This is a genomic window from Syntrophales bacterium, from assembly GCA_023228425.1.
GTDB lineage: Bacteria > Desulfobacterota > Syntrophia > Syntrophales > UBA2210 > MLS-D.
In genome coordinates this window covers 1-57,671 of record JALOBE010000010.1, presented here as the reverse complement: position 1 = coordinate 57,671, position 57,671 = coordinate 1, and the positions used below count along the sequence as shown (strand labels likewise).

General features: G+C 55.8%; 50 protein-coding genes, 5 tRNA genes and 2 pseudogenes (1 of these 57 running past the window's edge). 49 read left to right on the top strand and 8 right to left on the bottom strand.

Annotated elements, in window-relative coordinates:
- The 25 genes from miaB to M0Q23_05365 all read left to right on the top strand — a co-directional run.
- On the top strand, positions 1–340 hold the 3' end of the coding sequence (gene miaB / locus M0Q23_05485) for a tRNA (N6-isopentenyl adenosine(37)-C2)-methylthiotransferase MiaB (GenBank protein ID MCK9528088.1). The gene continues 1,013 nt to the left of window position 1, outside the view; only the last 340 of its 1,353 coding nucleotides appear in the window; the start codon falls outside the window, past its left edge; its stop codon occupies positions 338–340.
- Positions 331–831 (top strand): bifunctional nuclease family protein, encoded by a 501-nt coding sequence (locus tag M0Q23_05480; GenBank protein ID MCK9528087.1) that lies wholly within the window; start codon positions 331–333, stop codon positions 829–831. The genes miaB and M0Q23_05480 overlap by 10 nt, the downstream gene beginning before the upstream one ends.
- 1 nt (position 832) lies before the next feature.
- On the top strand, positions 833–1,165 hold the full coding sequence (locus tag M0Q23_05475; GenBank protein MCK9528086.1) for a hypothetical protein: 333 nt from the start codon (positions 833–835) through the stop codon (positions 1,163–1,165).
- Between the two features lie 35 nt (positions 1,166–1,200).
- Positions 1,201–2,094: a tyrosine recombinase XerC gene (locus M0Q23_05470; protein MCK9528085.1), complete on the top strand. Its 894-nt coding sequence runs from the start codon at positions 1,201–1,203 to the stop codon at positions 2,092–2,094.
- A 6-nt stretch (positions 2,095–2,100) separates the two neighbouring features.
- Positions 2,101–2,661, top strand: a complete 561-nt coding sequence (gene hslV, locus M0Q23_05465) for an ATP-dependent protease subunit HslV (GenBank protein ID MCK9528084.1) — start codon at positions 2,101–2,103, stop codon at positions 2,659–2,661.
- Between the two features lie 31 nt (positions 2,662–2,692).
- Positions 2,693–4,090, top strand: a complete 1,398-nt coding sequence (gene hslU, locus M0Q23_05460) for an ATP-dependent protease ATPase subunit HslU (protein MCK9528083.1) — start codon at positions 2,693–2,695, stop codon at positions 4,088–4,090.
- A gap of 181 nt (positions 4,091–4,271) precedes the next feature.
- Positions 4,272–5,174 carry an acetylglutamate kinase gene (gene argB, locus M0Q23_05455; GenBank protein ID MCK9528082.1) on the top strand — a complete coding sequence of 301 codons (903 nt, stop codon included), beginning with the start codon at positions 4,272–4,274 and terminating at the stop codon, positions 5,172–5,174.
- A 9-nt stretch (positions 5,175–5,183) separates the two neighbouring features.
- Positions 5,184–6,374: an acetylornithine transaminase gene (locus M0Q23_05450; GenBank protein MCK9528081.1), complete on the top strand. Its 1,191-nt coding sequence runs from the start codon at positions 5,184–5,186 to the stop codon at positions 6,372–6,374.
- Positions 6,371–7,294, top strand: coding sequence for an ornithine carbamoyltransferase (argF, locus tag M0Q23_05445; GenBank protein ID MCK9528080.1), 924 nt, complete (start codon positions 6,371–6,373; stop codon positions 7,292–7,294). Before M0Q23_05450 ends, argF begins: the two co-directional genes overlap by 4 nt.
- Entirely contained in the window at positions 7,291–8,511 is a 1,221-nt protein-coding gene (locus M0Q23_05440; GenBank protein ID MCK9528079.1) for an argininosuccinate synthase, read from the top strand. Before argF ends, M0Q23_05440 begins: the two co-directional genes overlap by 4 nt.
- On the top strand, positions 8,511–9,911 hold the full coding sequence (gene argH, locus M0Q23_05435; GenBank protein ID MCK9528078.1) for an argininosuccinate lyase: 1,401 nt from the start codon (positions 8,511–8,513) through the stop codon (positions 9,909–9,911). Before M0Q23_05440 ends, argH begins: the two co-directional genes overlap by 1 nt.
- Positions 9,892–10,134: a hypothetical protein gene (locus tag M0Q23_05430; GenBank protein ID MCK9528077.1), complete on the top strand. Its 243-nt coding sequence runs from the start codon at positions 9,892–9,894 to the stop codon at positions 10,132–10,134. The genes argH and M0Q23_05430 overlap by 20 nt, the downstream gene beginning before the upstream one ends.
- 38 nt (positions 10,135–10,172) lie before the next feature.
- A complete protein-coding gene (lysA, locus tag M0Q23_05425; protein MCK9528076.1) occupies positions 10,173–11,492 on the top strand; it encodes a diaminopimelate decarboxylase in 1,320 nt (439 codons plus the stop codon).
- The gene (dapA, locus tag M0Q23_05420; GenBank protein MCK9528075.1) at positions 11,492–12,364 is read left to right on the top strand and encodes a 4-hydroxy-tetrahydrodipicolinate synthase; all 873 of its coding nucleotides are present in this window, start codon (positions 11,492–11,494) and stop codon (positions 12,362–12,364) included. Before lysA ends, dapA begins: the two co-directional genes overlap by 1 nt.
- Positions 12,365–12,418: 54 nt before the next feature.
- Entirely contained in the window at positions 12,419–13,225 is an 807-nt protein-coding gene (dapB, locus tag M0Q23_05415; protein MCK9528074.1) for a 4-hydroxy-tetrahydrodipicolinate reductase, read from the top strand.
- A gap of 8 nt (positions 13,226–13,233) precedes the next feature.
- The gene (gene folK / locus M0Q23_05410) at positions 13,234–13,755 is read left to right on the top strand and encodes a 2-amino-4-hydroxy-6-hydroxymethyldihydropteridine diphosphokinase (GenBank protein ID MCK9528073.1); all 522 of its coding nucleotides are present in this window, start codon (positions 13,234–13,236) and stop codon (positions 13,753–13,755) included.
- A gap of 207 nt (positions 13,756–13,962) precedes the next feature.
- Positions 13,963–14,229 (top strand): hypothetical protein, encoded by a 267-nt coding sequence (locus M0Q23_05405; protein MCK9528072.1) that lies wholly within the window; start codon positions 13,963–13,965, stop codon positions 14,227–14,229.
- Positions 14,230–14,269: 40 nt separating this feature from the next.
- A complete protein-coding gene (gene fsa / locus M0Q23_05400; protein ID MCK9528071.1) occupies positions 14,270–14,917 on the top strand; it encodes a fructose-6-phosphate aldolase in 648 nt (215 codons plus the stop codon).
- Positions 14,918–14,954: 37 nt separating this feature from the next.
- Positions 14,955–15,557, top strand: coding sequence for a CDP-diacylglycerol--glycerol-3-phosphate 3-phosphatidyltransferase (pgsA, locus tag M0Q23_05395; protein ID MCK9528070.1), 603 nt, complete (start codon positions 14,955–14,957; stop codon positions 15,555–15,557).
- 97 nt (positions 15,558–15,654) lie between these two features.
- Positions 15,655–15,729 (top strand) — tRNA-Gly (locus tag M0Q23_05390).
- Between the two features lie 6 nt (positions 15,730–15,735).
- Positions 15,736–15,811: transfer RNA gene (locus M0Q23_05385), tRNA-Cys, on the top strand.
- A gap of 367 nt (positions 15,812–16,178) precedes the next feature.
- On the top strand, positions 16,179–16,538 hold the full coding sequence (locus M0Q23_05380) for a helix-turn-helix domain-containing protein (GenBank protein ID MCK9528069.1): 360 nt from the start codon (positions 16,179–16,181) through the stop codon (positions 16,536–16,538).
- A complete protein-coding gene (locus M0Q23_05375; GenBank protein MCK9528068.1) occupies positions 16,535–17,674 on the top strand; it encodes an acyl-CoA dehydrogenase family protein in 1,140 nt (379 codons plus the stop codon). The genes M0Q23_05380 and M0Q23_05375 overlap by 4 nt, the downstream gene beginning before the upstream one ends.
- Positions 17,675–18,048: 374 nt before the next feature.
- Positions 18,049–20,478: a hypothetical protein gene (locus M0Q23_05370; protein MCK9528067.1), complete on the top strand. Its 2,430-nt coding sequence runs from the start codon at positions 18,049–18,051 to the stop codon at positions 20,476–20,478.
- 321 nt (positions 20,479–20,799) lie between these two features.
- Positions 20,800–21,720: a glycyl-radical enzyme activating protein gene (locus M0Q23_05365; GenBank protein ID MCK9528066.1), complete on the top strand. Its 921-nt coding sequence runs from the start codon at positions 20,800–20,802 to the stop codon at positions 21,718–21,720.
- Between the two features lie 19 nt (positions 21,721–21,739).
- On the opposite strand, the gene M0Q23_05360 is transcribed toward M0Q23_05365, so the two are convergent.
- Entirely contained in the window at positions 21,740–23,074 is a 1,335-nt protein-coding gene (locus M0Q23_05360; protein ID MCK9528065.1) for an NAD(P)/FAD-dependent oxidoreductase, read from the bottom strand.
- A gap of 670 nt (positions 23,075–23,744) precedes the next feature.
- Between M0Q23_05360 and M0Q23_05355 the strand changes: the two genes are divergently transcribed.
- Positions 23,745–24,047, top strand: a complete 303-nt coding sequence (locus tag M0Q23_05355) for a hypothetical protein (protein ID MCK9528064.1) — start codon at positions 23,745–23,747, stop codon at positions 24,045–24,047.
- 3 nt (positions 24,048–24,050) lie between these two features.
- A complete protein-coding gene (locus tag M0Q23_05350; GenBank protein MCK9528063.1) occupies positions 24,051–25,724 on the top strand; it encodes an AarF/ABC1/UbiB kinase family protein in 1,674 nt (557 codons plus the stop codon).
- Here M0Q23_05350 and folE2 read toward each other — a convergent pair.
- The 3 genes from folE2 to M0Q23_05335 form a co-directional block, all read right to left on the bottom strand.
- Positions 25,708–26,502 carry a GTP cyclohydrolase FolE2 gene (gene folE2 / locus M0Q23_05345; GenBank protein MCK9528062.1) on the bottom strand — a complete coding sequence of 265 codons (795 nt, stop codon included), beginning with the start codon at positions 26,500–26,502 and terminating at the stop codon, positions 25,708–25,710. The genes M0Q23_05350 and folE2 overlap by 17 nt on opposite strands.
- Entirely contained in the window at positions 26,495–26,872 is a 378-nt protein-coding gene (locus M0Q23_05340; protein MCK9528061.1) for a 6-carboxytetrahydropterin synthase, read from the bottom strand. Before M0Q23_05340 ends, folE2 begins: the two co-directional genes overlap by 8 nt.
- Before the next feature lie 285 nt (positions 26,873–27,157).
- Positions 27,158–27,823 carry an HAD family hydrolase gene (locus M0Q23_05335; protein ID MCK9528060.1) on the bottom strand — a complete coding sequence of 222 codons (666 nt, stop codon included), beginning with the start codon at positions 27,821–27,823 and terminating at the stop codon, positions 27,158–27,160.
- 265 nt (positions 27,824–28,088) lie between these two features.
- On the opposite strand from M0Q23_05335, the gene M0Q23_05330 reads away from it, so the two are divergent.
- From M0Q23_05330 to M0Q23_05245, 18 genes and pseudogenes are all read left to right on the top strand, one after another.
- Positions 28,089–29,252: a DegT/DnrJ/EryC1/StrS family aminotransferase gene (locus M0Q23_05330; GenBank protein ID MCK9528059.1), complete on the top strand. Its 1,164-nt coding sequence runs from the start codon at positions 28,089–28,091 to the stop codon at positions 29,250–29,252.
- Between the two features lie 126 nt (positions 29,253–29,378).
- Positions 29,379–30,482, top strand: a complete 1,104-nt coding sequence (gene wecB / locus M0Q23_05325) for a UDP-N-acetylglucosamine 2-epimerase (non-hydrolyzing) (GenBank protein MCK9528058.1) — start codon at positions 29,379–29,381, stop codon at positions 30,480–30,482.
- Positions 30,479–32,380: a polysaccharide biosynthesis protein gene (locus M0Q23_05320; protein ID MCK9528057.1), complete on the top strand. Its 1,902-nt coding sequence runs from the start codon at positions 30,479–30,481 to the stop codon at positions 32,378–32,380. The genes wecB and M0Q23_05320 overlap by 4 nt, the downstream gene beginning before the upstream one ends.
- Positions 32,359–33,651: a nucleotide sugar dehydrogenase gene (locus tag M0Q23_05315; GenBank protein ID MCK9528056.1), complete on the top strand. Its 1,293-nt coding sequence runs from the start codon at positions 32,359–32,361 to the stop codon at positions 33,649–33,651. Before M0Q23_05320 ends, M0Q23_05315 begins: the two co-directional genes overlap by 22 nt.
- A gap of 45 nt (positions 33,652–33,696) precedes the next feature.
- Positions 33,697–34,578: pseudogene (locus M0Q23_05310) on the top strand (Gfo/Idh/MocA family oxidoreductase).
- Between the two features lie 99 nt (positions 34,579–34,677).
- A pseudogene (locus M0Q23_05305) lies at positions 34,678–35,193 on the top strand (acetyltransferase).
- 324 nt (positions 35,194–35,517) lie between these two features.
- Positions 35,518–36,537 carry an NAD-dependent epimerase gene (locus tag M0Q23_05300; GenBank protein ID MCK9528055.1) on the top strand — a complete coding sequence of 340 codons (1,020 nt, stop codon included), beginning with the start codon at positions 35,518–35,520 and terminating at the stop codon, positions 36,535–36,537.
- A 27-nt stretch (positions 36,538–36,564) separates the two neighbouring features.
- On the top strand, positions 36,565–36,936 hold the full coding sequence (locus M0Q23_05295) for a YdcF family protein (protein ID MCK9528054.1): 372 nt from the start codon (positions 36,565–36,567) through the stop codon (positions 36,934–36,936).
- A 277-nt stretch (positions 36,937–37,213) separates the two neighbouring features.
- A tRNA-Leu gene (locus M0Q23_05290) sits at positions 37,214–37,300 on the top strand.
- 28 nt (positions 37,301–37,328) lie between these two features.
- Positions 37,329–38,672 carry a trigger factor gene (gene tig, locus M0Q23_05285; GenBank protein MCK9528053.1) on the top strand — a complete coding sequence of 448 codons (1,344 nt, stop codon included), beginning with the start codon at positions 37,329–37,331 and terminating at the stop codon, positions 38,670–38,672.
- Positions 38,672–39,268 carry an ATP-dependent Clp endopeptidase proteolytic subunit ClpP gene (clpP, locus tag M0Q23_05280; protein MCK9528052.1) on the top strand — a complete coding sequence of 199 codons (597 nt, stop codon included), beginning with the start codon at positions 38,672–38,674 and terminating at the stop codon, positions 39,266–39,268. The genes tig and clpP overlap by 1 nt, the downstream gene beginning before the upstream one ends.
- Positions 39,269–39,337: 69 nt before the next feature.
- Entirely contained in the window at positions 39,338–40,627 is a 1,290-nt protein-coding gene (gene clpX, locus M0Q23_05275) for an ATP-dependent Clp protease ATP-binding subunit ClpX (protein MCK9528051.1), read from the top strand.
- A gap of 6 nt (positions 40,628–40,633) precedes the next feature.
- Entirely contained in the window at positions 40,634–43,078 is a 2,445-nt protein-coding gene (gene lon, locus M0Q23_05270) for an endopeptidase La (GenBank protein MCK9528050.1), read from the top strand.
- Positions 43,079–43,190: 112 nt separating this feature from the next.
- A tRNA-Val gene (locus M0Q23_05265) sits at positions 43,191–43,266 on the top strand.
- 13 nt (positions 43,267–43,279) lie between these two features.
- Positions 43,280–43,356 (top strand) — tRNA-Asp (locus tag M0Q23_05260).
- 271 nt (positions 43,357–43,627) lie between these two features.
- A complete protein-coding gene (locus M0Q23_05255; GenBank protein ID MCK9528049.1) occupies positions 43,628–44,974 on the top strand; it encodes a TolC family outer membrane protein in 1,347 nt (448 codons plus the stop codon).
- 667 nt (positions 44,975–45,641) lie between these two features.
- Positions 45,642–46,316 carry a transglutaminase-like cysteine peptidase gene (locus M0Q23_05250; protein MCK9528048.1) on the top strand — a complete coding sequence of 225 codons (675 nt, stop codon included), beginning with the start codon at positions 45,642–45,644 and terminating at the stop codon, positions 46,314–46,316.
- A 15-nt stretch (positions 46,317–46,331) separates the two neighbouring features.
- On the top strand, positions 46,332–48,305 hold the full coding sequence (locus M0Q23_05245) for an EAL domain-containing protein (GenBank protein ID MCK9528047.1): 1,974 nt from the start codon (positions 46,332–46,334) through the stop codon (positions 48,303–48,305).
- A 15-nt stretch (positions 48,306–48,320) separates the two neighbouring features.
- Here M0Q23_05245 and M0Q23_05240 read toward each other — a convergent pair whose 3' ends face one another.
- Entirely contained in the window at positions 48,321–48,650 is a 330-nt protein-coding gene (locus M0Q23_05240; GenBank protein MCK9528046.1) for a hypothetical protein, read from the bottom strand.
- Positions 48,651–48,798: 148 nt separating this feature from the next.
- Here M0Q23_05240 and M0Q23_05235 point away from each other — a divergent pair, with 148 nt between their 5' ends.
- Genes M0Q23_05235 through M0Q23_05225 form a run of 3 tightly spaced genes read left to right on the top strand, consistent with a single transcriptional unit; the run spans position 48,799 to position 53,008 of the window.
- On the top strand, positions 48,799–50,982 hold the full coding sequence (locus tag M0Q23_05235; protein MCK9528045.1) for a type I secretion system permease/ATPase: 2,184 nt from the start codon (positions 48,799–48,801) through the stop codon (positions 50,980–50,982).
- A 15-nt stretch (positions 50,983–50,997) separates the two neighbouring features.
- Positions 50,998–52,389, top strand: coding sequence for an HlyD family type I secretion periplasmic adaptor subunit (locus M0Q23_05230; protein MCK9528044.1), 1,392 nt, complete (start codon positions 50,998–51,000; stop codon positions 52,387–52,389).
- Between the two features lie 4 nt (positions 52,390–52,393).
- Entirely contained in the window at positions 52,394–53,008 is a 615-nt protein-coding gene (locus tag M0Q23_05225) for a response regulator transcription factor (protein MCK9528043.1), read from the top strand.
- 15 nt (positions 53,009–53,023) lie between these two features.
- Here the strand turns inward: M0Q23_05225 and M0Q23_05220 are convergent, their stop codons facing one another.
- The 3 genes from M0Q23_05220 to M0Q23_05210 form a co-directional block, all read right to left on the bottom strand.
- Positions 53,024–53,896, bottom strand: coding sequence for a hypothetical protein (locus tag M0Q23_05220; GenBank protein ID MCK9528042.1), 873 nt, complete (start codon positions 53,894–53,896; stop codon positions 53,024–53,026).
- Between the two features lie 16 nt (positions 53,897–53,912).
- Positions 53,913–54,947 (bottom strand): DUF1566 domain-containing protein, encoded by a 1,035-nt coding sequence (locus M0Q23_05215; protein ID MCK9528041.1) that lies wholly within the window; start codon positions 54,945–54,947, stop codon positions 53,913–53,915.
- A 131-nt stretch (positions 54,948–55,078) separates the two neighbouring features.
- On the bottom strand, positions 55,079–56,539 hold the full coding sequence (locus M0Q23_05210; protein ID MCK9528040.1) for an MATE family efflux transporter: 1,461 nt from the start codon (positions 56,537–56,539) through the stop codon (positions 55,079–55,081).
- 186 nt (positions 56,540–56,725) lie between these two features.
- Between M0Q23_05210 and M0Q23_05205 the strand changes: the two genes are divergently transcribed.
- Positions 56,726–57,526, top strand: a complete 801-nt coding sequence (locus M0Q23_05205; GenBank protein ID MCK9528039.1) for an NlpC/P60 family protein — start codon at positions 56,726–56,728, stop codon at positions 57,524–57,526.
- Positions 57,527–57,671: the final 145 nt, after the last annotated feature.

Below are 57,671 nucleotides of genomic sequence, written 5' to 3'. Positions count from 1 at the left end.
CTCCGATCGTCCCGGCACAGCCGCCGAACGATATGACGGTGCCGTTGGGGAAGATGTCAAAAAGCAACGCCTGGCAACACTGCAGAAACTCCAGGCCCGGCACACCCTTGAGAAAAACCGTGCACTCGAAGGAACCGTCGAAGAGGTCCTCGTTGAAGGTCCCGGCAAGGGGAGTCCTCTGGACATGGCGGGACGAACCCGAAGCAACAGAATCGTCAATTTCAGCGGGGACGGTTTTTTGAGGGGACAAACCGTCCCCGTGAAGATTGTCAGGGGCTATGCTCATTCCCTGAGAGGCGAGATGATCAACAAGGAAGCGGAGAGTCAACCATGCTTGTAGAAATGAAAGTCTTCGGGCTTGCCATCGATCCCGTAGCAGGAGCGCCCATCGTGATATTGAAAGACCGGGATGGAAAGCGTGCCGTGCCCATCTGGATAGGGATTTTCGAGGCAAGCGCCATTGCCACACAGCTGGAAAAAATAGATCTTTCCAGACCCATGACTCACGATCTGCTGCTCAATGCCATCACCTCGCTCAGAGCCAGGATCACCAGGATCGTGATCAACGACTTGAAAAATAACACCTTTTTTGCCACGATTCACCTGGAGCAGAATGGAGCTGAACTTCTCATCGATTCCAGGCCCAGCGACGCCATCGCAGTGGCTCTCAGGGCGTCGGCACCCATTTTTGTCGATGAAACGGTGGTCGAGAAATCGATGGATGTACACTTTACCAAGCAGACCGGCGATCTGAAGAAGTACACCAAGGAAGAACTGAGGGAGTTCCTGGAAAATCTGGCCCCGGAAGATTTCGGAAAATACAAGATGTAAAATGACGCGCCTGGTGGTCGTTTGGGCGGAGAAGCCACGGATTGACGCTGACGACACGTCCCGTGAAGTATGTGGTCATGGAGAGCCCCTGCGGTACAGGGACATGAAAGAAGAAATTCGCAGGCTTTACCTGAAAACAGGTGACCAGGTCATGCACAGGCGCTACCCCCAGTGGGGATTCGGCGTGGTCATCGAGGAATGGAATTCAGGCGTCGTGGGCGGAATGTCCTACGTGAGGATTATCTTCAGGGACGGACAGACGAGAGTATTCGACAATAATTTCGCCAATGAATGCTGTTGCTACTATGCGGGGCTGCGCCGCTGTGAGGATTGATGATCCACCTGTGAAGAGAGCGGGCTGAGGGGTCAGTGGAACATTCAATAAACAACTTCGCGCGTTATCTGGGAACGGAAAAGAATCTTTCCATCCACACCCAGCGCAACTACCTGGCCGACATAAGGCAATTCCAGGCCTTCGCGCTTAAGCGCGGAATCACCGCCGTTGATGAGATCGGACGGGACGTCATCGGGGCCTTCATGACCGGCCTGTATATGAAAAAGGTGAAAAAAGTCACCATATCCCGGAAACTTTCCAGTCTGAGATCCTTTTTCAGATATCTCATGCGGGAAGGGAGGATCGGATTCAACCCGGCCCAGTTGGTTCAGACGCCGAAGGCCGAAAAACACCTCCCGGCATACCTGTCCGTTGACGAGGTTTTCAGCCTGCTGGATCAGCAGATTGTCGGTGTTCCTGCGTTTCCGCGGGATCGGGCGATATTGGAAACACTGTATTCAACGGGTATGCGCGTGGGGGAACTGGCTGACCTCAACGTGGGTGACGCCGACCTTGAGTCGTCGCTGGTAAAAGTGCGGGGCAAGGGGAAGAAGGAGCGCATCGTGCCCCTTGGACGGAAAGCTGTTCAGGCTCTCGGCGCTTACCTCGACGAACGCTTTTCCGCGCGTACCGATCGGGAAGCACCGCTCTTTGTCAACGCCCGGAATGGACGGCTTACGACCAGGAGCATTGCTCGGGTTGTCGACGCGTACGTGAAGGCCGTCGGGATCAGAAAGAAGATCAGTCCTCATGCGCTGCGCCACAGCTTTGCGACCCACATGATGGACGCCGGAAGTGATTTGCGTTCGATCCAGGAGCTTCTGGGCCATGAGAGTCTTTCCACGACACAGAAATATACAGCCATGAGCATGGCGAAACTAATTGAAGTCTATGACAAGAGCCACCCGCGGGCTCGAAAGGAACGATGAAAATCCATGCGGATTCGGGGCACTACTATCCTTGCAGTGAGGCACCGGGGTAAAGTCGTAGTGGCCGGCGACGGCCAGGTTACCCTTGATACAACCATTCTGAAACACGGCGCGAGAAAAGTGAGGAGACTCTTTGACGACAAGGTGATAGTAGGCTTTGCCGGCGCCACGGCCGATGCCTTTACCCTCTTTGACCGGTTCGACCAGAAGCTGGAGCAGTACAACGGAAATCTGCTCCGGTCTGCAGTGGAACTGACCAAGGATTGGAGGACGGACCGGGCCCTGCGTCACCTCGAAGCCCTCATGATTGCCGTGAATCGCGACAACGCGCTTCTGATCTCCGGCACCGGGGACGTTGTTGAGTCCGATGACAATATCCTCGGCATCGGATCGGGCGGGCCCTATGCCATTGCCGCGGCTCGCGCCATGGTGCGCCACGGTGATCTGGATGCCGCCACGATTGCCCGGGAGGCCATGAAAATAGCGGCGGAACTGTGCATTTACACCAACGATTCCATTCTCATCGAGGAACTGTCCGTCAATGATGAAGATGAACAGACATCATGAGCTACGGCAATCGGCAGACGACGGAGATTCTATGACATCAACCAGATTAACGCCCCGGGAGATAGTCTCGGAACTCGACAAGTACATCATCGGACAGCATAACGCCAAGAGGGCCGTCGCCATCGCGTTGCGCAACCGCTGGCGACGCCAGCAGGTTCCTGAAGAGTTGCGCGATGAGATTGCTCCCAAAAATATCATCATGATCGGTCCTACCGGTGTTGGAAAGACGGAAATTGCCCGAAGGCTGGCAAAACTGGACAATTCGCCCTTTCTCAAGATAGAGGCGTCAAAGTTCACCGAGGTCGGGTACGTGGGCCGGGACGTGGAATCCATGATTCGTGACCTGGTCGAACTGTCGGTCAATATGGTCAAATCGGAGGAGCAGGAAAATGTGAAGTCCAAGGCCATGGACATCGCGGAGGAGCGCATCCTCGACATTCTGCTGCCCCGCAAGCGTTCCAACAGCAGCACCGTTCCCCCGGGAGGCCCGGAGCTTATCGAAATGGAGAATCCTGAGGGAGACGCGGACAAAGGGGTATTTCAGTATGACAGCACCCGGGAGAAACTCCGCAGGCTCCTGCGGCAGGGCCATCTGGACGAACGGGTTGTCGATATTGAAGTACGTGAAGGCAGAACCGGACCCATGATCGAGATTTTTTCATCTTCCGGCGTGGAAGACATGGGACTTAATATCAAGGAAATGTTCGGCAACCTCTTTCCTCAAAACAAGAAAAAGCGGAAAGCAAAGGTTTCCGAGGCTCTCATCCTTCTCGCGGAGGAAGAGGCCCAGAAGCTGGTGGACATGGATGTGGTGACCCGCACTGCCATAGAACGGGTGGAACAGTCGGGTATTATTTTTCTTGATGAGATCGACAAGATCGTGGGGAGTGACGCCGTCCAGGGCCCCGATGTGTCCCGTGAGGGCGTTCAGCGCGACCTGCTCCCCATCGTTGAAGGATCCACTGTCAATACCAAGTACGGTATGGTCAGGACGGACCACATCCTCTTTATCGCCGCCGGCGCCTTCAGCTTCACAAAGCCCTCGGACCTGATCCCGGAGCTGCAGGGACGGTTTCCCATTCGGGTTGAACTGGATTCACTCGGTAAGGATGAGTTCATCAGGATACTGACAGAGCCCCATAACGCTCTGGTCAAGCAATACGTGGAAATGCTGGCGACAGAGGGAGTAGAATTGACGTTTCTGGGCGAGGCAGTTGCCGAGATCGCCGAAATGGCCGCCCTGGTCAACGAACGGACGGAAAATATCGGTGCCCGGCGGCTCTATACGATCATGGAAACGCTTCTGGACGATGTTTCCTTTAACGCGCCGGACCTGGCGGAAAAGATACTGACCATTACCGCCGACTATGTGAGCGAGCGGCTGTCGGGCATCATAGAGGACGAAGACCTGAGCAGATATGTACTGTAAAATCAATCAAAGGGTGATGACTTCGTACAATGATACCGGAGGCATGCCTCCGGCATTATAACCGGATGTTTGATTGCGCCACATCCTTCGTCACCGCGACGTACCCCGGGATGTGCGCGCCGTGTCGCAAGGCACTTTTTTTACTGAGCTGGCGACAATACTATCACCTTCGCGAGGTCCTATGGATACGGTAGTGAAAAGTCCCGCGGAGCGAGCAGACATCCTGCTCGAGGTGCTTCCCTACATCAGGCGCTTTTACGGGAAGAGCATCGTTATAAAATACGGCGGCCATGCCATGGTGGACGAAGATCTCAAAAAGAAATTCGCCCTCGACGTGGTACTGCTCAAATACATCGGTGTAAACCCCGTTATCGTACACGGAGGCGGCCCCCAGATCGGCCGGGTTCTCAAAAAGTTTGGCATAGAATCCAAATTCGTCCAGGGCATGCGCGTTACGGACCGTGAGACCATGGACATCGTGGAAATGGTCCTGGCGGGGAAGGTGAACAAGGAAATCGTGGGGCTCATCAATCACAACGGTGGAAAGGCCGTGGGTCTCAGCGGCAAGGACGGAAACCTCATACAGGCGGAAAAATATTGTCTCAGCGATGAAAAAGCCAAGGATTCTCCGCCGGAGATCATAGACATCGGTCTGGTGGGCCGGGTGACGGATCTCAACGCGAACCTTATCCTTTCCCTCGTCAACGGCGGCTTCATTCCCGTCATTGCCCCTACCGGGGTGGGTGAAAGCGGCGAGACTTACAATATCAACGCTGACGTGGTAGCCGGCGAGGTGGCTGCAGCCATCAGCGCTGAAAAACTGGTTCTTTTGACCGACGTGCCGGGCGTTCTCGACGATGACGGTGAACTGATACCGTCGTTGGGAGAACGGGAAGCCGGGGACCTGATTCTTCAGGGCGTCATAAGCGGCGGTATGTATCCCAAGATAAAGTGCTGCCTCAAATCTCTCCGGGAAGGTGTCGGCAAGGCCCACATCATCGACGGGCGCCTCAGCCACGCCGTTCTCCTGGAAATGTTTACCGACCGAGGCATTGGAACGGAAGTCATCAGGGAAGGAGGGTGACGGAGACCTATGAACTCTAAGGAATGGATGGAAGTCGCCGACCGGTGCGTCATGAACACCTACGCCCGGGTCCCCGTGGTACTGGTGCGTGGAAAGGGCGCACGCCTCTGGGACGCGGACGGTAAGGAATATCTCGATTTTCTGGCGGGCATCTCCGTCTGCGGTCTTGGTCACTCCCATCCGGCGGTCTCGGCCGCCATAGCGCGGCAGGCGGAAACCCTGATGCACGTATCCAACATATTTCACATTGAACACCAGATCCGCCTGGCCAGGATGCTTACGGAGCTCTCCTTTGCCGACAAGGCCTTCTTCTGCAACAGCGGCGCCGAGGCGAACGAAGCGGCCATCAAGCTTGCCCGCAGGTATTCCTATGAAAAAACCGGAGGAAAGCGCTTCGAAATCATCACGATGATCAATTCCTTTCACGGCAGAACCCTGGCCACAGTTGCGGCTACGGGGCAGGAACGCATCCGGCAGGGCTATGACCCCCTTCCAGCCGGGTTCCGCCATGTTGCCTTTAATGACGCGGCGGCACTGGAGGCGGCCATTTCCGACGAGACCTGTGCAGTCATGCTGGAACCTATCCAGGCCGAAGGCGGCATTCGTGTCCCCGCCCCCGGCTACCTGCGACAGGTACGGGATATCTGCGACAGTCACGGCCTCCTTCTTATCTACGATGAGGTGCAGGTGGGCATGGGACGCACGGGGACCCTCTTCGCCTATGAGGAAAGCGGCGTCGAGCCGGACATCATGACCCTGGCGAAGGCGTTGGGAAGCGGGTTTCCCGTGGGGGCGATGCTTGCTCGCGACGAAGTAGCTTCAGCCTTTGTTCCCGGGAGCCACGCCTCCACCTTCGGCGGCAATCCCCTGGCCATGGCGGCGGCACTGGCAACACTGGAGACGATGATCGCGGAAGGTGTCGTGGAAAACGCCCGAACCGTGGGGGATTATTTTCTGGATCGCCTGCGGCAGCTGGCGGAGAACCATGACATTATCACGGGCATCAGGGGCCGGGGTCTCATGGTGGGGCTGGAGCTCTCAATCGAGGGCGCCCCCTGTGTCATGAAGGCCCTGGAGCAGGGACTCCTGATGAACTGCACGGCCGGCACGGTCCTCCGCTTCGTTCCGCCCCTGATCATAACCCGGAGTGATGTGGATGAAGCGGTGGGGATTCTCGACTCCCTGTTGGGGCAGGTATGAAAAGAGATTTCCTTACACTTTACGGCATGGACAGGGGTGAGTTCGACAGAATCATGGAGCAGTCCGCCCTTCTGAAATCCCGGTTGCGGGCAGGCCTCAGCCACCGGCCCCTGGAGGGGAAGACACTGGGAATGATTTTCGACAAGTCGTCCACCCGTACACGCCTGTCTTTTGAAGTGGGAATGTTCCAGTTGGGAGGCCTGGCAACTTTCCTCAGCCGCAGAGACATACAACTCGGCCGGGGTGAGTCCGTGGCTGACACGGCGCGGATCATGTCCTGCTATGTTGACGCTGTGATGATCCGTACCTTTGATCATGAAATCGTGGAGGAATTCGCCCGCAACTCAACGATTCCCGTCATCAACGGGCTTACGGATCTGCTTCACCCCTGCCAGATCGCCAGCGATCTGTTCACGATCATCGAGATATTCGGCTCCTACGAAGATGTAACAGTGGCCTACGTAGGGGACGGCAACAACATTGCCAATTCCTGGCTTAACGTGGCGGCCATACTTCCCTTCCGGCTGGCCCTGGCCTGTCCCGAAGGCTACGATCCCGATCCTTCCATCTTCAAACGGGCGCGGCGGGAATCGACCCGGGGTGTAGAACTTTACCGGTCGCCCCGGGAGGCGGTTCAGGGTGCCCAGGTGGTCTATACCGACGTGTGGACGAGCATGGGACAGGAAAGCGAGAAAAAAACCAGGGCAGAGATCTTCCGGCCCTTTCAGATCAACAAAACAATTCTCAGGAACGCCCGCCGTGATGCCGTTGTCATGCACTGCCTGCCGGCGAATCGAGGTGAAGAAATCACCGATGACGTTCTCGACGGAAAGCAGTCGGTGGTGACCGTCCAGGCCGAAAACCGGCTTCACGTCCAGAAAGCGATCCTGGAAATGCTTATGGGAGGAGAAGACCATTGAAAGACAGGGTAGAAAAAGTAGTGCTTGCCTATTCGGGCGGCCTCGACACTTCCGTCATCGTACGGTGGCTTATAGACGTTTTTGATTGCCGGGTGATTGCCTTCGCGGCGGACCTGGGACAGAAGGAAGAGCTTCGGGGGCTCGAGAAAAAGGCCCTCGATACCGGGGCGAGCAAAATTTACATCGATGATCTTCAGGAAGAATTCGTCCGGGATTTCGTCTTCCCGGCCCTCCGTGCCAATGCCGTTTATGAAGGATCCTATCTGCTGGGAACGTCACTGGCGAGACCCCTCATAGCAAAACGGCAGATCGAAATCGCCGAAAAAGAGCGGGCCGATGCTGTAAGCCACGGTTCCACAGGAAAAGGAAATGACCAGGTCCGCTTCGAGATGACCTACCTGGCATTGAACCCGACCATCCGGATTATTTCCCCCTGGAAAGACGACCGGTGGACACTCCGTTCCCGGGAAGCCATGATGGACTATGCCGGGAAGCACGGGATTCCCGTAAGTATTACCCGGGAAAAGCCTTACAGCGAGGACCGCAACCTGCTCCACATTTCCCATGAGGGAGGAATCCTGGAAGATCTCTGGGCGGAAGTTCCCGAGGAGGTCTTCGTTCTCACCACGTCGCCGGAGAAAGCGCCGGACAAGCCCGTCTACGTGGAGATCGACTTCGAAGGGGGAAACCCCGTTGCCGTGAACGGGAAGAAGATGAGTCCGGCGAAGCTCCTCGACGCTTTGAACATCCTGGCCGGCGCCAACGGAGTGGGCCGGGTCGACATGGTGGAAAACCGCTTCGTGGGCATGAAGTCCCGGGGCATCTACGAGACTCCCGGAGGAACAGTCCTCTGGTGCGCGCACCGTGCCCTGGAGTCCATTACAATGGACCGTGAGGTGATGCTTATCCGTGATTCGCTCATTCCCAAATACGCCCAGCTGGTATACAACGGCTTCTGGTACGCCCCTGAAAGGGAGCTGTTGCAGAAACTTATAGATGAATCGCAGGCAACCGTATCGGGACGGGTTCGAATCAAGCTCTACAAAGGCAACTGCACCTCCGTGGGACTTAAGTCTCCCCACTCCCTTTACAGTGAAGCCTTTGCCACCTTCGAGGAAGACGAAGTATACGACCAGAAAGACGCCACGGGATTCATCCGGCTGAACGCCCTGCGAATGCGGATCAGGGCACTCAACAGAAAAAAACGGCGCCCATGATGACTAAGAGCAAGCCCGGACCGGGAGCCAAACCCTGGGGAGGACGATTCAAGGAGGCCACCGACAGTAATGTTGAAGCATTCACGACGTCGATCCACTTCGATCGCCGCCTCTTCCGGTATGACATAGAGGGAAGTATCGCCCACGCGATGATGCTGGCCCGCCGGAAGATCATCACCGATGACGAGTGCAGGGAAATAGTGGCGGGCCTCGAGGCCATTCTCAACGAAATGGAGGCGGGAACCTTTGTTTTTAAACCCGAACGTGAGGACATTCACATGGCCGTGGAGGCGGCCCTGATTGAACGGATCGGAGAGGCCGGGGAAAAACTTCATACAGGGCGCAGCAGGAACGATCAGGTGGCACTGGATATGCGGCTTTACCTGCGGGATGAGATCGGATCCGTCACGGATCTGCTGGGGCGCCTGAATCAGACCCTTCTCGTCCGGGCCAAGGAAGAAATCGACACGGTCATGCCGGGATATACCCACATGCAGAAGGCCCAGCCCGTGCTTCTTTCACACTACCTGCTGGCCTACCGGGAAATGTTCGCCCGTGATGATGAACGGTTCCGGTCCTGCCTCGGGCGGGTCAATGTCATGCCCCTGGGGTCCGCGGCGCTCGCGGGAACAAGCATTCCCATCGATCGCCATTTCGTCGCCCAGCAGTTGGGGTTTCCCGCGATCACTGCAAACAGCATGGACGCCGTTTCAGACCGTGACGGTGCGGCGGAATTCCTCTTCGCCGCGGCGTTGACCATGACGCACCTGAGCCGGTTTTGCGAAGATCTGATATTCTGGTCCTCGGACCACGTGGGTTTCGTTGAAATGGCCGATTCCTATACTACCGGCAGCAGCATCATGCCCCAGAAAAAAAATCCCGATGTGGCGGAACTGGTTCGGGGAAAAACAGGACGCGTCGTGGGGAACCTGGTGGCACTGCTCACGGTCCTCAAAGGTCTGCCCATGACCTACAACCGTGACCTCCAGGAAGACAAGGAACCTCTCTTCGATACGGCGGACACCCTGAAGTCGTCGCTGGCGGTCTTCGAGGGTCTTCTGGCAACGCTGGTCTTCAGAAGAGACAGGATGTTCGAGGAGGCAGGGGGAGGGTACAGCACGGCTACCGACGTGGCCGAGTATCTCGTTACTCAGGGCGTCCCGTTCAGGAAGGCCCACAACATCGTGGGGAGACTTGTGGGATACTGTCTTGAAAACAAAAAAGAATTTCATGATCTGACCCTGGATGAAATCAGTATGTTCCATGATCCGGTGGATGATGCCATCCTTGGTTATTTTTCAGCCCGAAAGTCGCCCGACCGAAGGTCGACACCGGGGGGCACGGCCCGCGAAGCCGTGCTTCAGAGAATCAGGGAAATCGGTGAAGATAATGAGACATGACCTGCTTCTGAAAATGGGATGCCTGCTCTGTGCCGCGATTCTGCTCGCGGCGGTCGCGGGATGCGGGAAAAAGGGAGACCCCCGTCCTCAGGCTCCGGTGACAACCATGAAAACCAGTGCTTGTGATCATGCAGGCGAAAACGTGAATAAAGCGGCGTCGGCAGGTACTGCCTGTGTTCCGCCGGACACCGGCGGCAGGGTCGACAAATGCGGAACCGGCTGAAGCGCTGACCGCCGGACCACACGGTCCGAGGAAGCTCCATGCACTACTTCGAATATTCCAACAATGAACTGCACTGTGAATACGTTCCTATTTCGGCTATTGCCGAGTCACAGGGGACGCCCTTCTACCTCTACAGCCTGAAAACGCTCAGACGTCACTACCAGGTGTTCGATCAGGCCTTCGCCGGCATGCCCCACCTGGTCTGTTTTGCCGCGAAGGCGAATTCGAATATCGCTGTTTTGAGAGCCTTGATCAATGAAGGTGGCGGAGTTGATGTCGTCTCCGGGGGAGAACTGTTCCGGGCCCTGACGGCCGGGGCGGATCCGAAAAAAATAGTCTATTCAGGCGTGGGCAAGCGCCGCGATGAAATCAGCTACGCCCTTGACGCGGGCATTCTCATGTTTAACGTCGAATCGTCGCAGGAGTTGGAGCTGATAAACACCGTGGCCGGTCAAAAGGGAGCAAAAGCGCCCATAGCCCTTCGGGTCAACCCGGACGTGGATCCGCTGACACACCCCCACATATCGACAGGCCTGAAGGAAAACAAGTTCGGCATCGACATCGGGCACTCCATCGGGGAGTATCGCCGGGCTCGGGAGCTGAGCAACCTGGAGATCATCGGTGTCGATTGCCATATCGGCTCGCAGATCCTGAACATCAGGCCCTTTCTCGAGGCCATGGACAGCCTGAAGGACCTCATAGGGCTTCTGCGACAGGAAGGTATTGACATTCGTTATCTGGACATCGGCGGCGGTCTGGGCATTGCCTATGATCAGGAAACGCCGCCCCACCCCCGCGACTATGCCCGTGTGGTGTCTGAAAAAGCCCGTGATACAGGGTGCACTCTCATCCTGGAACCCGGCAGGGTCATTGTCGGTAACGCGGGAATCCTGGTCACCAGGGTACTTTATACCAAGTATGGGAGCCACAAGAACTTTATCATCGTCGACGCGGGAATGAACGACCTGATACGCCCCAGTCTCTACGATTCGTATCACCAGATACTGCCGGTACTGGAAAAAGAGAGGGAGCCTGTTGTCGCCGACATCGTGGGACCTATTTGCGAATCAAGCGATTATTTTGTAAAAGACAGAAAAGTGCCCCGTTTCGACCAGGGCGACTTGGTGGCCGTCATGAGCGCGGGCGCCTACGGGTTCACCATGGCGTCGAACTATAATTCCCGGCCCCGGGCAGCGGAATTGCTCGTCAGCGGAAGCGCCGTGGAGGTTATAAAAAAGCGTGAAACCTACCAGGACCTGATAAGGGGAGAGTCTATACCCGAACGCCTGAGCAGGCATGGGACGGAGACGGTTCAGGGTTCCGGGTTACCGGTAATGGAAACAGGAGGAAAAAAATAATGTTCAAAGGATCCATGACAGCCATTGTGACACCCTTTAAAAACGGTGAGGTGGACGAGGAGGCGCTGAGAGGGCTTGTCGAATTCCAGATTGAAAACGGAACCGACGGCATCATACCCTGTGGAACTACGGGGGAGTCGGCGACGCTTTCCCACGATGAACACGATAATGTCATCGAAATCGTCATCGACGCCGTAAAGAAGCGCATCCCCGTCATCGCCGGTACAGGATCCAACAACACCGTCGAGGCGATCAGGCTGACCCGTCACGCCTACGAGGCCGGCGCCGATGGAGCGCTCCTGCTGTCTCCCTACTACAACCGGCCTACCCAGGAAGGCATTTACCGCCACTTCAAGGCCGTGGCCGAAGCAGTACCCATTCCCGTGATCCTTTACAATGTTCCTTCCAGGACGGGAAGCAACGTTCTGCCCGAAACGGTCGCCCGACTTTCGGAAATCAGTAATATCGTGGGCATCAAGGAAGCCACGGGAGATCTGCGGCAGGTCAGTTCCGTCATCAGGCTCTGCGGTGAGGGCTTCTCCGTCATTTCGGGTGATGACTTTACGGTTCTTCCCATCATGGCCATCGGCGGCAAGGGTGTCATATCGGTGGCCTCAAACATCGTTCCCGGTGACATGTCCAGGCTGGTAAAGGCTGCGGCGGCGGGGGATCTTGCAGTGGCACGGGAGATTCACTATCGCGTGTGGCCCGTCATGGAGGCCCTTTTTTTCGAGACAAACCCCATTCCCGTCAAGGCGGCTCTTTCAATGATGGGAAAAATCGAGTATGAGTTGAGACTCCCCCTGTGCCCCCTGTCGGACGCGAACTACGAACGCGTCAAGAAGGTGATCGGTGCCTGCGGGCTGATCTGAAACGACGGCAGACAATCACTGATTGCCGCGGACCTGTAATCGGAGGAAAAGACTGTGATACGCGTTATTGTCATGGGAGCGGGTGGGCGCATGGGATGCAGGATCTGTTCGCTTCTGGACGGCGCCGAAGATCTCGAACTCGCGGGAGCCGTTGAAATTCCCGGCCATCCCCTGGTGGGGGAGGATATCGGAGACGCTCTCGCTCTGTCGGCACGGGGCGTGAAGGTGTCCGGAAGCCTCGAAGACTGTGTTGACGCCGGTGACGTGATCATTGACTTTACGCACCACGACGCGGTGGTGAATAACCTTGAAATAACAGCGCGCCATAAAAAGGCTGCCGTCATAGGCACCACGGGACTGACGGCCCGGGAACTCGAGGCGGTCGTGCGGCTGGCCGCGCAGACACGTTGCGTTCTCGCCCCGAACATGAGCGTCGGTGTGAACGTGATGTTCAGGATGCTCGATTCGGTGGCCCGAATACTGGGTGATGACTACGATGTTGAAATCGTCGAAGCCCACCACAACCAGAAAAAAGACGCGCCGAGCGGAACGGCCGTCATGATGGCACAGGTCGTAGCCCGCGCCCTGGGGAGAAACATGGATGATGTCGGCGTCTACGAGCGCCGGGGTATGACAGGAGCCAGGACAAAACAGGAGATCGGTATCCAGACCATCCGGGCCGGCGATATCGTGGGCGAACATACGGTCATCTTCGGCGGTATGGGCGAGCGGCTCGAGTTCATACACCGCGCCCACAGCCGGGACAATTTCGCCCGGGGGGCCCTCAGGGCGGCCCGCTGGGTCGTGAACCAGCCCAAGGGCCTCTACGACATGCAGGATGTGCTGGGACTGAAGGAGTGATCCCGACAATGCGGAGGCGGTTCACGGATGGCAGGGAAGAAGGTGTTATCTGCTACCTGTCGATCGGTTCCAACCAGGATGACCCCCTGCGACAGTGTCGCTCGGCACTGGAGAGCCTGTCGGAAACTCCCGGCCTGGTGCCGGTTCGACGGTCATCGTTGTACCGGACGGAGCCGGTGGGAATGATCCGGCAGCCCTGGTTCATAAACGCCGTGGCGGAGATACGGGCCCTTCTGGAGCCCCGGCGTCTCCTGCAAGCACTCCAGGAACGTGAACGGGACATGGGAAGGACCCGTACAGGCGACGGAGGTCCCCGGATCATCGACCTGGATATCCTGTTTTACGGGCAGGCCGTCATCGACGAGGATGACCTGGTAATACCCCATCGTGAACTGCACCGGCGTCGCTTTGTCCTGGAGCCTCTCGCGGAGATTGCCTCATGGGTGATTCATCCCCGATTCGGCATATCGGTTCGGGGACTGCTGGATCGCCTGGAAGACGCCGCAACGGTTGTAAAGCTGGAGGGGTAGGGGAGAAATCCTGAAAGTGTACTGTCAGGCCAATCCCGGGTATTGGGGAGTCCCGATTGCCGCCCGGTGTTGAGCTGTCTGCCCTGCGCTCACTCCCGTTCATGCGGGAATCGGGAGTGAGCAGATTCGAATCCCGGGTCGGACCGGGAATGACGAAAACAGGAGGTGTGAAACGATCCTGCGGGGTCTTCCACCGGCGTGTCGTTCATGATAGTACGTCTGATACTGCTAATCGTTATCCTGTACTTAGCCTACCGGGCCGCCCGGTATCTTTTTCAGGTCCCCGGGGAGAAGGATCGTGTCTTACCCCGCCGCAGGTCTGAAATTGCGAGTGAGGATCTCGTGAAAGACCCCCAGTGCGGAACCTACGTTCCGGTAAATAGTGCCCTGACCGCGACCATCGAGGGAGAAGTACACCATTTCTGCAGTGAGGAATGCCGCGACCGCTACCGGCAGAGCCGGCGGCAGCAGTGAACGCCGAGCGGCACAGTTCTATACGGAAGGAGAGAAGCTGATGAAATTTTTTCTTGACACGGGGAACATAGACGAAATTAAAGCAGGAATTGGAATGGGCATGGTTGACGGGGTCACTACCAACCCCAGCCTGGTCGCGAAGGAGAAGAAAAAGTTCGACACGGTGGTGAAGGAGATCCTGGCTATCGTCGACGGTCCCGTCAGTCTCGAAGTCGTCAGCGAAGACGCCGCAGGTATGGTAAAGGAGGGTAAAAAACTGGCGGCCACATCTCCCAATGTGGTGGTAAAGATTCCCATGACCATAGAAGGCCTGAAAGCGACAAAGGCTCTCGCTGACGAGGGCGTCGCCGTGAACCAGACCCTGATCTTTTCCGCCCTGCAGGCACTCCTGGCGGCAAAGGCGGGGGCCGCCTACGTGAGTCCCTTCATCGGGCGTCTGGATGACGTGTCCCATGACGGCATGGAACTCGTTGAACAGATACTGTACATGTTCGACAACTATGCCTTTGACTGCGAGGTCATCGTGGCCAGCGTTCGCCATCCGCTTCACGTTCTCAACGCGGCCCTGCTGGGTGCCGACATAATAACCATGCCTTTCGGCGTTCTGTCACAAATGGCCCGCCATCCACTGACGGACGTGGGATTGGCGAAATTCCTGGAAGACTGGAAAAAAGTGCCCAAGAAATAACACGCAAGTGGAATCCTTCATTCTCCCCGGAGGCAGCGTGATAGATTTTCTGAAAGACAGATTTGACCGGCTCCCCATGTCGGAGAAAAAGCGGCAGATTTTCAATCTTCCCAATAGTATCACTATGCTCAGGGTCGGCATAATACCGGTTCTGTTCCTGCTGCTCCTCAATCCGGGAAGAGTCTTGAGCCTGGTCATAGCGCTGCTGTTCATTGCCGCCGCCCTGACGGATCTTCTGGACGGCTACATCGCGCGGCGATACAACATTGTGACAAAAGTAGGGCAACTCATGGATCCCATCGTCGACAAGCTGATCATAAGCACTGCCATGATCATGCTGATTCCCCTGGACAGGATACCAGCCTGGGTTGTGGTTATCATGATTGCCCGGGACGTCGTCGTCGACGGAATTCGAAGCTTCGCCTCGGCCGAAGGGCTGATAATCGAGGCAAGCAGCCTGGGGAAACAGAAGACCCTCTGCCAGGTCATCGGCGTGTCGGCCCTTCTTATCCATTATCCCTTCCTGGGACTGAACGCCCACGCGGTGGGGATTGTTGTCATCTACATCGCCCTGGTTCTCTCCGTATGGTCCGGAACCGAATATACCATGAAGTTTCACCGGGAGTCCTTAAGCCATTGATGTCGCCGATGGTCCGTGTACTGCATGCGACGGGAGCTGTTCCGGAAGTTTTTCGTTGACAGGGACCAGGTATTTTACTATGAGTAGCTTCCATTGAGCGGGCGTAACTCAGTGGTAGAGTGCCACCTTGCCAAGGTGGACGTCGAGGGTTCAAATCCCTTCGCCCGCTCCATTTTTCGGCGGCATAGCCAAGTGGCTAAGGCAGCGGTCTGCAAAACCGTTATTCACCGGTTCGAATCCGGTTGCCGCCTCCAGAAATCAAGAGAAGGGCTGTGGGTTAATACCATAACCGGCAGGCCTTCTTTCTTTTTTGATTTCCCGGCCTTTGTCGCCTTCCCGCGTGAGGGCGTGTAGCACTGCCGGCCGACCGTCCGATGGTCCTCCGGAACAATCTGTACTTCCCCGCTAAAATAGTGTACTTCCTGCAGTAACGATTGACGGCCTCGTAAAGATCGAAAAACGTCTGGTAGAGGACGGTATTGTAAAAGCTCCCTGAGGCACGGTGCGTACATCTTAAGGAACGAGGCGTACTGTGATGGTACAACGCGGTGACGAAGGCCGGAGCGCAATCAGGCATGCGGCTCCGGTACCATTGTACGAAGCCGTCATGATTGAAGAACCATGAAAGCCTACGAAGAAATAGGACGAAAGCTCCAGAAGGCACGGGAAGAGGCGGGACTGAGCCAGGATGACCTGGCCAGGAAGTTGGGTTGTACGCAGGCCTCGCTCTCCAATTACGAACTGGGCAAGCGGCGTCTCTATCTGGCGGAGCTCCAGCGTATCGGGAATCTTCTGGGCAAACCCGTGACATACTTCCTTGAGGGCTCTGAAGACAGACACCCGGCAAACTCCGACTACGACACGATTTTGAAAGACCCTCTGGCACAACGAATCATTGAAGCACTGCCGGGGCTGAAGCCTTCGCAGAGGAAGTCCGTTCTTGACTTTGTTCTCTGGCAGAAGAGCGGAGGTAAACAATGATTTCCTTTGAATTGTCGGCGGAACAGAAAAAACTTCAGGAGAAGATCAATCGCCGGGCTGTAGCGCTCCAACCATTGTCTCTCAAGGTGGATTCGGCCGAACCGGGACCTATCGACGGAGACTACCTCTGCATCATAGCGGAAGAAAAACTGAATTCTTTTATCATTCCTGATGAATGCGGCGGTCACGCTCTGGACCGGCTGACACTTTCAATCGTGACGGAAGAGATCGGTTACGGGTGTGCCGGGCTGGCCAGCATTTATGCGGCCACGGTCCACTCGGTTTCCGCCCTGTTGATAGGAGGTTCGGAAGAACAGCAGAAGAAGTTTCTGTCCCCGCTTCTCGATCCCGCGGATGCCGTTGCAAGCTGCTGTATCACGGAGGAAAAGGGTGGTTCGAACACGTCATCTTTTTCTACCATGGCACGGCAGGATGGTGAGTACTACATCATTACCGGTGAAAAGGTTCCCGTCCTGAACGCGGGAAGCGCCGCCTTTTACATAGTCTGGGCAAACAGCGACACGGGCCGGGGCCGGGCCGGTATCAACACCTTCGTCATACCCGGCGATGCCGACGGGATCATTGTCGGCCCCTATCACGACAAGCCGGGCCTCCGCTGTGCTCCTACGGCAACTGTCACCTTTCGTGAGGTCGCCGTTCCGAAATCCAACCTGATCGGTCTCCCGGGAAGCGGTTACCTGCTCCTGATGCAGACCCTGGACTGGGGTCGTGCCTTTTTCGGTGCCATATGTGTCGGCCTGGCCCGGGCGGCGCTGGAAAAATCGATACAGTTCGCCAAGAAGCGGGTCGTTTCAAGCCGGCCTATTATCAAGAACCAGGGCATCAGTTTTGTCCTGTCGGAACTGGCTGCGGAGATTGATGCCGCCCGGCTGCTCGTCTGGAGGGCATGCCGGCTTATGGATCTGAATAAGGATTATACCCGCGAATCCTCCATGGCCAAGCTCTTCGCCTCGGAAGTCGCGGCCCGGGCGAGCGGTAAAGGCATGCAGATATTGGGAAAGACAGGCTACCTGCGGCCGCACCTCATGTCCAAATTTCATCGGGATTCCCAGGGATTGCTCATACTGGAAGGGACAAGCCCGATTCAGAAACAGATTATAGCCGGCCAATTGTGACGGCTCCGTACAATAGTACCGGAGGCATGCCTCCGGTACGGGAGCCGGATTCTTGGTTGAGCTCTCTTCTTCGTCACCGCGGCGTACCGCAGCGTACGCCTCGTTCCCCAGGATGTGCGCGCCTTGCATCGAGAAGCTTTGTTAAAAGCCGCCCTCTATTGGACGTTTTTCGACTTCTTATTCCGAGATCATCAGGTGTGATGAACTCATACAACGTCTGAACGTCCGATTTGGTTTCCCTTCCTTGTTATCCCTTCCCTCTTGACAGGAAAAATAACAATATGTTATAGGAATATTACATAACGTATTTGCCGCGGGAGACCGTGTCCCGTTCAGGCAGTCACAGATATTCCAAGAGCAGAGAGGAGACGATCATGGAGACGACTACCGTAACAGAGTCCGTCACAACGACGGCCCCCAAACAGGATCTCAGGAACAAGTTTGTCAGCAAGGCCGTGCGCAATGTCCAGCGCGGCTACATGGAAGATGACAAGTCACGGGGTCTCTTCCGTCCTGAAGTAAAGCTCGACCTGCAGCGTTCCCGGTTAATGACGGAGTCATTCAAGAAGACCGACGGGGAGGCGATGGTCCTTCGTCGTGCCAAAGCCCTTGCCCACGTGCTCGGTAACATGGACATCTTCATCAGGGATTGGGAGCGCATCGTGGGGTACCAGACGTCTGACCCGGAAGGCATTTACCACCCCATCGACATGAACTGGCGCTCGGTCCTCAGGCTTGTAAACAGTACGGGCGGGACTACCCTGCTTGACGAAGCCGGGAAACAGGAACTCGAGGAAATATGTGCCTACTGGAAAGGCAAGAGCATGAGCGATCGCCACCAGGAAGCTTTCACGGGCGATCTCGGTACGTACTGGCAATACGAGGGGACTTTTCTCTGGACCCACTGGTCTGAACTGGGCGTACCTGACTATGAGGGTCTTTTTAAGGAAGGTCTCGACGCGAGAATCAGACGGTGCGAGGCCAGGCTCGAGGAGATTGACCGAACCATACCGTCGGATTATATAGACCAGAAGGAATTCCTGAAATCGGTGATCATCGTCCTGCAGGCGGTTATTGACTTTTCTCACCGTTATGCCACCCTGGCCCGGACCATGGCCGCCTCGGAACGCGATCCGGAAAGCAGGAAAAGGCTGGAAGAAATCGCCGAAATCTGTGAATGGGTGCCCGCCAACCCTCCCCGGACGTTCAAGGAAGCGGTGCAGTTCTTTTATTTCATTCACCTTATCCGGTATCTTGAATATTCAACTCTGGGAATCGGCCTGCGGGTGGATTACGTCCTTGGTCCCTACTATGAAAAGGACTTGAAAGAAGGGCGGATCACCCGGGAGGAGGCCCTGGAAATGCTCCAACTCCTCTGGGTTAAATTTCTCGAGCTGGGACTTGTGTATTCTCCCCTGGTCACTTCCGTGTATGGTGGTGTCGCTTCCCTGCAGGCCGTCACCATAGGCGGGCTGGACCGGGAGGGGAGGGATGTCACCAATGAATTGAGCTACCTGGTTCTGGAAGCGGCGAAGACCATGAGAACCATCGAACCCAGCATCGCCATGCGCGTACACAGGAACACGCCCGATGAACTGCTGTCTGCGGCAACGGACGTCATACGAACGGGAATCGGATACCCATCCTTTTTTAATGACGAGGCGCTCATACCGCTGCTGGAAAAGTGGGGTGTTCCGCCGAGTGACGCGCAGGCATACTCTGTCTCGGGCTGTGTCTACATGGAGATCCCTGGTAAAAACATTACCCGGCGCGTCCTGGGATACTTTGTCTTGATAAAATGCCTCTGGTGGGCCCTCCACCAGGGCATGAACCCGGAAACGGGTGAACAGCGGGGTGCCGGAACGCCTGACCCCGCCACGTTCACATCATGGGAAGACCTTCTCGATGCCTATCTCGAACAGGTGAAATTTTTCGTCACAAAGATGGCCCACGTGGAAAACACCTGCCGTGACCTCTACGCGAAATACTGTCCGAAGCCCTTTTATTCAGCCATAGTGGAAGGCTGCATCGAACGGGGGAGGGAGTGCAAACAGTGGGTCTATCCCTCGATGGTACATGACTTTGCCATGGTGATCGGCGGAACCAATGTGGCCGATTCCATAACGGCTGTAAAAAAGGTGGTTTTTGATGACAAACTCGTCACCCTGCCGGAGCTTGTCGCTATCATGGACAAGAACTGGGAAGGCCGCGAAGATATACGGCAGGCCTGCATCAACGCGCCCAAGTACGGTAACGATGATGACTACGCGGATTCCATCGCCCGGGAGGTTCATCATCGTACCGAGGCGGTCATGGAGACCGTCAAGGACCGCTTCGGCTATTCCATCAGAGGAGATGGGAGCGCTGTATCCGCCACGTACGGGCTTGCTGCCGATACCCCCGCGACTCCCGACGGCAGGATGGACGGGGGACCCTTCGCCGACTCCACCCTCGCTCCCCAGCCGGGCGCGGACAAGAAAGGTCCCACGGCGGTGTTGAATTCCGTCGCCAAGATCGACACCATGGAGACCTACAACCACCTGCTGAACCAGAAATTTCTTCCCCAGTACCTGGAGGGGAGCATGAAGGAAATGTTCCTCAGCTATCTTAAAACCTGGCGGGACAAGAAGATATCTCACATACAGTTCAACGTGGTAGACAAGGAGACCTTGCTCGATGCCCAGCAGTATCCCGAGAAATACCGGGACCTGATCGTGCGGGTGGCCGGCTTCAGCGCCTATTTTGCCGACCTCTCCAAGGGGTTGCAGGACCATATCATCATGAGGACTGAACACACGTTCTGAGAGAACCGGGACCATGAAGCGGGGGCTGGAACATCGTTCCAGCCCCCGTTAACGGCTCCGTGAAAAGCCGGCGGAGTCACAGCCTCCGCCACTAGAGCCGGATGCCTGATTGCGCTCTCTTGTGTATCACCGCGGTGATCGCGCCCTGCGGTCATTGCAGCGGCCACTCTTTGTTAAGCGTTACGGTGAACCTGTTTTTTCGTCCTGTTCGTGAAGTCGGTAATCGGGTAACACCGGAAAACGATCGATCTTCAGAAGGCCAGCGAATCATCGGCGGCTCTCCGAGGAGTTCCCGATCAGAAAACACTGCGAGTACCTGTCATGATAACAGCCGAAAGCACCAGAAAAGGACATATTTTCAACATCCAGCGGTTCAGTATCCACGACGGTCCGGGAATCCGCACCACCGTATTTATGAAAGGCTGTCCCCTGCGGTGCGTCTGGTGCTCCAACCCGGAATCCCAGGACTTTCACCCAACCCTGCTGGTGAGGGACATCAACTGTACCGGCTGTGGTGCCTGCCTGAAAGTCTGTCCCGAAGGAGCAATCACCCTCACAGGGGAAACGGGCCGGACCATCGACTGGTCCAAATGTACTCACTGCCTGCGCTGTGTTCCGGCATGCCTGTACAATTCCCTGAATGCCTGCGGGACTTCTATGACGGTAACAGAGGTTCTTGATGAGGTTCAAAGAGATGAAGATTTCTACAGAAACTCATCGGGAGGGGTGACCCTGTCCGGCGGTGAGCCCCTATGGCAGAGCGATTTCGTGTCGAGCCTGCTGCAGGCATGCAAAGCGAGAGGACTGCACACAGCGCTGGAAACGACGGGCTTCTCCTCCTGGAGACAATTCTCCGCGGTTCTCGATCATACCGACCTCGTTCTCTTTGACATCAAGCACCTTGACCCGGAGATGCACCGGGCTTTTACCGGAGTCGACAACAGGCGCATCCTGAATAATCTTTACAAAATAGCGGGGAGCACAAGAATCTGGCTCCGCATGCCCGTACTGGGCGGTATAAACGATTCGGACGAATATATCAGAGAAATGGCGGCCCTGGCCAAAAAGACGGGAGCCGAGAGAGTGTCGCTTCTGCCCTACCATGAAGGGGGGAAATCAAAAAGCGCCCAGATGGGAAGACCCTACACCTTCAGTCAGGGAATCGTACCCGGCGAAGACCGTTTGAAACGCATCAAGGATCTGCTCGACAGCCAGGGGGTGACGGCAACGATCGGCCACTAGCACCGTCGTGCCGCGCTTCTTAAAATCTCAGGGCGCACTCCCGGAAGATTTCCCCCAGCGTAGGATGGGAAAAGACAACCCGCCCCAGCCCGTCCACGGTCATTTCATTATACAGTACCAGCGACGCGTAGCTGCTGAACTCGGACGCCTCGTAGCCCACGATGGTCATTCCCAGGATTTTCCTGGTTTTCCGGTCGGCAATAATTTTCAGAAACCCCTGGGGCGCATTGTCGGCAATGGCCTTCCCTATCTCCGTGAAGTGGACGGTTCTTACGTCAATGGTGCAGAATTTCTCCGCTTCTCGCTCCGTCAGGCCGGCCCTGCCCACTTCAGGGCTGGTGAATACCGCCAGAGGGATCAGGTCGTAGCGGGGCGACCGGTCCCTGCCGGCAACACGGTCCGTGATCACCTGGGCGTCATGAGCCGCCTTGTGGGCCAGCCGGGGTCCCGGGGCGATATCGCCGGCGATCATGATGGAGTCCTTCAGGCACAACGACGAGGCCATGGACAGATCAAGACCGGCCCTGTCCAGTCCAAGAGTGTCCGGGAAGGCCTTCCGTCCCATACAGCAAACCACCAGGGAGCAGGTCACCGCCTGGTTACCCAGACGTACCTCCAAGGTCCCGTTGCCCCCTGACAGGGAATCCACGGTGGTTTCCAGGAGCACCGACACGCCCCTGCTCTTGAGCTGCTTCAGGATAATCCCTGAAACCTCAGGTTCTTCCGTGGTGAGAAGACGGTTTTCGCTCTCCACGACGGTCACCGTAAACCCCAGGGTGGCCAGTGACGAGGCGTATTCGCAGCCCACGACGCCGCCTCCTGCGATCAGGATATTCTTCGGAAGATCGTCAAGGCTCCAGAACGTCTCACTGTCAACGACGCCATCAATGCCGGACCAGGCTTCGGGAACAACGGGCTGTGTGCCCGCAGCGATCACCAGCCTGTCGAATCCCAGTGTTGCAACGGTTCCGCCCTCCCCGTCAAAGACTCTTACAACATCGGGAGAATCCATTGATGCCGTTCCGTTGTATACGGTAATGCCCGCGTTCCGGATGCGCTGTTCCAGCCCCTTTCTCAACCGGGACGTCACGTTCCGCCGGTATTTCATGAAGTCAGGACAGGAGAATACCGTGGCCGCGGTTTCCAGACCGTAGCGCCGTGCCGACTGAGTCCGCTCCAGTCGCTTTGCCGCCGAGACCATTACCTTCGTGGGGATACAGCCCCGGTTGATGCAGACACCTCCCAGATCATTCTTTTCCACCAGGGCAACAGAATTACCCAGCTTCGCCAGGCCCAGGGCAGTTTCAAAACCAGCGGGGCCGCTTCCGATAATCACGCTGTCAAATCGATCCATAGTCAATTCTTTTCCTCTGTTCCCGGGTATCTCGTCCGGTTCGCACCGCCGAGGCAACCTCTTCCCCGATCAGGGTGGTCACCATCCGGTTGTTACAGGTGATCATCGCACAGTACGCCTCATTCCTCAGGATGTGCGCGCCGTGCCTCAGGGAGCTTTTTTAAAAGCCGTCCTCTATCGGACGTTTTTCGACTTTTACGAGTTCGTCATGGCTTGGTTATGTCAACCGGGCTGAACGCGTTTCGAGTGTATCCACCTGTGAAGGCACTGTCAAGGCGAACCCGGCCCGGGAATGGAACGGAAAACCCCGTTATTTTCTTGAAAAAAAACAGGTGGGTATTTACAATGTCCATCAGAAACTGTGAACCATACCTCATTTTGACGAGCTCCTGCAGGGTCGGAAAATGTCTGATGGGGGACGGACGGCTTCAGGAAAAAGAGACCTTTGAAAAACTGTCGTTTTTGTCATTCCGACCGCAGGGAGAAATCTTGTAACATATCGATGTTAAAGGAAGATTTCTCGTCACGATGCTCCTCGAAATGACAAAATTAAAGGTCTCAAAAAGTTTTTACGGAACGGCGTGCATATCTTATGAAGCCGTCAATTCTGTCATCCCCGTGAAGCCGGGGACGACGCGATACGCGCCCATGACGGGGGAGGAGAAAAGCCATGTCAAATTTTATCAGAAAAAGCATCCTTATGGGCTTTGGTCTTGTGTCTCTGAGCCGGGAAAAGGCCGAAGAGTTCATGGACGACCTGATCAAGCGGGGAGAAATCTCCGAAAAAGAGGGCCGGGAAACCGTGGACGAGATGATCAGGAAATCAAAAGAAATGAAAAAAGACCTCGCGAAGAACATCGACAAGGCCGTGAAAGATGCCCTGAAGACTATGAACATCGTCAGCAGGGACGAATTCGACAAACTCAGAAAGAAGGTGACGGCCCTGGAGAAGGCCTCAAAGAGCGGGGAATAGTCCATGCTCATCCGCAAAATCGGGTTCGTTTCCCGGACCTACCGGCACATCAACAGGTATCGGCAGATCCTGGCCGTGATGATCAAGTTCGGTTTCGGCGACCTCATCGACCGGATCAACAGGGGCGGCTACCTGGAAACGGGCATCCAGTTCGTGACGCGATCACGATCGAAGAATATCGAAAAGCACACCCGGGCCGAACGGATACGGATGGCCCTTGAAGAACTGGGTCCCACGTTTGTCAAGCTGGGGCAGATTCTGTCGACCCGGCCCGACATGCTGCCCCCGGACATGATCAGGGAGCTCGAGAAGCTTCAGGATGACGTGGTGCAGGTTCCTTTTCACACAATGCGCGACGTACTGGAAGGGGAGATCGGTGGCCCGCTGGAGACTCTTTTTGAGCGTTTTGACGAAGAGCCTCTGGCGGCGGCATCCATCGGGCAGGTGTACCGGGGCCGACTCAAAAGCGGAGACGAGGTGGTCGTCAAAGTGAGGCGGCCGGGTATCAGTGCGGGTATAGAGGTGGACCTTGAAATTCTTCTCCACCTGGCCTCGCTTATGGAGGAGCACCTGGAAGAGATCCGTTTTTTCCGGCCCACAAAAATCGTGGAGGAATTCGCCCGCACCCTGGAGAACGAAATCGACTACACTCTGGAAGCCTCCTACGCCGATCGCTTCGCCGGCCAGTTCCGGGACAACCCCACCATCCATGTGCCGCGTGTTTTTCGGGACCTGTCGACCAAAGAAATTCTCGTCATGGAATATGTGTCGGGCATAAAGGCATCGAATCTTGACGATCTCGACGCGGCGGGTTACGATCGCACGCTCATAGCGCAGCGGGGAGCCGACCTGCTCTTCGCCCAGATATTCGACTACGGTTTTTTCCATGCCGATCCCCATCCGGGGAACATTTTCATTCTTCCCGACAACGTCATCTGCTACCTCGATTTCGGTATGATGGGCACTGTGGACCGACGCTCACGGGATGAAATGGCCGATATGGCCTTCGCTATTGTCCGGAAGGACGAACGGAAAGTGACCGACGCCCTGCTGGCCATCGTCGAGTTCGATGAAGAGCCGGACCGGCGGACCCTGGAGTCCGACATGTCCCATCTGATCGAGCTCTATGCTTTTCGGCCGCTCAAAGAAATTCGCATCGAGCAGGTGCTGAACAGGATTCTGGATCTGATTCTCCGTCACCGGTTGTGGCTTCCCTTTGACAAGTACCTGATGCTCAAGGCCCTGGCCACCACGGAAGGGCTGGGCCTGATGCTGGCCCCCGACTTCGACATGACCGCCCGGGCCGAGCCCCACGTCCGGCGTTTGAAGCTTCAGCGCTACCGGCCGGGCCGGCTCGCGGAAGAATTCTTTGACAGCGGTGGTGACGCCATGAAGCTCCTGCGGGAGCTTCCCCGGGAAACGCGGGAGATCATGCGGCAGTTGAAGCAGGGGAAACTCAAGGCCTCCTTCGACCACCGGGGTCTGGAGCCCATAACCCACGCCATGAGGCAGTCCGCCAATCGAATCAGCCTGGGGCTGATCGCGGCATCTCTCGTGATCGGTTCGTCGGTCATGATCGGGATGGAGACGGGACCGCTGTTTTTCGGCTTCTCCGTGGCGGGCCTTACCGGAATCTGCCTGGCCGCCGCCCTGGGGGTCATCATGGTCCTTCGGTAGAAGAAGGCCGGTTTTCTGATTCGGTATATGCGTAAGCGCTGTGATTGTGGATGCTTTCCATGTTTTCAGCCTCCACGCTGTACCAGGTGAAATTAGAATCGGCCTTCAATTTTTCCGCCACGCTCCGCACCACGTCCTCCACGAACATGGGGTTTTCAAAGGCCTTCTCGGTGACGTGCTTTTCGTCCGAACGCTTGAGCAGTGAGAAGACCTCGCCACTGGCGGACTGTTCCACCAGGCTGATGATGTCCTCGATCCAGAAGAATTTTCTGAACCGGAGCCTCACCGTTACCAGACTTCGCTGATTGTGGGCACCTCCGGCGCTGATCTCTTTAGAACAGGGACAGAGAGTCGTCACGGGTACTGTCAGAGCTACCAAAAAATCCATGTGATCCCGGCGGTTTTCGCCGATGAAGGCGCAGCGGTATTCCATGAGGCTCCGCAATCGGGAAACGGGGGCCTTCTTCTCCACAAAATAGGGGAATTCGATCTCCATGTAGGCCGATTCGCCGGCGAGCCTTTCCCGTATGGTCCTGATTATGGTCTGAAAGGTCCTGATATTGATCTCGCCGTGGTACTTGTTGAGAATTTCCAGGAACCGGCTCATGTGGGTCCCCCTGAACCGATGGGGAAGATTGACATACATGTTGACCGTGGCATTGACATGCTGGGTACCCCTTTTCTTGTCCAGTACGATAACGGGGTACTTGACGCCCTTTACGCCCACCTTCTGGATGTCGATTTTCCGATGATCCCGCCGACTTTGAACGTCAACCACTGCCGTCTCTCCCATAGGATGCGCGGGCGCTCTCCGATTCCCACACGGTGACACGCGAAATTCGGGTTCTGCCGGGAGAGAATGCCCTTTCCAGGCTGTCGAAAATGTGGCGGGCGATATTCTCCGCCGTAGGGGGGACGTTGTTGAATGCGGGGACATCGTTCAGGTAGGTGTGGTCCAGATCTTTCAGGACCGCATCGGCATGACGCTTGATGTCCCGAAAATCGGCAACCACGCCTTCCTGGTCGAGTTCTCCGGATTCCAGAGAGATTTCCACGGCGAAGTTATGGCCGTGCATGGGCTCCCCGATGCTGCCAAGGGTGATCGTGTGGGCGGCAGAAAATGTTTTTCGTATCGTTATCGTATACATGGTACTACTCTAATACCTGATTTCCATCGTGTCAATTCACGCTTCCCAGGAGATTGACGGCTTCGGAAAAAGTGCCGGATCCATGACCTCCGGCGCTGTGCCCGGATGCTTAAGTGTGCTCCGGTCTCCGTCACTGCGGCGTACTTCAAGGTACGTCTCATATGCGTGCTTTGTGGTTTGTCTCAAGGAACTTTTTACAAAGCCGCCCGCGGACGGGACGTTTTCCGACTTTTTTCGAGTTCGTCAAGATTGTCGCAGGCGCCCTTCCGCGAGTCCGGTAATCGATCAGCGGGGGACATCTTTCAGGATATCCGCTATGTGTGCGGCCCTGTCCAGGATTACGTCGCATCCGGCTTCCAGGAGACTTTCTCGAGACGAAAGACCCGTAAGGACTCCGGCGGTGAAAGTTCCGGCAGCCTTTCCCGTCTCTATGTCCATAGGATGATCACCCACCATGAAAGCCTTCCCGGACGGTACCTCCAGCCTTTCCAGGGCTGCCAGCAGGTGACCGGGGTCTGGTTTGACCCGGATAATTCCGTCCCTGGCAACCAGGAGGTCCGCGTGGTCTTCAATGGCAGGGTAGATGGTACAAACAGCCTCTCTGCAGTTGCGGGTTACCACCGCCGTCCGGATGTTCCGTTCCCTGAGATCGAGGAACATGGCTGGAATGCCATCGAAAATGTTTCCCCGGGCGGCACCCTCCATCTCGGCTTCGCGGATGATTTCCATGGCTTGCCTTCGGAATTCATCCGCTTCGGCCGGATTCCGGGCCGCAATCATGCGCGACGCCCCGGCCACCATTTCCAGGGCGAAGAGTTCTTCGAACGATTCCGGATACTCTCCGTGGGATCGAATACTCTCCAGCACCCGGGTCCGCATGCGCCTGAAATCAACGTTCAACTCGGCCAGCGTGCCGTCGAAGTCAAAAACTACCGCACTTACATCGTACATCGTTTCACCCCGGCCGCGTGATTTGTCGTGTCCCTTCATACATACCAGTTCCGGTACTGTCGATGATGTCGTGAAACAACGAATCCAATGGCATCATTCCTCGAATGTCCCGAGGGACAAACATACAATAGTGACCCGTATACCACAGAGGATCCGAAAGAGAAAGTACCGGGCCGGACAAGCGACTTGACAAATCCTCACCTCTTTTATACACACTATCGCTATCATTCAGTGTCATCCACGCACAGGAGAAACAAGGGACGCCATGCATTTCATCGATCTCGCTGTCCAGCAGCGGCGTATAAAAGACACGATCGACGCCAACATCCAGCGGGTCCTGGCCCACGGGCAGTACATCATGGGTCCTGAAATCAATGATCTGGAGGGGCGGCTTGCAGCCTTCACGGGAACCCGGCACGCCATAAGTTGCGCTTCCGGTACGGATGCCCTGCTTATGGCCCTCATGGCCCATAAAGTTGGGCCTGGAGACGCCGTTTTCACTACCCCCTTCACCTTCATGGCCACCGCTGAAGTGATCAGCCTCCTGGGTGCCACGCCGGTGTTTGTCGATATCGACCCCGTAACCTACAATCTGGATCCCGAAGCCCTCATTCGGGCTATCGAGTCTGTAAAGGCGCGGGATTCTTCGGGACACCCCCTGCCGGACATGGACCAGGACATACCACTTGTTCCCCGGGGAGTCATCCCCGTGGATCTCTTCGGCCTTCCCGCCGACTATGAGGCCATCAATGCCATCGCCCGTTCAGAGGGTCTCTTTGTTATTGAAGACGCGGCCCAGTCCCTGGGTGCTGTCTGCAACGGGAAATCCACCGGCTCACTGGCATCCGTTGCCTGCACGTCCTTCTTCCCCGCCAAGCCCCTGGGGTGCTACGGCGATGGAGGCATGTGTTTCACCGATGACGACGAGTTGGCGGGGATCATGCGGTCTATCCGCGTTCACGGCCAGGGAAGGGACAAGTACGAAAACATCCGTATCGGCATCAACGGTCGCCTGGACACTATTCAGGCGGCCATCCTGCTGGCGAAGCTGGATATTTTTCCCGAAGAGATCCTTCTCCGCCGGAAAGTGGCGCAACGATACACCCGACTCATAAACGATGCCGTTCCGTCCCTGGTGACCCCTGCAATCCCCCCGGGCTGCACCTCCACCTGGGCTCAGTATTCACTTCTGGCCCGCGACGAGACCCATCGCGACAATCTCAGGGACATCCTGAACCGGGAGGGCATTCCCTCCGTCATCTACTATCCGAAGCCCCTTCATCTGCAACCCGCCTACGGGTCCTTCGGGTATGGCACGGGAGATTTTCCGGAATCAGAGAAGATTTCCCGCCGTATATTCAGTCTGCCCATGCATCCCTACCTGACCCGGGAAAACCAGAATGCTGTTGTGGCGGCGCTTGTTCGGTAAAGCAGCGGTCTCTGATCGGCACATCAATGAAAAAACATATCTCTTTTATTTACAGGCATCCGCCAATGCGCTATGTCATAATGCATGTATAGGCGACAACAGGAGGGTTCGTCCAGGGAGGTGCATATGAAGGTACTGCTGGTGGCGGGTGCCCGGCCTAATTTCGTAAAAGCAGCGCCGGTGTACCGGGCTGCAATGGCTTCGGGAAGGATGGATTGCCGGCTGGTTCACACGGGGCAGCATTACGACTACGAGATGTCCCACGCTTTTTTCGAGGACCTGTCGATTCCGAAACCCCGGTATTTTCTGGGCGCGGGATCGGGAAGTCACGCCGTTCAGACAGCAAAGGTCATGACGTCCTTCGAGAAGGTCTGTATCAAGGAAAAGCCTGACATAGTGATCGTGGTGGGTGACGTGAATTCCACCCTGGCCTGCTCCGTGACGGCAAAGAAGCTGCTAATCACTGTGGCCCACGTGGAAGCGGGCCTGCGAAGCGGTGACAGGACCATGCCCGAGGAGATTAACCGCATTGTTACGGATTCCATCTCCGACCTGCTGTTTGTGACAGAAAAGGACGGAATTGAGAACCTGCGGCGTGAGGGGCATGGGGAGACATCGATTCATTTTGTGGGAAACGTGATGATCGACACGCTTTACTCCCAGATTAAAAAGCTCGCTACGGCCGATGTTTCTCTCGAACCCGGGATCAGGGAAATAATGCGGGCCGGACCCTACGGCGTTGTGACGCTTCACCGGCCGTCAAATGTTGATGAACGTGAAACATTCCTGGAGATCATGATGGCCTTGGCGGAAATATCCGAAGACATGCCCCTGGTGTTTCCAGTACATCCGAGAACGAGTAAGAATGTCGAGGAGTTCGGCCTGACGAGCCTGGTCGGAAAATCGGGCATCTACATGACAGCCCCTCTGTCCTATATGCCTTTTCTGACGTTGTGGAAGGACGCGTCCCTTGTGCTCACCGACAGCGGCGGCCTCCAGGAGGAGACCACAGCCTTGGGAGTACCCTGCTTTACAATTCGGGATAATACAGAGCGGCCCGTGACGGTCGATGAGGGGACCAACACGCTGGTGGGAACGGCAGGCCGGGGGATACAAGACGCCTACCTCCGGTTCAGGGAGGGGGACATCAAGAAGGGACGAATTCCCAAATTTTGGGACGGAAATGCCGCCGAGCGGATTGTCAATGCCATACTGACCTGCGGACTATGAAAGCAATCATTCGGAACAGAAATTTCTGGTTCATGATCATGATCGACATGATCATGATCGCTCTCGCCTATTACGGAGCGTTCTGGATCCGTTACGAGGGGCAGATCCCGGCGCTACCGCTGGGGTTTGTTAAAAAGACCCTGCCTCTGGTGATCGTCCTGAAGATTGTCCTGTTTTACTATTTCAACCTCTATCGGGGCATGTGGCGCTACACCAGCATCATGGACATGATAAACCTGTTCAAGGCGAATATTCTTTCCTCCTTTTCAATCCTCCTGGCTATTTTCTTTCTCTATCGACTGGAGTTCTTCCCCCGCTCCGTTGTCGTAATCGATTTCATACTTGCCCTGTTTTTCGTTGCCGGCAGCCGTCTGGGTGTGCGCCTGTATTTTTCAGGAATCACACCGGGATTTTCCCTCGGCACCGGTCTGATGGCGCGGAAAGGAAAGAGACTGCTCCTCATCGGCGCCGGTGATGCCGGTGAACGGATCATTCGGGAAATAATGGAGAATGATCGCATCAAAGTGACCCTTGTGGGAATTCTCGATGACGATCCGGGCAAGCAGGGCAAGACGATTCACGGCGTTCCGGTGATGGGCGGCATCACCATGGTTGATCAGATCCGGGATCAGTTTGACGAGATTCTCATTACCTTACCCTCGGCAACGAGCGCCGAGATGAAACAGATCGTTGCCGTCTGTGAAGCGTCGGGTAAACCCTTCAAGACCATGCCGCCCCTGGGGGAATTGATTGACGGCAAGGTATCACTGACCATGGTCCGGGAGGTGACGATCGCTGACGTGATAGGGCGGGATGAGGTGTATCTTGACAGTCGGCAAATCGGGGCGTTTCTGACCGGCAAACGGGTGCTGATAACCGGCGCGGGGGGATCCATCGGCGCCGAGCTGACGCGACAGGTCGCCCGTTTCAGACCATCAGCGTTGGGCCTTGTCGATTTCAGCGAATATAATCTCTACCAGGTGGAAATCGATCTTCGGGACCAGTTCCAGGGCCTGAAAGCGGGGATTTACCTCGCAGACCTCAGGAACGAGGAAAGGGTCGATCGGATCTTCAGGGATTTCAAGCCTCTCGTGGTGTTTCATGCCGCCGCCTACAAGCATGTTCCTCTCCAGGAGGCAAATCCCTGGGAGGCCGTGGAAAATAACCTGTTGGGAACGAAGCATGCCGTTGCAAGCGCCCTTGCCGCGGGAGCTGAAAAGTTTGTCATGGTATCTACCGACAAGGCGGTTCGTCCGACCAATATCATGGGGGCTACAAAACGAGTTTGCGAATGCCTTGCCATGAGCGCGAACCATCGGGGACAGACGCGGTTCATGGCTGTCCGTTTCGGCAACGTGATCGGGAGCTCCGGATCTGTGATTCCTCTCTTCAGGCGACAGATCGCGCGAGGAGGGCCCGTGACGGTGACCCATCCGGAGGTCACCCGTTTTTTCATGAGCATTCCCGAGGCGGCGCGGCTGATACTGCAGGCGGGTTCCATGGGCGAGGGGGGCGAGATCTTCATCTTGAAGATGGGAGAACCGGTCCGCATCCGGGACATGGCACGCAGCATCATCAGGTTAAGTGGTTTTGAACCGGACGAAGATATCAAAATTGTCTATACGGGACTCAGGCCGGGAGAGAAGCTCTATGAAGAACTCATTACCGAGGGGGAGGGGATTATCCCGACACATCACGACAAGATCATGGTTTTGCGGGGAAACGCTGTGAACAGGGAACGTTTGAATGCGGAAGTTGATGAACTGCTTGCCGTTTCAAAATCCTGTTCGGCGGAGAAAATCAAGGAAAAGCTCAGCAGCATTGTTCCGGACTACAGGCCTGAATCACGGGATGATCCAGGAGAGAGGGTGCGGGAATGGAACTTGTCGAAAGAATAACATCGAAACAGGCATCAGTGGGCGTCATCGGCCTCGGCTACGTGGGTCTTCCGCTGGTTATCGAGTTCGCGCGGTCCGGGTTTCCCGTGACGGGCTTTGACGTGGACGAAGAGAAAGTCAGGATGCTGCGGGACGGGACCAGTTACATACGCCATGTGGACCTGTCCTCCCTCACCGGTGACGCGGCGACACGCTTTGTTCCGACAACGGATTTTTCTCTCCTTGAGACGATGGACTGCATTCTCATCTGCGTTCCCACGCCGCTGAACAGAAACCGCGAGCCCGATATGCGCTATGTGGAAGGCACGACTCGGGCGCTGGCCCGGTATCTCCGGCCGGGGCAGCTCGTTGTTCTGGAGTCCACCACTTACCCGGGGACGACCGACGAGATGGTGCGGACCATTCTCGAGGCCGGAGGCCTCAAGGCGGGGACGGATTTCTATCTTGCCTATTCACCGGAGCGGGAGGATCCGAACAACCGCCACTACTCCCTTCGTACGGTGCCCAAGGTCGTGGGAGGCTACACAGCCCGGTGCCTGGCTGTGGTTGATGCCCTCTACTCCTGCGTTGTTGAGCGAACGGTCCCCGTTTCGTCTACGAAAGTGGCTGAAGCCAGCAAGCTTCTGGAAAACATCTACCGGTCCGTGAACATCGCCCTGGTCAACGAACTCAAGATGCTTTTCGAACGCATGGGTATCGACACCTGGGAGGTGATCGAGGCGGCGAAGACGAAACCCTTCGGCTTTCAGGCCTTTTACCCGGGTCCGGGGCTCGGGGGGCACTGTATTCCCATCGATCCCTTCTATCTGACCTGGAAGGCTCGCGAATACGGCATGGCCACGCGCTTTATCGAGTTGGCCGGCGAGATCAACACAGCCATGCCGGATTACGTGGTTTCCCGGGTGATGGTGGCCCTGAACGAGCGGGGCAAGGCTCTGAAGGGGGCGAGAATCCATATAATGGGCCTTGCCTACAAGGCGAATGTGGATGACGCCCGGGAGTCCCCCACATATCATCTTATGGAAAAGCTGGAGGCCCTGGGGGCGATGGTTGCGTACCACGATCCCTATATTCCCGTCATATTGCCTTCACGGGAATTCTCGGAATATGCCGGACGCCGGTCGCGGCTGCCGGATGCCGACTGTGATGCCATTCTCATCGTCACGCCCCACGACGAGTACCGGACCATGGACTTTGCCGCTTTCGGAGTTCCCGTGGTGGATACCAGGAACATCGTCCAGGGCGGCCGGCCCTGGCTCTACAAGGCGTGACCGGTGACGGGCGGAGGTGTTTGCTGCCGTTGAAAGGAGCGAATCATGAAAATCTGTGTCGTGGGAGCCGGACGGTGGGGGACGAATCACATCAGAACCCTCAACGAACTGGAAATGCTGGGTGGTGTCGTAGAGTCCTCGGCCGAAAGGCGTGCACTGCTGAAGCACGACTTTCCCGGTCTTGAGCTCTTCGCCGACTACCGGAAGGCGGCGGATGCCGCCTTTGATGGGTATACAGTGGCCACACCGGCCGATACCCACTGTGCCATCGCGGCCTGCCTCATGGGGAAGGGACGTCATGTACTGGTGGAGAAGCCCATGGCGCTTACCGTGGAGGACGCCCGGGCGATGAAGCGCCTGGCTGACGAACGGGGTGTGATTCTCATGGTGGGCCATGTGCTTCTCTTTCATCCGGCGATCCGGAAAATGAAGGAACTGGTGGACGACGGAACGATCGGCCGCCTTCAGTATATGTACAGTAACCGCCTGAACCTGGGTGCCGTGCGTATGGAGGAGAACATTCTCTGGAGCTTCGCGCCCCACGACATCTCCATTTTTCAGTATTTCATGGGTGATTACCCCCGGGAGATCATCTCCCGGGGGGGCGTGTTTCTTCAACCTTCGGTGCATGACTCATCCATGACGATTCTCTCATACCCGGGGAACCGGGTGGGCCATGTCTTCGTAAGCTGGCTTCACCCCTTCAAGGAGCACCGGATCGTGATCATCGGGTCCAAGGGGATGCTTTCCTATGAAGATTCGTCGCCGGAACGGCAGATTCTCTTTTACGAGAAGGGCATCGACTGGGTGCAGGGTGAACCTGTGAGCCGCGATGGCGCCACGGACTTGATCTCCCATGACGCGAGCCTCCCCCTGACGGAGGAGCTTGCCTATTTCGCGCAATGCATTGCCGAGGGCAGGAAACCTGACATCGCTACGGCGGAAAGCGGAATTGAAGTACTCCGGATACTGGAGGAGGCAACAGAATGCCTTGTGGCCGGGAGCGTTCCGTCATCACGGCCCGTGGTGGAGAGCCGGAGGCTTGCCGGTGGCGGACGGGACTACTTTGTCCATGAAAGCGCCGTTATCGATGACCGGGTTTCCATCGGTTCCGGGACGAAGATCTGGCATTTTTCGCATATCCTTTCCGGATCGAGCCTGGGCGACGACTGTTCTCTGGGACAGAATGTAGTCGTGGGTCCTGACGTGACCATCGGGGCGCGGTGCAAAATCCAGAACAATGTCAGTGTCTACAAGGGGGTCACCCTGGAGGAGGGTGTTTTCTGCGGTCCTTCCATGGTTTTTACGAACGTGTTCAATCCCCGGGCTGAAATCCGGAGAATGGAGGAACTACGGCCCACGCTGGTGAAACGGGGCGCCACAATCGGCGCCAATGCCACAGTGGTCTGTGGTAACACCATCGGGCGCTGGGCTTTCATCGGGGCGGGCTCCGTCGTGGTGGAAGACGTTCCCGACCACGCCCTGGTAGTGGGAAATCCGGCGAAACAGGCAGGATGGGTCTGCGAATGTGGAGAGAAACTACCGAAGAAGCTATCCTGTAAAGCCTGCAGGAAACTCTATGAAAAAACGGGGAAGGGGTTGAGAAAGATTTCAACAATGCCGCTCTTCGATGAGTGACGGGTGACGATGAGTAGATGAGTACAGGAAGGGACGGATCCGGCGGGGATACGGGAGGTGTGTTACGGACGAGAACCGCGGTGAGCGTACGGATCCCGTTGTTTCAGAAGCACCCGATCACTCCCGGGCATGGGGGAATTCAGGATGGAGGTATCTCACGGATTTACATCCTTTCCGGGCGTCCCCAGGCTCGCTGACGGCGTTACCAGGTATTGAGGTGTCAGTGGTATGAAATGTATTTTAGTGACCGGCGCCGCCGGTTTTATCGGCTATCACGTGAGCGAGCGTCTCCTCGGGGCAGGTCTGCAGGTTGTGGGCATTGACAACATGAGTCCCTACTACGACGTGTCCCTGAAGGAAGCCCGTCTCGGAAGGCTTCGAGACCGCAGGGGATTTGAATTTTTCAGAATAGACATCACCGATCGGAGCGCCCTGGAAGAACTTTTTGAAAAAAGGTACCGCGGTTTCGATGCGGTGGTGCACCTGGCGGCCCAGGCCGGTGTCCGCTATTCCATTGAAAACCCGAGGGCATATACCGACAGCAACGTGACAGGGTTCATGAATGTTCTGGAGGGCTGCCGCTATTCGAAGGTACATCATCTGGTCTTCGCGTCATCAAGTTCCGTTTACGGCTGTAACGCGCTGATCCCCTTTTCGGTCCACCACAACGTGGACCATCCGGTAAGCCTGTACGCTGCAACGAAAAAGGCAAATGAACTCATGGCCCATGCCTATTCCGGACTATACGGCATACCCTGCACGGGGCTTCGATTTTTCACGGTATACGGACCATGGGGTCGCCCGGATATGGCATTGTTCCTGTTTACGAAGGCGATTCTGGAAGATCGCCCCATCGATGTATTCAACCGGGGGAACATGCGCCGCGACTTTACCTACATCGACGATATTGTGGAAGGGGTGGTACGGGTGATGGGGCACATACCGGTGCCGGATCCCCGATGGGACAAGTTCCATCCCGATCCGGGGACAAGCTTCGCGCCCTACCGGATATACAATATCGGTAACAACAGGCCCGTAACCCTAACGCACTTCATCGCCACACTTGAATCCTGTCTGGGCAGGACGGCGAGGAAGAACCTGCTTCCCCTGCAGCCTGGGGATGTACCCGAAACCTGGGCCGATGTCGACGATCTGATGCAGGACGTTGGTTTCCGTCCAAAAACCCCCATTGAAGAGGGCATCCGGCGTTTTGTGGCATGGTACCGTGAATATTATGGGGGATTTTGAATTTTTCAGGAAACTCAGGTATTCGGCATGTCGGAGAAGCGGACGCCACTACCCGTCGATCACATGCTGACGACAGACCGGGTGGTCAACACGGCGGAAGAAGCCGCCGCTGTCGCTGCCCTGCTGGATTCCATGGTGTGGGACCGGAAGCGGCCCCGGGTACTGCTGGTCACGTCGGCCTACCATATGCGGCGGTCACTGCTGCTTTTCCGGCGCCATGGTCTCGAAGTGGTTCCCTTTCCTGTCGACTTCCAGGTGTCCCCGGGAAAAGAGCGGACGTTTCTCGACTATCTGCCCCAGGCCGAAGGTCTTCGCCAAACCGGGAGGGCACTACGGGAACTCTACGGCTACTGGTACTACCGTCTCGGAATGATCCTTTCAGTCAGACACAGCCGATGAAGCTGCGTCCCTCTTTTATTTCCTTGCATTTGCCGGGACAATGGTTTAACAGCACCCGTTCCTGATGTCCTTGAAGCCCTGAATACGTCGTATTATCGATACGATGGAGGATAGTGCCCGAGTTGTCGACGAGGGTTTGGGAGGGTGTTTCCAAGATCCTCAATTCCGACGCTCGAAACTCTATATTATTATTAATATCAACAATATACGGTGTTCCAAGGGTGGCCCCGTGTCAGTTGACAATTATAAGCGCAATTACTATAGTGAGCGTAGTCACGCGAGAGTGGCGGAACTGGAAGACGCACTGGACTTAGGATCCAGCCCGCTTGCGCGGATAGGGGTTCAACTCCCCTCTCTCGCACCAATGCCAATGACCCTGAAGGAGCGGTTTCGTGGAAGAATATAGTGCAGATGTGACCATCGAGGAATTGAGCCCCGTAAAGAGAAAGCTTTCCTTTGACGTTCCCTGGACCGAAGTAAAGCGTGAACTGGATTCGGCCTACAGGCAGGTGGGTAAAAAGGCGCGAATCAAGGGTTTCAGGCCGGGGAAGGTGCCTCGGAAGGTACTGGAGGTACATTACCGTGAAGACGCCGAAAACGAGGCGGTGATAAAGCTGATTACAAGAAGGTTCGTAGAGGCCGTGGAGAAGAACAATATTCCCGTGGTTTCGCAGCCGAAGATCGACAACAAGGTCCTTGAACCGGACAGCAATTTCTGCTTCTCCGCCACAGTGGAAATCCGTCCCGACGTGGAACCCCGGGACTATACGGGTTTGCCCGTGACGCGTGTGGAATACGAGGTGACGGACCGGGACGTGGAAAACCGCCTTGACAAGTTGCGCGAGATGTACGCCCTGCTTGAGCCGGCCGGTGCTGACCGGGTCACGGTTGACGGCGATTACCTGGTTATCGATTTTGAGGTTACCGTTGATGAGCTGCTTCGGGAAGAGCTGACCACAAAAAATTACACGATCCAGATCGGCGGCGGCTCCTTTCTTCCCGGCTTTGAGGAACAGTTGAAGGGTCTGAAAAAAGGAGAGGAAAAGATCGTGAACGTCACTTTTCCCGAAACCTACGAACCCTCTGATCTGGCGGGCAGGCAGGGACTCTTCAGGGTAACCGTGAACGATGTTCTGGAAAAAAGGATTCCGCCCCTGGATGATGAATTTGTAAAAAATTTTGATGCTTTCGAAACCGTCGACAACCTTCGGGAAGCGGCACGGAAAAGTATTGTCGATGAAGCGACGGCAAAAACCGAAAGAGACCTGAGAAAGAGCATCATCTCCTCGCTTCTTGAGAAACATGAATTTGAGGTGCCCTCGGTCTGGGTTGAACACCAGACCTTCAATCTGATGGCGGATGCCGAACGACGTATGGTGTCCAACGGGTTGAAGCGGGAAAGGGCGATGCAGACGGTCCTGGACATGCAGGAGAATTTCAGGCCCCACGCGGAACTCATGGTGAAGACGTCGCTGTTGTTGGCCCGAATCGCCGAAAAAGAATCCATCACCGCCGATGACAGCGAAGTGGAAGAACGGATCGGCAATCTCGCGCGTCTCCAGGGCCGCCCCGTGGAGGAGGTGCTGGAGACGATGCGGCAGAACGAAGGTATAGAGCAGCTGCGCGATGAAATTATAGAAGGAAAAGCTATGGCCTTTCTGGTGGAAAAGGCCACTGTGACGGTGGAAAAAAACCCCCTCTCCGACCTGGAGACGGAGTCGAAGGAGAACGCCTGATGCTTATTCCCATGGTCATTGAACAGGACGGCAAAGGAGAGCGGGCCTTTGATATATACTCACGCCTGTTGAGGGACAGGATTATTTTTCTCGGTTCCCATGTAACCGATGAAACGGCGAACGTAATCATTGCCCAGCTTCTCTATCTTGAGTCGGAAAATCCTGACAAGGATATTTCTTTTTACCTCAATACGCCCGGCGGTGTTGTGAGCGCCGGCATGGCTATCTATGACACGATGCAGTACATAAAGCCTGACGTCGCCACGGTATGTGTGGGACAGGCGGCGAGCATGGGGGCGTTGCTCCTGGCTGCCGGCACAAAGGGCAAACGATACGCGTTGCCCAATTCCCGTATACTCATTCACCAGCCCATGGGAGGATCCCAGGGACAGGCAACGGACATCGGCATTCAGGCAAAAGAGATATTGCGGCTGCGGGAGGAATTGAACATTATCTTGAGCAAACACACCGGCCAGCCCGTGAAGCGCATTGAAAAAGATACGGACCGTGATTATTTTATGACAAGCAGGGAAGCCTGCGAGTACGGTATTGTCGATCAGGTTATCGAGAAACGTCTCGCCGACGTGGTCAAGTGAGCGGCGAGGGGTTGACCTTTGATAAAACAATGGTTAGCTTGGGATAAGATGTAGAAGGGGGTTCCAGTCATGACAAAAAGGAGTAGAAAAGAAAACGGAGGACAGGGTGTGCTGTTTTGCTCCTTCTGCGGGAAGACCCAGAACCAGGTGCGCAAACTTGTGGCCGGACCCACCGCCTATATCTGTGACGAATGTATCGAATTGTGCCGCTGCATTGTCGAAGAAGAGGGCGGCGTTCAGGAGATCAGGGATCTCGCTGATGAAATTCCCGATCCCAAGAATATAAAAAAGTTTATCGATCAGTATGTCGTGGGTCAGGAACAGTGCAAAAAGGTTCTTTCGGTGGCCGTCTACAACCATTACAAGCGACTCTATGCCGATTACAGCAGTGACGGCGTGGAACTCCAGAAAAGCAACATACTGCTCATCGGCCCCACGGGTTCGGGCAAGACGCTCCTCGCGCGGACGCTGGCGCGGATGCTCAACGTTCCCTTTACCATAGCCGATGCCACGACGCTCACCGAGGCGGGGTACGTGGGGGAGGACGTTGAAAACATTATTTTGAGCCTCCTGCAAAATGCCGATTACGATGTTCAGAAGGCTTCCCGGGGCATTGTCTACATTGACGAGATCGACAAGATTTCACGAAAATCGGGCAATCCGTCCATTACCCGGGATGTGTCCGGCGAAGGTGTTCAACAGGCGCTCCTGAAGATTATCGAGGGAACCCTGGCCAATGTGCCGCCCAAGGGAGGAAGAAAGCACCCGCAGCAGGAGTTCATCCAGGTGGACACGACGAACATCCTCTTCATATGCGGTGGTGCCTTCAACGGCCTCTCCGATATCATTGAAAAGAGGAAGGGATCGAACGCCATCGGCTTCGGTGCCGACATTAAGAGCAAAACCGAACGGAACGTGGGAGAAATCCTGGCTGATGTCCGGACCGAGGATCTTCTCAAGTACGGGCTGATTCCCGAGTTCATCGGCCGTCTTCCCGTGATCGCCACGCTGGCTGATCTTGAAGAGGCGGACCTGGTGCGTATCCTGGTGGAGCCGAAAAATTCGATTGTCAGGCAGTACAAGAAGATGCTCGAGCTCGAGGACGTGAAACTCTCCTTCACGGAAGGAGCCCTGAGGGCCATCGCCCGGGCTTCCACGGAACGAAAGTCCGGCGCCAGGGGGTTGCAATCGATCCTGGAAGGGATCATGCTTGATATCATGTACGACATACCGTCGCGGCCGGATGTGAAGGAATGCCTCATCAGTGAAGATGTGGTTTCCAACAACGAGAAACCCATATTGCTTTTTGAAACCAAAACGGAAACTGCCCCCTCGAAGCGGCAGAAGGAGATAGGATAAGTGGGAATGTTTGGAATAGGTAAACGAAGTGACAGTGAGAACCAGGGAATTGCGATGCCGCTGCTCCCCCTGCGGGACGTGGTCGTTTTTCCCCATATGATCGTGCCGCTTTTCGTGGGAAGGGAGCGGTCGATCCACGCCCTTGAATCAGCCATGCAGCTGGACAAAGAGATATTCCTGGTTGCACAGCGAAGCGGCGATAATGAAGATCCCGGTGAAGAGGACATCTACGGCGTTGGTACCGTCGGATCGATCATACAGCTGCTCAGGCTTCCCGATGGAACGGTGAAGGCTCTTGTGGAAGGGAAAGTGCGCGGCCAGATCCGTGAATATGTCCCCAACGATGAATACTTCCTGGTCCGGGTTGACGAGGTGCATGACGTCTATAACCCGCGCCAGAGAGTCGCCGTTGAGGCGCTGATGCGAAGCATCGCGGAGTCCTTTGAAAAGTATTCCAGGATGAGCAAAAAAGTGCCCGCTGAAATGGTGGGCACCATGGCTTCCACAAAGGACCCGGCAAAACTGGCCGATGTGGCGGCGTCGCACCTGCACATCCATCTCAATGAAAAGCAGAAGCTGCTTGAGACGTGGGACATAGAGGAGCGTCTCGAGAAGATATACTCGCTGTTGATGTCGGAGATGGAGATCCTTGAAGTGGAGGGACGCATCAAGAAGCGCGTCAAGAAACAGATGGAGAAGACCCAGAAAGAATACTATCTGAACGAGCAGATGCGGGCGATTCAGAAGGAGATGGGTGAAGACGACAGCTTCAAGAACGAAATCAAGGAACTGGAAAAGAAGCTCAAGGAAAAGGAGATGTCCGAGGAGGCCCGCGCGAAAGTGGAGCACGAAATAAAGAAGCTGAAGATGATGGCTCCCATGTCGGCGGAAGCCACGGTGGTCCGCAACTATATCGACTGGCTGCTGGCCCTCCCATGGCACGAAAAAACAAAGGACCAGGATGATCTGAACGTTTCAGAAACTATTCTGGAGGAAGATCATTACGGGCTCAAGAAAGTCAAGGAGCGTATTCTCGAGTATCTGGCAGTTCAGATTCTCGTAAAGAAGAAAAAAGGCTCCATACTCTGCCTGGTGGGGCCGCCCGGCGTGGGTAAAACATCCATCGCGAAGTCGATTGCCCGGGCCACCAACCGGAACTTCGTGCGTCTTTCCCTGGGCGGTTTGAGAGACGAGGCGGAAATCAGAGGACACCGGAGAACCTACATAGGGGCGCTGCCGGGTAAAATCATTCAGCTCCTGAAGAAGGCCGGCTCAAACAATCCCGTGTTCTGCCTTGATGAGATCGACAAACTGAGCTCTGATTTCAGAGGCGATCCCGCGTCGGCCCTGCTTGAAGTTCTCGATCCCGAGCAGAACCACGCCTTTAATGATAATTACCTCGAGGTGGATTACGATCTTTCGGACATCATGTTCATAACCACGGCGAATGTACTCCAGACCATTCCGGCACCCCTCCAGGACCGGACCGAAGTCATTCGGATCGCCGGCTACACGGAGCCTGAAAAACTCAGCATCGCCAAGCAGTATCTCGTGTCCAAGGAGATGGAGGCAAACGGACTGACGAAAGAGAATATCAGTTTTACCGACGGTGCGCTCTTGAAGATAGTGCGCAACTACACCCGCGAAGCAGGCGTTAGGGGGCTCCAGCGGGAGATTGCCTCCATATGCCGGAAAGTAGCCCGTAAGGTCGTTACGGAGGGCTTCAAAAGCCACGTGAAGGTGACGTCCAACTCTATCGAGAAATACCTTGGCGTCGAAAAATACCGTCATGGCGATCTGAGGCACGAGGACAAGATCGGCCTGACGGTGGGTCTCGCCTGGACGGAAGTGGGAGGTGAACTGCTGAACATCGAATCGACGGTCATGCGCGGAACGGGACGTCTTACGCTGACGGGCAAACTGGGTGATGTAATGCAGGAGTCGGCCCAGGCGGCTCTTACCTACGTCCGTTCAAGGGCCCGGGAGTTGGGGCTGGATGAAAACTTCTACCGCAAGATGGACGTCCACGTGCATGTGCCGGAAGGCGCCATTCCGAAGGACGGTCCGTCGGCGGGCATCGCCATGGCCACATCCATCGCATCATCCCTGCTGAACCGTAAGGTGAAATGCGACATCGCCATGACGGGCGAAATAACGCTCCAGGGACGGGTGCTTCCCATCGGAGGTCTGAAGGAAAAACTGCTTGCCGCACACAGGGCCCAGGTGAAGACCGTCGTGATCCCGAGGGAGAACAAGAAGAACCTGGAAGACGACATCCCCGCCAATGTGTTGCGGGAGATTGAGATCATACTGGTGGATTCGATGGACGAGGTCCTGGAACGAGCCCTTCTGCCGCTGGATGATAAGCCGGAACATCCGGAACCGAAAGCCGGCCCGGTCTTCTCATCAGGCAGCGACGAAATGCGGCTGAACCTGTGCAGGACATCATGACACGACGCGAGCCCTGAGCAGCTGTATAGCACGGAGCATGTGAGAGATTATTCTTGACAAGACGTCCATTTTTGAATACATCTCACGAGCTTCAGCCTTATTGCTCGTTGCAGGGCGGATAGCTCAGCTGGGAGAGCGCCACGCTTACACCGTGGATGTCACAGGTTCAAGTCCTGTTCCGCCTACCATGAAAGGATTTGCGGGGTCGTAGTTAAGTTGGTTATAACGCCGGCCTGTCACGCCGGAGGCCGAGGGTTCGAGTCCCTTCGACCCCGCCAATAATGAAAACAGGGGGTTTGGATCATTCTTCCTGCCCCCTGTTATGCTACGTAATAATGGACTTTCACTGCTGTACTTTGTTTTTTCCATGCTGTACCGCCACGGTGGTTCCCCGTGCCATGGGTGAATATATTTAATTTTACTGCACATCGTCATTGTGCTGTACTGTACAAATATACTTGACCCATACATAGTACACAGTGTAATGATAACAAGAAGTTCATCTGGTTGCTCCGCGGGTATATTTTTTTAAGCAAAGGAGGGCGGTTTATGTGGGGTACGTTTTTAAAAAGAGCAGTCGTTGTTGCGGCAGGGGCACTGATTCTGGCCTGCGGTCATGCTTGGGCCGACGAGACCCCCGGACCTGCCGGGGGAGAAACGCTGAAAGACGCCATACAGAGTGTTCTTCAGACACATCCTGAAATCAAGGCGGCCGCGTATGGGAGGACAGCGAGGGACTGGGAGGTTGTTCAGGCCTGGTCATCCTTTTTCCCGACCCTCGATGGTTACATGTCCTATGGGTATCAGAAACAGGACAAGCCCTCTCTCCTCGATGATACGTCCTATCCCAAGCAGAACGTGCTGAGCCTTCGTCAGAATGTGTTTCGTGGCGGAGCTAATCTGGCGGACATAAAGAGGCAGGAGGCGCGGGTTAAATCACAGGCCTATCTCGTGCAGGGGACATCGGAAAACATGGCGCTCATGACGGCCAGGGTTTACATGAACGTGCTGCGGAACACCAAGCTTCACGAACTGGCCAACGAAAACCTCGTCAATCACGAACGCATTGCCGACCAGGTGGAGTTGAGGTTGCGAGCGGGCGTTGACGCCAAGGCGGAAATGGAGCAGGTAATGGGCCGTCTCGCGCTGGCAAAATCAAACGTCGTCGTTACTTCGGCAAATCTTCGGGACGCCGTAACCGATTACCACGCGTTGCTGGGCTGGCTGCCGGAAGACCTGGATGAAGTCGAGCCGCTGGACGTCACATTGCCTGGAGCCCTCGAAGACGCGGAACAGGCAGCTCTTACCAACCATCCTGTCATCAAGTCCGCCAAGGCCGATCTTGAAGCACGGGAAGAGCAGCACAACGTAGCCAAGCGGATACTCTCCCCGAGCGTCGATCTCGCGGCCAATTACTACTGGAATAAAAACGTGGATCCCTATGCAGGACGTCGGAGGTATCTGACAGCCACAGCCACGGCGAGCATGAATTTCTTCAGCGGGGGCCGGGACTACGGACGTATCCAGGAAACATCATACCTTCTCAAGGAAGCGGAGGAGATACTTCATAACACCCGTCGCCAGACTGTTCAGTCTATTCGTCTGTCCTGGGAAGCCTACAAGTCGACAATGGAGCGGGTCGTCTATCTGGAGGAATATGTCGAAGCCGCTGTCGCAACGGCGGAAGCGTTTGCCACCCAGTGGAACATCGGAAGGCGAACCATGTTCGACCTGCTGGATACCCAGGCGGAAGCGATCAATGCCAGATCCGACCTCATACGGGCCCAGTATGACCTGGTGTACGCCGAATACCGTATTTTAAACAGCCTCGGCATGCTCGTTCATTCAGTGGGACTCGAATGGCCTGACGAAGGACGTGTCGAAGGCGATGAGTAGGGCGTGCCCGTCATAGCGGCGAGGATAAAGACTGACGGCTTCGTAAAAAAGTCCTGATGCTTCATTGCGCTCCTTCCTTCGTTCTTCGTTACTGCGGTGTACCTCACAGTACACCTCAGTCCTCAGGATGTGAGCGCCGTGCCTCAAGGCTTTTTACAAAGCCGTCCTCTATCAGACGTTTTCCGACGTTTGACGAGGCCGTCAAGACTGCTCTTCGTACGTTTTAAGCGGAGCCGGAGCCGGACGGACAGCCTCCGGTCGGGGAGGCGCCAGGCTTGATACGCTGTGTCAACACGCAGGGCATCGAACAATAGTACCGGGGACATGATCTCCGGCATTATAACGGGATGTTTCGCTGCGCTCTTTCCTCCGGCACCGAGAGTACCCCACGGTACACCTCATTTCTCAGGATGCGGTGCTGTGCCTCAGAGATCTTTTTGCAAAGCCGTCCCCCATCGGGCGTTTCCCGACGTTTGACGAGGCCGCCAATACCGATGTATTTTGAGAGTGGGGGTGGGTCCATTCGTTTCGGGCCCACCTTCAAAGAATTTTCCGGGGGCTTCACAGGCAAGTATCCTGGTTCTTGCTCACACATGAAGGCCCCGCCGGGCACCGATCTCTGCCTCTCCGGCGGGTTTTTCCTTACGAATCAACTCCGGTTGCTCTGATGGGTCGCGCAATTAAAAGAATCCCCTTCTGGCTGATCCTTATCATTATCGTGGCGAGTGTCGTTGCCGGCGCCCGCAGTGTCGATGACTTTCGTATCAGTCGTGAACTCATCAAACAGGCGGAAACCAAGTACGGTGCGGATGCGGCAACCCGTCTGCTTGAGTGGGAAGATATGATACGTACAGCGGACAGAGGCGCGACGGATCTTGAAAAGCTTGAAAAAGTGAATGATTTCTTTAACAGCCGAGTCCGGTACGTATCGGATTGGGATTTGTGGGGGGTAGAAGATTACTGGGCCACGCCCTTTGAGACTCTCAGCAGAAACGCCGGGGATTGTGAAGATTTTGCCATAGCCAAGTACTTTACCCTCAAGGCGATCGGGGTGAAAGAAGAGAAAATAAACATCATGTACGTCAAGGCCCTTCAGTACGGGATCGCCCACATGGTTCTTGCTTACTACAGCAGTCCTGAAGCGGATCCGCTGATTTTGGACAACATAATCGACGGTATGCTGCCCGGATCTCAACGGGCCGACCTGCTGCCCGTTTTCGGGTTCAACGGTAGCGGTCTCTGGACGGCGAAGCAACGGGCGGAAGGAAAGCTCCCCGGGAAGGCTGAACGGATCAAGCCATGGCAGAATCTGCAGGAAAGGATGTCATCAGGCAGACTTTAAAGTGAGGGCAGTACTATGACACTATATCGCCAACTTATCATTTTTACCTTTGTGTTGTTCCTTGTGCTCTTCGCAGGGACCTGGTACGCGAAGCTGGAAACCACGCGTTCCTTCCTGGTGGACCAGCTTGAGTCCCATGCCCAGGATACCGCGACCTCACTTGGACTTTCCATTACACAGCACATGGCAACGCACGATATGGCAACCATTGAAAGCATGATCAACGCGGTTTTTGACCGCGGTTATTATATGGTAGTCCGATTGGCCGATGTCAGAGATACCATACTGATCGATCGCACTCTGGATGTTACCATCGAAAACGTACCCCCATGGTTTATCCGCTGGATCAGCCTGGAAACGCCCGATGCCACCGCGTACGTGATGGCCGGGTGGAACATGGCAGGTTCCGTTTATGTCAAGAGCCATCCCGGCTATGCCTACAAAACACTCTGGGATGACGTTGTCAGCACGACTTTATGGTTTCTTGCCTGCGCTGTCTTTGTTCTCATAGCCGGCGGCGTTGGACTGCGCTTTTTACTGAGGCCTCTGGCGCTTGTGGAGAAACAGGCCGATGCCATCTGCAGGAAAGAATACGAGATACAGGAACGCATACCCTGGACCAGGGAATTCAGGCGTGTCGTCGAGGCCATGAATCGCATGACCTTCAGAGTCAAGGAGATGTTCGAGGAGCAGGTCATGCAGGCGGAAGGCTTCCGGGAACGGGCATACACGGATCCGGTCACCGGTTTGGGAAGCCGCCGTTACTTCGACACGCAGGTTACGGCCCGTCTTGATCGCAAGGACAGCATAACGAAGGGAATTTTACTTCTGGTCAAATTGAACGATCTCGACAAGCTCAACAAGGAGAAGGGGTTCGAGGCAGGCGATGAATTTCTGAGACGGGTTGCAACGTTGCTTCAGGATGCCACCAGCAGCTACGCGAGTTGTGTCCTTGCCCGTCTCACGGGCGGCGATTTCGGCATTTTTCTACCTGACGCGCCGGTCTGGGACGCGGAGACAATCGCCCGCGGCATAGCAGGCATGCTGGGAAGACTGGCGGTCGAGCAGATTGCCTTGACGGACAATGTCGGCTATGTGGGAGCCTCGACCTATGAAACCACCGTGACACTGGGGCGCATGCTTTCAGAAGCCGATCTCGCCCTGTCAATGGCCCGCCAGACAGGGGCCAATGGCTGGGCGGTGCGGGCGATTACGGAAGAAACGAACGCCATGCCGCTTGGGCAGCAACAGTGGAAGGAAATTCTTGAAAAAGCCATCAGTGAGGACAGGATGAGCTATGACGCCCAGCCGGTGGTGAAGACCTCCGACATGAACATGCTGCATCACCTGGAACTTTTCTCCCGGATCATACTTGAAGACGGCAAGGTTCTGAGCGCCGGTGTGTTCATTCCGCTGGCGGAGCGCCTGAACCTGATGTCGTCCATCGACCGGGCGGTCATCGAAACGGTTATCAAGCTTGACCGCAGGCAGCTTCCCGTTGAAACCCTTGCGGTAAACCTGTCAGCTGCTTCTCTGAGAGACGAAGCCTTCAGGGAATGGTTGCAATCAACCCTGATGGATCTGCCCACAACGTCGCCCCGCATGATTTTCGAATTTTCCGAGTTTAACGCTGTCCAGAACCCGGAACTGGTCAGGGAAATCGGAGTATTCCTCCGTGACAGGGGTCATGGTATCGGTCTTGATCACTATGGGCAGAGCTTCTCGAACCTGGGATATCTCAAATCGATACTGCCCGATTATGTAAAAATAGACAGGGCTTATACGGGGGAACTCAAAGACAAGGACAGTGACAGCCGCTTTTTCATCGGCTCTTTGTGTAGTGTCGCTCACAGCATCGACATCATGGTTATTGCCGAAGGGGTCGAGACTGAAGAGCAGGTGGACGTTCTGAAGGATCTGAATGTCGACGCTATCCAGGGGTATGTAATCGACAGGCCGAGGCCGATTTTGGAGATGTTAAAAAAGTAACCGATGTCGAGAATCTCAAATGATGTCATCGACTGTAAGGCTGTGGGATGCAATCTCTCCACGGAGTTTGCTGCGTTCCTGCATTTTTGTCTGTGCCTCGTCGGGAAGCTCCGTAAAGAGGATGATGTTCTTGCGAATCAGAAGGTCGACCAGGTCTTCGATCAAACGGATCATACCCTTGTCGGAAATGGACAAAAGCAGCTTTTTCGAGTCCTCACCGGCCGTTTCAGAGAGAAAGTCCAGCACTTCTTCGTCAACGGAATTCTTTTTCTCCGTGGCCATATCGTTGGGAGCATTGTATATCGCGACGATGGTTCCCTTTTTATCCCGTTCTATGTAAAGCATGGATGCACCTCCGGATTGTCATGGTTGAGTGATGCGAGAAAAAATAACATCATTTGTTTTAAATGAACAGCATTATAATCATATGAAACACAGGATGGGACGGGCCTGGCAAGGAAACTCCGTACTGTCCGTTCGAGGAAGAATGTAAATGAAAGGTATGCCCGCTGCAATGGATCAGTCTTCTCCGAAGGAATGGAAGATTGAAGGAGATAGCGTCGCCCATGACGACCCTCTGCTGGAGTGTCTGATCCAGGTGACAAAACTGTACGGTTACCCGGCTACCCGAACAGGCCTGGTGTCGGGACTGCCCCTCGTCAAAAACCGGCTCACCGTCGAACTCTTTTCACGGGCGGCGGCACGGGCCGATCTGTCATCCCGTGTGATGAAGAAACCGCTGGGCGGGATTTCCCTCTTACAGCTGCCGGCTATCCTGCTTCTCCAGGGGCGGCAGGCCTGTGTTCTTGCCGGTATCGATCTCGCGAACGACACGTTCACGGTCCTGTTTCCTGAAACGGGCATGGGAGAGCAGCGTATCGCCAGGAAAGAACTGGAGAATCTCTACACGGGCTACGTCATTTTCGTCCGCCCCAGATACCGCCTTGAAAAGAAAACCCTGGAGGAAATGTCTCCCGGCACAGAGAAAAACTGGTTCTGGGGAACGATTTTAAAAAACTGGCGGATATACCGTGACGTGCTGGTTGCCTCCTTTCTGATCAATCTCTTCGGTCTTGCCACACCGTTCTTCGTGCTTCTCGTTTATGACCGGGTTATTCCCAATTATGCCGTCGAGACGTTGTGGGTTCTTGCCATCGGCATTACGGTGATCTACTTTTTTGCCGTGCTTATGCGGAGCCTGCGGAGCTACTTTATAGACGAAGCCGGAAACAAGGCAAACCTGGTTATTTCTTCGATTTTGCTTCAAAAGGTGCTTGACCTGAAACTGGAAGTCCGTCCCCAGTCAATCGGATCCTTTACCCGTAATCTACAGGAGTTCGAAAGTATACGGGATTTCGTTACCTCCTTTTCCATCACGTCCGTGATAGACCTGCCCTTCATGCTTCTGGGATTGTTCGTGGTCTGGTATCTCGGGGGTAATGTAGTCGTCATATTCCTGGTTGCCATGGCCATCATGGCCCTCCATGCCTTGCTGATACAGAATCCTCTCCGCTCGGCTGTGGGGAAAACCCTCCAGGCCTCATCCCAGAAAAACGCCATTCTTGTCGAGGGTATCTCGGGACTTGAAACGATAAAGACTCTTGGTGCCGAAAGCCAGATCCAGCGTGCCTGGGAAGAGGCAGTGAGCTATATCGCCAGATGGAGTGCCCGGGCCAGGATGCTGACCAACTCGGTTACCGATGCTTCCTTTTTCTGGCAGAGTACCGTTGTCGTGGGTGTCGTCATCGCCGGCGTCTACAAAATCTACCTGGGCGAACTATCCCAGGGCGGTCTCATCGCCCTGGTCATTCTTTCCCGCCAGGTGCTGGCGCCCATGGGCCAGGTGGTGAGCCTCGCTACCCGCTACCAGCGGGCCAAGGAGGCCCTCGGGACGCTCAACGATATCATGACACTTCCCGTGGAGAGACCCGCGGGCAAGCACTTCCTCCACCGATCCCGGGTCAACGGATCACTGGGGATAAAAAACGTCACCTTTTCCTATCCCGGTCAGACCACCAGGGTTTTCAACAATTGTTCGCTGGAAATAAGGGCCGGGGAAAAAGTAGGAATCATCGGTCCCGTCGGATCCGGAAAGACCACGCTGGGTAAGCTCATACTGGGACTCTACGAGCCCCAGAGCGGCATGATCACCGTGGACGGAACTGATATCCGCCAGATCGATCCGACGGAACTCCGCCGTTTCATCGGCTATGTTCCTCAGGATATACAGCTGTTCCGGGGTACCGTCAGGAACAACATCACCATGGGAACCCATGATGTTGACGACATGACTATACTGCGGGCCGCCGATGTCGCCGCCGTCGACGACTTTGTCAGAAAACATCCACTTGGATATGACATGGAAATAGGGGAACTGGGCCGGGGGCTTTCCGGCGGACAGCGACAGTGCATAGTCATTGCCCGCGCGCTGTTGCTTGATCCTCCCATACTGGTGCTGGATGAGCCCACGAGCAACATGGACAACCGGACCGAGGTCCGGCTCAGGAAGAAACTGGGAGAGCTGATCGAGAACAAGACCCTGGTCCTGATAACACACCGGGCCTCCCTGCTGGACATGGTGGACCGCCTTGTCGTAATCGACAACGGTACCATCATTGCGGACGGACCGAAGGCCTCTGTCCTGGAGGCATTGAGAAAGGGTCAGTTGAGGCCATAAGCGGGAGCGAGAACATTGACAGAAGAACATCATGAAGCACCAGTGCCGAGTCCTGACGGGAAAGAACGGAAAACGCAGGAGCTGTTCTATCGCATGGAGGCTGCGGATCTTGAATTTGCAACAGATATCCGGACATCGATTCTCGCCCAGTCCCCCCGGGGCGGCAGGGCGATTATCTGGGCTGTGCTGGTCCTTGTTATTGCAGGCCTTTACTGGGCCTCCATCTCAGAAATCGAGGAAGTGACCAGGGGCGAGGGTAAAGTTATACCATCGGGCCAGATCCAGGTAATTCAGAACCTTGAAGGGGGGATCCTGTCCGAGATTCTTGTGAAACCCGGTGACAGGGTTGAAAAGAACCAGTTGCTGCTCAGAATAGATGAAACCCGATTTTCATCATCATTCCAGCAGAACCGGGCGAGATACCTCGCAAACCTGGCCAAGGCGGCACGCTTGAGCGCCGAAGCTGCCGGAACGCCCTTCACGGTGCCCGGGGAAGTAACGGAAGAGATGCCTGAGATCGCTGAAAGTGAACGGCAGTTATATGTTTCACGGCAGAAAGAACTGAATTCAGCCATCGAAATCAGGCAGGAACAGCTCAATCAGCGGACCATCGAACTGAGAGAACTCACTGTCAAGCTCGACGAACTCAACAAAACCTATGCCCTTTTTCAGAACGAACTGGAAGTCTTGCGGCCGCTGGTGAAACAGGGCGCCTTTTCTGAAATGGAGCTTCTTCAGTCGGAACGCAGGGCGAGTGAGATGCGTGGAGAGATAGAGGTAACGAAGCAATCCATTCCCCGTGCCCGCTCCAGGATCGATGAAAGCAGGGCGGCGCTGCAAGAGGTGCGGCTGAACTTCGTCAACAAGGCCAAGTCTGAACTGAACGAGGTTTCTTCGATCCTGGGAGAGGAAACGGCCAGCGCCGTCGCACTGAAGGACCGCCTGGACCGGACACTCGTGCGATCTCCCGTCAACGGTACGGTGAACCGGGTGCTGGTCAGCACGGTTGGCGGCGTTATCCAGCCCGGTATGGATCTGATAGAAATCGTTCCCGCCGATGGAACACTGCTCGTCGAGGCGAAGATCAGACCCGCCGACATCGCCTTCCTGAGGCCCGACCAGCGGGCCATGATAAAGATTACAGCCTACGACTTTACTATATATGGCGGGCTCGAGGCACACCTCGAGCATATCGGTGCCGACAGCATAACCGATGACAAGGGCATCAGCTTTTATCTGGTCCAGTTGAGGACGGAAAGAAACTTTCTCGGAACAGATAACAATCCACTGCCGATCATTCCCGGAATGATCGTGACGGCCGACATTCTTACCGGCAAGAGAACGATACTGTCATACCTGTTGAAACCCGTCTTGAGAGCCAAGTACACCGCATTGAGAGAAAGGTGAACGCATGAAGATACTTCTGGGCAGTGCGAACCAAGCTGTGATCGAGAGGTGGGCCGACCTCCTTTCCTCTGACAGGACCGAAGAGGCGAAAACACATAAGGAAGTGAGGCTCCGATGCGCGGCACGAACCTTCGATTTGATTCTCCTGCATCGTTCCCTGGTGGATCTGGCCGCCTTTTCGGAATTGCGAAGAGCGGTTCCCCGGGGACGCTTTCTTCTGCTGTCGGACCTGCCGAGCGAAGAAGAGGGGCTCGCTTTTCTGAAAGCGGGAATAGACGGATACGGCAACACCTACATGGCGCGGGAGCGCCTCGTCGAAGCGTCACGGGTCATTACCGGAGGCGGTGTCTGGCTGGGCCGGAAGATTGTCCAGCGGCTGATTCGTGACATGGCTGTCCGGGTACCGGAACGGGCGGCAAACGAAAACGACAGGGCCCTCAAAGGCCTGACAAACATGGAACGCACCGTTGCCGATATGGTGGCGACGGGGATGACAAACCTTGAGATCGCCGCCGATCTGAACATTACCGAGCGGACCGTCAAGGCCCATCTGACCTCCATCTACATGAAGACAAAAACCGGCAACCGCCTGAGCCTGGCCCTGCTTATCAACCGTTAAAAGAGCGGAGATTCCCTATTGATTTATTGCATCTATCGCTTTCAGCATTGTCCTCATGTCATACTTCATGCGGTCCGGAACAACAAGGTCCCTATAATTATGCCTCCCCTGGAACCGTACGACAGCTGTGTTTGAACCTGTAATGCGTTCAACCAGACCACGCACCTCCGGATCATCGAGCCTCAGGTATGCCCACTCCCGGACTTTTATCGATGTATCCGTCTCAAAGTCGATCGGGTACGATTGATAGGTCTGCCCGTCGGTTATAACCGCGAATCGTTCGATGGACAGGCTTGAGACTCCGTAATACCGAATTTTCAAGAACCCTGCCGCGGCATCTTTTCTGAGAACCCCGGTCAATCCAATGTATGAGGATCTGTTGTAGTGGCCTGTCGAATGTCGGAGAGGTTCGAAGACGATGACATTATCGATCGTATCGTGTTCGTGAGAATGGCGAGTTATTCCTTCAAGAACATCGTGGCGTTTTTCTAATGGAAGAGATTCCATAAAGTTTTTCAGGTATCTCTCCCAGACCTCAACCTTGAGCGTTTGGCCGTTACTCAGGTTCAGATGGCCGTTTGTGTTTCTATCCCAGGCCGGGATGGGTCGAAGGCGTGAACCGGGGTGCTTTTTCAGATATTCCGCTCTTCGTTCGCGTTGGCTATTCCACAGGTCTCGTTGCCTGGCCAAGTCTATCCTGTCATAGCACACATCACTTCCTTCAATAAGGGGCAGCCATCGCGGTACGCGATCGACGTCCAGCCGCACATCAGCTTCCCGGTGCGTGGTGGGAATTACTGCCTCGTCGGGCAGCCTGGAGGCACAGCCGGGCATCATCAGGAAGAAAAGCACGAACGAGACAATGCCGATCACCTTCCTTCTGCACATTCCCACATTCACTCCTTCAATATACTGAACGGACCGGGAGGGCCCTGATGCTGGAGGTGTAGACCTGGGCGAGCCAGTGCCTGCTGCCGTTGTAGAAAGAAAAAGCGGCCGCGTCGAAAGCGCGCGTTTCGGATGCCCAGACCCACGAGGTCGACAGCTCGATCAACGGGGTCAAGTGAACAGTATACATACGTTGAGTCGGTTTGTAACGCTTGCTCCCGTCATACAGCTCAGCAAGTTCATACTGCTTCGGCATTCTCCAGTCAGTGTATCCGCCTCCTCGATAGTTTTCGCAATAGGAGGTTGCATGCTCCCAATCTATATCGTTTCCGTTGTCCCGTGAAGCCCACATGAGGTTTGTGCGCGTATCGAGGATCGTTCCGTCCTCGTAGGCGATAAAGGGTAAATCTCGATCGACTTCCTGAATTTCCGGCGGAATCTGCCGGGGTGGACGCAGGTCACGCACCGGGCGCCCGATCTGAATCAGGAGTCCCTCCTGAACAGTCATGGCGACGGCTTCTTCAAGAAGGTCAGCTCTGCCGTCGATGACCACGCGAACCTTCCGGCTGTGGCCGTAATGACGAACCCTGTCCAGCCAGGGCGAGCTATCCGCGGCTATGACCTGTTCGCCCTTGTAGGGACTGCTCAGGCCGTACAGATCGCAAACGATTCGATCCGGATCGGCCAGAAGAAATGTAACAAAGTTTCTGATCGGACCATCGGCGTGGATGAGGATCTCTGCGCCTGTTTCAAACCCTTCAATGGATACCGTGTGAAGCATGGTCGCCGAGGGACCGCTGAACTCCTTTTCGTATGCCGTTGGCGCCGTAACCGTCTCCGGCCGTGAAGAGACATGTCTGTAATCCCGGGCTTCCTCCTGATCACGACCATCACCGGCCCCGTTTTCCCTGTCGTCCGATTCCGTGCTGACGATACTGAAGCCGTTCCCGCCATCCCCGCGCTCGCCGGGCATCGTGCCGCAGCCCCACAAGATGACTGCGACAGGCAGAATAACGGCCGCAACCGTCTTGAAAATGCCGTGTGTACTCATCTCGCTCACCTGTTTCATTGCGGGCGGGCCGGCTTCTTCCCCGAGCCGGGCCGTTGTACGGGTAGATGTACAATAACCGGTGCCCGATGTCACCCATAAACACAACAGACAGGGTATCGATGTTTATGTTATCATGAGCCCCCCGCGGTGGTGATGCTTGTCGGTGCTTCAGGGAGAGTGGGCGGCACGATGACCGGCGCCTCCTCGATCACTCTCATGGATTTCCACGCGCCGCCCAGGAACCTGACGAGAAAGACGCATCCGATCGCGGCTATGTAGAGTGACGCGACGGTCCACAGGGCATACAGGCCGGCGGAAAACACAAAGACCGCCGCAAAACTCGGCAAGACCAGTATCCCCAAGGTCAGGACAAGTGTTGCTATCATGACGAAGCGCGTGTCGCCCGCCCCCTTGAGGGCTGACGAGAAGATGATGTTCAGCGTGTCGAAAAGGGAGTACACCGCCACGAACCTGAGAAGAACCACGGCGAGCGCGGCAATGGGGGTGAAGGATTCCAGATCGGCCGACCAGGCGAAAGGCGCTATGACCAGGCCGGGAAGGAACAGATAGATAAGTGAAAGGGCGAGCATGTAAGAAAAGGTGAGAGAGAAAGCGGTCCAGGTCGATGTCACAGCCAGGGAGGGCCGGTTTTCTCCCAGGCGCCGACCCACCAGGACCGATGCCGCTATGCCGACGCCTATCATGGGCATGAAGGCGAGGGTGCTGATATTGAGGGCTATGGTTGTTGCCGCCAGGGCGTCGGTACCCAGCCGGCCCATAATCAACGTGAATACGGTGAAGCCCGTGTTGTCTATGAAAAACTGGAGTCCGCTGGGGAACCCGTAACGGATCAGCCTGCGGAAGAGCATCATGTCAAAACGCCAACCCGAGAGCGTGCCGAAGGTTGTTTCGTAGCGGTTCCTGAAAATGATCAGCCCGTACATGATGAAGTTTGCCGCAAGTGACACGATGGTGGCGATGCCGGCTCCTCCTATTCCCATCTCCGGGAAACCCCAGTTCCCGAAAATAAGGAGCCAGTCAAGGAAAAGATTGATTGCCGTGGAGATGAGATTAACCCACATGATGGGCCAGGTACGTCCCAATCCCGAAAGAAAGCCCGCCATGGCCGACGAAGCGATGATAAAGAAGCCTCCGCAGCAGAGTATGGAAAAGTACAGAGTTTCGTACTCCCGGATTTCCGGGCTGTGGCCGACAAAAGAAAACAGTGCGGCCGCCGAGGGTATGAACATGAGTTGAACAATCCCGCCCAGGAGGGCTACGTACAGACCCTGCCACAGGGAAGGGCCGCACCGTTTCGGCCGCCTGGCCCCATAGTACTGGGCCGTGAAGGTTCCCACGTAGCTGGCGGTCCCCATGAAAATGCAGCTGATGGTAAATGACAGAAGACCGGCGGGCATGGCGGCGGCAACTGTTTCAGAGGAATACCAGGTGAGAAACATGCGGTCCACGAAATGCTGAACAGACCAGGAACTCGTGCTGGCGATGAGAGGGAGGGCGATGACAAGAAGCTCCCGGTACCCGCCGTCCCGGTTCCAGAGGTGACGCATGGTTTTCTTGAGGCTCGATGTCACAGTCGGGACCCTTTCACGATTCGTTGACGGAACTACTTGTACGATGGTTTGAATCCCGGCGCAAGGGAGATCCGGAAAGCAGTGACGGGGCTCAGATATAAATGGGTTGAACGGGACGGTTTCCTTGGGTACTATTGGCAGGCCTGTCAAGCCCGTTGGGGGCGGTCTATTCAAGGACTCGGGAGCATGGAGATGTCGACAGTCATAGGGGGAACGGTGAGAGGGGCGGGGCGGGCGGTCGCTGCCGTCGCACTGCTTCTCTGCCTCGTGACGGTCCTTTCCTCCTGCTCGGCCCGACGGCCGGCGCTCCCGAAACCGCCGGTGACGGCCGCCGCGAAAATCGCCCCGCTGGGATTCACCATCCAGGCGGGAGCCTTTTCCAACGTGGACAACGCGGCCGGACTGACGGAACAGCTCAACGTCCACAACCTGAATGCCTATTATTTCGTATATGAAGAGGGACTCTACAAGGTCCGTTTCGGTGACTTCGCGACCAGGGAAGAAGCCCTGCGGAAGGCCTGTGAACTCCAGAGCGAAGGGGTCATCGAAGAATACTACATTGTCCGGCCCGATCAGTATTCCCTGGCCCAGCGGTCACTTCGGGGCGATCAGTACGTACGGAACCGGCTGGTTGAAACGGCACGGAGTTTTCTCGGCGTCCCCTACAAATGGGGCGGGGAGTCCGAAACGGAGGGTTTTGACTGCAGCGGTCTGGCCATGTCCGTCTACCGCCTCAACGGGTTCAGTCTTCCCCGTACGTCCCGGGACCAGTTCAGAACGGGAGCGCCCGTGGATGTCAGGAACCTGTCGGAGGGTGATCTCGTGTTTTTTGACACCAGGGGACGGGGGGCTGTTTCCCACGTGGGAATCTACACCGGGGGAGGGCGATTTATTCACGCTCCGCGGTCGGGCAGGGATGTCTCCATCGATTCTCTCGACAATTCCTGGTACCGGAGCCGATACCTGGGTGCGCGCTCCTACCTGTAGCAGCTCAGGGAAGACGGGTCATCACAGTCTGTTCAGCGCCCTTGTACAGAGGGGAATCCGGAGGATTGTCGCATCGATTGCGATGGTTCCGGGTTGCAGTCTCCGCGGTCAAGGCGGAGATGGTACCCCCCGTGACGTGCCCCGG

Coding starts and splice junctions, on each gene's coding strand:
- hslV (MCK9528084.1), top strand. CDS start 2,101: ATGCGGATTCGGGGCACTACTATCCTTGCAGTGAGGCACCGGGGTAAA.
- folK (MCK9528073.1), top strand. CDS start 13,234: ATGCGGAGGCGGTTCACGGATGGCAGGGAAGAAGGTGTTATCTGCTAC.
- M0Q23_05320 (MCK9528057.1), top strand. CDS start 30,479: ATGAAAGCAATCATTCGGAACAGAAATTTCTGGTTCATGATCATGATC.
- M0Q23_05450 (MCK9528081.1), top strand. CDS start 5,184: ATGAACTCTAAGGAATGGATGGAAGTCGCCGACCGGTGCGTCATGAAC.
- hslU (MCK9528083.1), top strand. CDS start 2,693: ATGACATCAACCAGATTAACGCCCCGGGAGATAGTCTCGGAACTCGAC.
- clpX (MCK9528051.1), top strand. CDS start 39,338: ATGACAAAAAGGAGTAGAAAAGAAAACGGAGGACAGGGTGTGCTGTTT.
- lysA (MCK9528076.1), top strand. CDS start 10,173: ATGCACTACTTCGAATATTCCAACAATGAACTGCACTGTGAATACGTT.
- M0Q23_05235 (MCK9528045.1), top strand. CDS start 48,799: ATGAAAGGTATGCCCGCTGCAATGGATCAGTCTTCTCCGAAGGAATGG.
- dapA (MCK9528075.1), top strand. CDS start 11,492: ATGTTCAAAGGATCCATGACAGCCATTGTGACACCCTTTAAAAACGGT.
- M0Q23_05480 (MCK9528087.1), top strand. CDS start 331: ATGCTTGTAGAAATGAAAGTCTTCGGGCTTGCCATCGATCCCGTAGCA.
- M0Q23_05315 (MCK9528056.1), top strand. CDS start 32,359: ATGGAACTTGTCGAAAGAATAACATCGAAACAGGCATCAGTGGGCGTC.
- wecB (MCK9528058.1), top strand. CDS start 29,379: ATGAAGGTACTGCTGGTGGCGGGTGCCCGGCCTAATTTCGTAAAAGCA.
- M0Q23_05220 (MCK9528042.1), bottom strand. CDS start 53,896: ATGTGCAGAAGGAAGGTGATCGGCATTGTCTCGTTCGTGCTTTTCTTC.
- M0Q23_05340 (MCK9528061.1), bottom strand. CDS start 26,872: ATGTATACGATAACGATACGAAAAACATTTTCTGCCGCCCACACGATC.
- M0Q23_05255 (MCK9528049.1), top strand. CDS start 43,628: ATGTGGGGTACGTTTTTAAAAAGAGCAGTCGTTGTTGCGGCAGGGGCA.
- M0Q23_05330 (MCK9528059.1), top strand. CDS start 28,089: ATGCATTTCATCGATCTCGCTGTCCAGCAGCGGCGTATAAAAGACACG.
- M0Q23_05205 (MCK9528039.1), top strand. CDS start 56,726: ATGGAGATGTCGACAGTCATAGGGGGAACGGTGAGAGGGGCGGGGCGG.
- M0Q23_05475 (MCK9528086.1), top strand. CDS start 833: ATGACGCGCCTGGTGGTCGTTTGGGCGGAGAAGCCACGGATTGACGCT.
- M0Q23_05240 (MCK9528046.1), bottom strand. CDS start 48,650: ATGCTTTACATAGAACGGGATAAAAAGGGAACCATCGTCGCGATATAC.
- M0Q23_05365 (MCK9528066.1), top strand. CDS start 20,800: ATGATAACAGCCGAAAGCACCAGAAAAGGACATATTTTCAACATCCAG.
- lon (MCK9528050.1), top strand. CDS start 40,634: ATGTTTGGAATAGGTAAACGAAGTGACAGTGAGAACCAGGGAATTGCG.
- M0Q23_05295 (MCK9528054.1), top strand. CDS start 36,565: ATGTCGGAGAAGCGGACGCCACTACCCGTCGATCACATGCTGACGACA.
- M0Q23_05370 (MCK9528067.1), top strand. CDS start 18,049: ATGGAGACGACTACCGTAACAGAGTCCGTCACAACGACGGCCCCCAAA.
- M0Q23_05245 (MCK9528047.1), top strand. CDS start 46,332: ATGACACTATATCGCCAACTTATCATTTTTACCTTTGTGTTGTTCCTT.
- M0Q23_05355 (MCK9528064.1), top strand. CDS start 23,745: ATGTCAAATTTTATCAGAAAAAGCATCCTTATGGGCTTTGGTCTTGTG.
- argF (MCK9528080.1), top strand. CDS start 6,371: ATGAAAAGAGATTTCCTTACACTTTACGGCATGGACAGGGGTGAGTTC.
- clpP (MCK9528052.1), top strand. CDS start 38,672: ATGCTTATTCCCATGGTCATTGAACAGGACGGCAAAGGAGAGCGGGCC.
- argH (MCK9528078.1), top strand. CDS start 8,511: ATGACTAAGAGCAAGCCCGGACCGGGAGCCAAACCCTGGGGAGGACGA.
- M0Q23_05215 (MCK9528041.1), bottom strand. CDS start 54,947: ATGAGTACACACGGCATTTTCAAGACGGTTGCGGCCGTTATTCTGCCT.
- argB (MCK9528082.1), top strand. CDS start 4,272: ATGGATACGGTAGTGAAAAGTCCCGCGGAGCGAGCAGACATCCTGCTC.
- M0Q23_05405 (MCK9528072.1), top strand. CDS start 13,963: ATGATAGTACGTCTGATACTGCTAATCGTTATCCTGTACTTAGCCTAC.
- M0Q23_05375 (MCK9528068.1), top strand. CDS start 16,535: ATGATTTCCTTTGAATTGTCGGCGGAACAGAAAAAACTTCAGGAGAAG.
- M0Q23_05335 (MCK9528060.1), bottom strand. CDS start 27,823: ATGTACGATGTAAGTGCGGTAGTTTTTGACTTCGACGGCACGCTGGCC.
- M0Q23_05380 (MCK9528069.1), top strand. CDS start 16,179: ATGAAAGCCTACGAAGAAATAGGACGAAAGCTCCAGAAGGCACGGGAA.
- M0Q23_05360 (MCK9528065.1), bottom strand. CDS start 23,074: ATGGATCGATTTGACAGCGTGATTATCGGAAGCGGCCCCGCTGGTTTT.
- M0Q23_05225 (MCK9528043.1), top strand. CDS start 52,394: ATGAAGATACTTCTGGGCAGTGCGAACCAAGCTGTGATCGAGAGGTGG.
- M0Q23_05250 (MCK9528048.1), top strand. CDS start 45,642: ATGGGTCGCGCAATTAAAAGAATCCCCTTCTGGCTGATCCTTATCATT.
- fsa (MCK9528071.1), top strand. CDS start 14,270: ATGAAATTTTTTCTTGACACGGGGAACATAGACGAAATTAAAGCAGGA.
- M0Q23_05300 (MCK9528055.1), top strand. CDS start 35,518: ATGAAATGTATTTTAGTGACCGGCGCCGCCGGTTTTATCGGCTATCAC.
- M0Q23_05350 (MCK9528063.1), top strand. CDS start 24,051: ATGCTCATCCGCAAAATCGGGTTCGTTTCCCGGACCTACCGGCACATC.